Origin of the sequence: Arthrobacter sp. JUb119, from assembly GCF_024807995.1 — a bacterium.
Classification (GTDB): domain Bacteria; phylum Actinomycetota; class Actinomycetes; order Actinomycetales; family Micrococcaceae; genus Glutamicibacter.
This window is the reverse complement of record NZ_JANUFE010000001.1, coordinates 1-56,029: the sequence shown is the minus strand read 5'-3', so window position 1 is coordinate 56,029 and position 56,029 is coordinate 1. Positions and strand designations below refer to the sequence as shown.

At 60.6% G+C, this 56,029-nt stretch carries 56 protein-coding genes (1 of these 56 cut by a window edge); 20 read left to right on the top strand and 36 right to left on the bottom strand.

All coding sequences use genetic code 11. The features are described 5' to 3' along the window. Positions 1-364, top strand: partial view of an Lrp/AsnC family transcriptional regulator gene (locus M2368_RS00280; RefSeq protein WP_498723900.1) — the 3' portion only. It extends 89 nt beyond the left edge of the window; only the last 364 of its 453 coding nucleotides appear in the window; the start codon falls outside the window, past its left edge; its stop codon occupies positions 362-364. A 76-nt stretch (positions 365-440) separates the two neighbouring features. Here the strand turns inward: M2368_RS00280 and M2368_RS00275 are convergent, their stop codons facing one another. The 9 genes from M2368_RS00275 to M2368_RS00235 all read right to left on the bottom strand — a co-directional run bounded on the left by M2368_RS00275 (position 441) and on the right by M2368_RS00235 (position 8,077). Further along, positions 441-1,226: an enoyl-CoA hydratase/isomerase family protein gene (locus tag M2368_RS00275; protein WP_498723899.1), complete on the bottom strand. Its 786-nt coding sequence runs from the start codon at positions 1,224-1,226 to the stop codon at positions 441-443. 18 nt (positions 1,227-1,244) lie between these two features. Then, entirely contained in the window at positions 1,245-2,405 is a 1,161-nt protein-coding gene (paaE, locus tag M2368_RS00270) for a 1,2-phenylacetyl-CoA epoxidase subunit PaaE (protein WP_105656922.1), read from the bottom strand. Further along, positions 2,402-2,899, bottom strand: coding sequence for a 1,2-phenylacetyl-CoA epoxidase subunit PaaD (gene paaD, locus M2368_RS00265; RefSeq protein ID WP_332489069.1), 498 nt, complete (start codon positions 2,897-2,899; stop codon positions 2,402-2,404). The genes paaE and paaD overlap by 4 nt, the downstream gene beginning before the upstream one ends. A gap of 37 nt (positions 2,900-2,936) precedes the next feature. Beyond that, positions 2,937-3,797, bottom strand: coding sequence for a 1,2-phenylacetyl-CoA epoxidase subunit PaaC (paaC, locus tag M2368_RS00260; RefSeq protein ID WP_498723898.1), 861 nt, complete (start codon positions 3,795-3,797; stop codon positions 2,937-2,939). After that, positions 3,794-4,084, bottom strand: a complete 291-nt coding sequence (paaB, locus tag M2368_RS00255; RefSeq protein ID WP_105656924.1) for a 1,2-phenylacetyl-CoA epoxidase subunit PaaB — start codon at positions 4,082-4,084, stop codon at positions 3,794-3,796. Before paaB ends, paaC begins: the two co-directional genes overlap by 4 nt. 1 nt (position 4,085) lies before the next feature. Continuing rightward, the gene (gene paaA, locus M2368_RS00250) at positions 4,086-5,072 is read right to left on the bottom strand and encodes a 1,2-phenylacetyl-CoA epoxidase subunit PaaA (protein ID WP_105656925.1); all 987 of its coding nucleotides are present in this window, start codon (positions 5,070-5,072) and stop codon (positions 4,086-4,088) included. Positions 5,073-5,213: 141 nt separating this feature from the next. Next, positions 5,214-5,663: a DoxX family protein gene (locus M2368_RS00245; protein ID WP_105656926.1), complete on the bottom strand. Its 450-nt coding sequence runs from the start codon at positions 5,661-5,663 to the stop codon at positions 5,214-5,216. A 195-nt stretch (positions 5,664-5,858) separates the two neighbouring features. Continuing rightward, positions 5,859-6,614: an amino acid ABC transporter ATP-binding protein gene (locus tag M2368_RS00240; protein ID WP_105656927.1), complete on the bottom strand. Its 756-nt coding sequence runs from the start codon at positions 6,612-6,614 to the stop codon at positions 5,859-5,861. Continuing rightward, positions 6,611-8,077, bottom strand: coding sequence for an amino acid ABC transporter substrate-binding protein/permease (locus M2368_RS00235; protein WP_105656928.1), 1,467 nt, complete (start codon positions 8,075-8,077; stop codon positions 6,611-6,613). The genes M2368_RS00240 and M2368_RS00235 overlap by 4 nt, the downstream gene beginning before the upstream one ends. Positions 8,078-8,279: 202 nt before the next feature. Between M2368_RS00235 and M2368_RS00230 the strand changes: the two genes are divergently transcribed. From M2368_RS00230 to M2368_RS00205, 6 genes are all read left to right on the top strand, one after another. Further along, positions 8,280-10,433, top strand: a complete 2,154-nt coding sequence (locus M2368_RS00230) for a S9 family peptidase (RefSeq protein ID WP_498723897.1) — start codon at positions 8,280-8,282, stop codon at positions 10,431-10,433. A gap of 20 nt (positions 10,434-10,453) precedes the next feature. Continuing rightward, positions 10,454-11,467: a GNAT family N-acetyltransferase gene (locus M2368_RS00225; protein ID WP_332489073.1), complete on the top strand. Its 1,014-nt coding sequence runs from the start codon at positions 10,454-10,456 to the stop codon at positions 11,465-11,467. A 116-nt stretch (positions 11,468-11,583) separates the two neighbouring features. Further along, positions 11,584-12,030, top strand: coding sequence for a hotdog fold thioesterase (locus M2368_RS00220; RefSeq protein ID WP_498723896.1), 447 nt, complete (start codon positions 11,584-11,586; stop codon positions 12,028-12,030). Between the two features lie 32 nt (positions 12,031-12,062). Beyond that, a complete protein-coding gene (locus M2368_RS00215) occupies positions 12,063-13,382 on the top strand; it encodes a phenylacetate--CoA ligase family protein (RefSeq protein ID WP_498723895.1) in 1,320 nt (439 codons plus the stop codon). 32 nt (positions 13,383-13,414) lie between these two features. Next, a complete protein-coding gene (locus M2368_RS00210) occupies positions 13,415-14,032 on the top strand; it encodes a TetR/AcrR family transcriptional regulator (RefSeq protein ID WP_105656933.1) in 618 nt (205 codons plus the stop codon). Positions 14,033-14,248: 216 nt separating this feature from the next. Then, complete coding sequence (locus tag M2368_RS00205; RefSeq protein WP_498723894.1) at positions 14,249-14,977, top strand: hypothetical protein; 729 nt, start codon at positions 14,249-14,251, stop codon at positions 14,975-14,977. 84 nt (positions 14,978-15,061) lie between these two features. Here the strand turns inward: M2368_RS00205 and paaZ are convergent, their stop codons facing one another. Both paaZ and M2368_RS00195 read right to left on the bottom strand, forming a co-directional pair. Then, the gene (gene paaZ, locus M2368_RS00200; RefSeq protein ID WP_105662536.1) at positions 15,062-17,185 is read right to left on the bottom strand and encodes a phenylacetic acid degradation bifunctional protein PaaZ; all 2,124 of its coding nucleotides are present in this window, start codon (positions 17,183-17,185) and stop codon (positions 15,062-15,064) included. Between the two features lie 110 nt (positions 17,186-17,295). Then, entirely contained in the window at positions 17,296-18,012 is a 717-nt protein-coding gene (locus M2368_RS00195; protein WP_166650714.1) for a tyrosine-protein phosphatase, read from the bottom strand. Positions 18,013-18,152: 140 nt separating this feature from the next. Here M2368_RS00195 and M2368_RS00190 point away from each other — a divergent pair, with 140 nt between their 5' ends. Beyond that, positions 18,153-19,055, top strand: coding sequence for a serine protein kinase RIO (locus tag M2368_RS00190; RefSeq protein WP_105656937.1), 903 nt, complete (start codon positions 18,153-18,155; stop codon positions 19,053-19,055). Between the two features lie 80 nt (positions 19,056-19,135). On the opposite strand, the gene M2368_RS00185 is transcribed toward M2368_RS00190, so the two are convergent. After that, on the bottom strand, positions 19,136-19,750 hold the full coding sequence (locus M2368_RS00185; protein ID WP_498723893.1) for an acetate uptake transporter: 615 nt from the start codon (positions 19,748-19,750) through the stop codon (positions 19,136-19,138). Between the two features lie 122 nt (positions 19,751-19,872). Here M2368_RS00185 and M2368_RS00180 point away from each other — a divergent pair, with 122 nt between their 5' ends. After that, positions 19,873-20,730 (top strand): helix-turn-helix transcriptional regulator, encoded by an 858-nt coding sequence (locus tag M2368_RS00180; protein WP_498723892.1) that lies wholly within the window; start codon positions 19,873-19,875, stop codon positions 20,728-20,730. Between the two features lie 59 nt (positions 20,731-20,789). Here M2368_RS00180 and M2368_RS00175 read toward each other — a convergent pair whose 3' ends face one another. The 3 genes from M2368_RS00175 to M2368_RS00165 are packed head-to-tail and all read right to left on the bottom strand — an operon-like array spanning position 20,790 to position 23,685. Next, positions 20,790-21,662 (bottom strand): 3-hydroxyacyl-CoA dehydrogenase family protein, encoded by an 873-nt coding sequence (locus M2368_RS00175; protein WP_105656940.1) that lies wholly within the window; start codon positions 21,660-21,662, stop codon positions 20,790-20,792. A 2-nt stretch (positions 21,663-21,664) separates the two neighbouring features. Then, a complete protein-coding gene (locus M2368_RS00170; protein ID WP_105656941.1) occupies positions 21,665-22,459 on the bottom strand; it encodes an enoyl-CoA hydratase/isomerase family protein in 795 nt (264 codons plus the stop codon). A gap of 2 nt (positions 22,460-22,461) precedes the next feature. Next, positions 22,462-23,685, bottom strand: coding sequence for a thiolase family protein (locus M2368_RS00165; RefSeq protein WP_426733766.1), 1,224 nt, complete (start codon positions 23,683-23,685; stop codon positions 22,462-22,464). A gap of 336 nt (positions 23,686-24,021) precedes the next feature. Between M2368_RS00165 and M2368_RS00160 the strand changes: the two genes are divergently transcribed. Beyond that, positions 24,022-25,449: an MFS transporter gene (locus M2368_RS00160; RefSeq protein ID WP_332728231.1), complete on the top strand. Its 1,428-nt coding sequence runs from the start codon at positions 24,022-24,024 to the stop codon at positions 25,447-25,449. A 72-nt stretch (positions 25,450-25,521) separates the two neighbouring features. Here the strand turns inward: M2368_RS00160 and M2368_RS00155 are convergent, their stop codons facing one another. Next, complete coding sequence (locus M2368_RS00155; RefSeq protein WP_105656944.1) at positions 25,522-26,961, bottom strand: amino acid permease; 1,440 nt, start codon at positions 26,959-26,961, stop codon at positions 25,522-25,524. A 185-nt stretch (positions 26,962-27,146) separates the two neighbouring features. Here M2368_RS00155 and M2368_RS00150 point away from each other — a divergent pair, with 185 nt between their 5' ends. From M2368_RS00150 to M2368_RS00140, 3 genes are all read left to right on the top strand, one after another. Further along, entirely contained in the window at positions 27,147-28,109 is a 963-nt protein-coding gene (locus M2368_RS00150; RefSeq protein WP_402695857.1) for a 1,4-dihydroxy-2-naphthoyl-CoA synthase, read from the top strand. A 27-nt stretch (positions 28,110-28,136) separates the two neighbouring features. Beyond that, positions 28,137-29,264 carry an AMP-binding protein gene (locus M2368_RS00145; protein ID WP_105656945.1) on the top strand — a complete coding sequence of 376 codons (1,128 nt, stop codon included), beginning with the start codon at positions 28,137-28,139 and terminating at the stop codon, positions 29,262-29,264. A 75-nt stretch (positions 29,265-29,339) separates the two neighbouring features. Then, complete coding sequence (locus M2368_RS00140) at positions 29,340-30,224, top strand: 1,4-dihydroxy-2-naphthoate polyprenyltransferase (RefSeq protein WP_105656946.1); 885 nt, start codon at positions 29,340-29,342, stop codon at positions 30,222-30,224. A gap of 133 nt (positions 30,225-30,357) precedes the next feature. Here M2368_RS00140 and M2368_RS00135 read toward each other — a convergent pair whose 3' ends face one another. Then, positions 30,358-30,648, bottom strand: coding sequence for a DUF4229 domain-containing protein (locus tag M2368_RS00135; protein ID WP_105656947.1), 291 nt, complete (start codon positions 30,646-30,648; stop codon positions 30,358-30,360). 53 nt (positions 30,649-30,701) lie between these two features. On the opposite strand from M2368_RS00135, the gene M2368_RS00130 reads away from it, so the two are divergent. After that, positions 30,702-31,145, top strand: coding sequence for a PLD nuclease N-terminal domain-containing protein (locus M2368_RS00130; protein WP_105656948.1), 444 nt, complete (start codon positions 30,702-30,704; stop codon positions 31,143-31,145). 266 nt (positions 31,146-31,411) lie between these two features. On the opposite strand, the gene ccsB is transcribed toward M2368_RS00130, so the two are convergent. From ccsB to M2368_RS00105, 5 genes are read right to left on the bottom strand one after another with little or no spacing between them, the layout of a single operon-like run. Further along, positions 31,412-32,476 (bottom strand): c-type cytochrome biogenesis protein CcsB, encoded by a 1,065-nt coding sequence (gene ccsB, locus M2368_RS00125; RefSeq protein ID WP_105656949.1) that lies wholly within the window; start codon positions 32,474-32,476, stop codon positions 31,412-31,414. Then, positions 32,469-34,097: a cytochrome c biogenesis protein ResB gene (resB, locus tag M2368_RS00120; RefSeq protein WP_133833583.1), complete on the bottom strand. Its 1,629-nt coding sequence runs from the start codon at positions 34,095-34,097 to the stop codon at positions 32,469-32,471. Before resB ends, ccsB begins: the two co-directional genes overlap by 8 nt. Beyond that, positions 34,097-34,852, bottom strand: a complete 756-nt coding sequence (locus M2368_RS00115; RefSeq protein ID WP_105656951.1) for a cytochrome c biogenesis CcdA family protein — start codon at positions 34,850-34,852, stop codon at positions 34,097-34,099. Before M2368_RS00115 ends, resB begins: the two co-directional genes overlap by 1 nt. An 8-nt stretch (positions 34,853-34,860) precedes the next feature. Continuing rightward, positions 34,861-35,454 carry a TlpA family protein disulfide reductase gene (locus M2368_RS00110; RefSeq protein ID WP_332485937.1) on the bottom strand — a complete coding sequence of 198 codons (594 nt, stop codon included), beginning with the start codon at positions 35,452-35,454 and terminating at the stop codon, positions 34,861-34,863. A gap of 36 nt (positions 35,455-35,490) precedes the next feature. Then, entirely contained in the window at positions 35,491-36,153 is a 663-nt protein-coding gene (locus tag M2368_RS00105) for a histidine phosphatase family protein (protein ID WP_105656953.1), read from the bottom strand. A 173-nt stretch (positions 36,154-36,326) separates the two neighbouring features. Between M2368_RS00105 and M2368_RS00100 the strand changes: the two genes are divergently transcribed. Next, the gene (locus tag M2368_RS00100; protein WP_105656954.1) at positions 36,327-37,103 is read left to right on the top strand and encodes an AI-2E family transporter; all 777 of its coding nucleotides are present in this window, start codon (positions 36,327-36,329) and stop codon (positions 37,101-37,103) included. A gap of 106 nt (positions 37,104-37,209) precedes the next feature. Here the strand turns inward: M2368_RS00100 and M2368_RS00095 are convergent, their stop codons facing one another. Together M2368_RS00095 and M2368_RS00090 are read right to left on the bottom strand one after the other, a co-directional pair. Continuing rightward, entirely contained in the window at positions 37,210-37,884 is a 675-nt protein-coding gene (locus M2368_RS00095; protein WP_286134124.1) for a redox-sensing transcriptional repressor Rex, read from the bottom strand. Positions 37,885-37,911: 27 nt separating this feature from the next. Beyond that, positions 37,912-38,157, bottom strand: a complete 246-nt coding sequence (locus M2368_RS00090; RefSeq protein WP_332485935.1) for a glutaredoxin family protein — start codon at positions 38,155-38,157, stop codon at positions 37,912-37,914. A 62-nt stretch (positions 38,158-38,219) separates the two neighbouring features. Here M2368_RS00090 and M2368_RS00085 point away from each other — a divergent pair, with 62 nt between their 5' ends. Further along, the gene (locus tag M2368_RS00085; protein WP_105656956.1) at positions 38,220-39,026 is read left to right on the top strand and encodes an HAD family hydrolase; all 807 of its coding nucleotides are present in this window, start codon (positions 38,220-38,222) and stop codon (positions 39,024-39,026) included. 102 nt (positions 39,027-39,128) lie between these two features. Here the strand turns inward: M2368_RS00085 and M2368_RS00080 are convergent, their stop codons facing one another. The 5 genes from M2368_RS00080 to M2368_RS00060 all read right to left on the bottom strand — a co-directional run bounded on the left by M2368_RS00080 (position 39,129) and on the right by M2368_RS00060 (position 43,090). Continuing rightward, positions 39,129-39,227, bottom strand: coding sequence for a 30S ribosomal protein bS22 (locus M2368_RS00080; protein ID WP_005504750.1), 99 nt, complete (start codon positions 39,225-39,227; stop codon positions 39,129-39,131). Positions 39,228-39,366: 139 nt separating this feature from the next. After that, complete coding sequence (locus M2368_RS00075; protein ID WP_013349804.1) at positions 39,367-39,591, bottom strand: helix-turn-helix domain-containing protein; 225 nt, start codon at positions 39,589-39,591, stop codon at positions 39,367-39,369. Positions 39,592-39,847: 256 nt separating this feature from the next. Continuing rightward, the gene (gdhA, locus tag M2368_RS00070; protein ID WP_105656957.1) at positions 39,848-41,191 is read right to left on the bottom strand and encodes an NADP-specific glutamate dehydrogenase; all 1,344 of its coding nucleotides are present in this window, start codon (positions 41,189-41,191) and stop codon (positions 39,848-39,850) included. Between the two features lie 190 nt (positions 41,192-41,381). After that, entirely contained in the window at positions 41,382-41,819 is a 438-nt protein-coding gene (locus M2368_RS00065) for an ArsR/SmtB family transcription factor (protein WP_332485934.1), read from the bottom strand. A 101-nt stretch (positions 41,820-41,920) separates the two neighbouring features. Then, positions 41,921-43,090, bottom strand: coding sequence for an acetoin utilization protein AcuC (locus tag M2368_RS00060; RefSeq protein ID WP_181148815.1), 1,170 nt, complete (start codon positions 43,088-43,090; stop codon positions 41,921-41,923). A gap of 205 nt (positions 43,091-43,295) precedes the next feature. Here M2368_RS00060 and M2368_RS00055 point away from each other — a divergent pair, with 205 nt between their 5' ends. Both M2368_RS00055 and M2368_RS00050 read left to right on the top strand, forming a co-directional pair. Then, on the top strand, positions 43,296-44,729 hold the full coding sequence (locus M2368_RS00055; RefSeq protein WP_105656958.1) for a TrkH family potassium uptake protein: 1,434 nt from the start codon (positions 43,296-43,298) through the stop codon (positions 44,727-44,729). 25 nt (positions 44,730-44,754) lie between these two features. Continuing rightward, entirely contained in the window at positions 44,755-45,393 is a 639-nt protein-coding gene (locus tag M2368_RS00050) for a potassium channel family protein (RefSeq protein ID WP_105657082.1), read from the top strand. 75 nt (positions 45,394-45,468) lie between these two features. Here the strand turns inward: M2368_RS00050 and proC are convergent, their stop codons facing one another. From proC to M2368_RS00020, 6 genes are all read right to left on the bottom strand, one after another. Further along, positions 45,469-46,311 (bottom strand): pyrroline-5-carboxylate reductase, encoded by an 843-nt coding sequence (proC, locus tag M2368_RS00045; RefSeq protein ID WP_105656959.1) that lies wholly within the window; start codon positions 46,309-46,311, stop codon positions 45,469-45,471. A gap of 4 nt (positions 46,312-46,315) precedes the next feature. Continuing rightward, positions 46,316-47,140: a sugar phosphate isomerase/epimerase family protein gene (locus M2368_RS00040; protein WP_332485932.1), complete on the bottom strand. Its 825-nt coding sequence runs from the start codon at positions 47,138-47,140 to the stop codon at positions 46,316-46,318. A 54-nt stretch (positions 47,141-47,194) separates the two neighbouring features. Then, a complete protein-coding gene (locus tag M2368_RS00035; RefSeq protein WP_105656961.1) occupies positions 47,195-48,214 on the bottom strand; it encodes a Ppx/GppA family phosphatase in 1,020 nt (339 codons plus the stop codon). Between the two features lie 32 nt (positions 48,215-48,246). Beyond that, positions 48,247-51,036 (bottom strand): type I DNA topoisomerase, encoded by a 2,790-nt coding sequence (gene topA / locus M2368_RS00030; protein WP_133833581.1) that lies wholly within the window; start codon positions 51,034-51,036, stop codon positions 48,247-48,249. A gap of 149 nt (positions 51,037-51,185) precedes the next feature. Continuing rightward, positions 51,186-51,836: an ArsR/SmtB family transcription factor gene (locus M2368_RS00025; protein WP_105657083.1), complete on the bottom strand. Its 651-nt coding sequence runs from the start codon at positions 51,834-51,836 to the stop codon at positions 51,186-51,188. A 23-nt stretch (positions 51,837-51,859) separates the two neighbouring features. After that, the gene (locus M2368_RS00020; RefSeq protein ID WP_388063441.1) at positions 51,860-53,449 is read right to left on the bottom strand and encodes a DUF7059 domain-containing protein; all 1,590 of its coding nucleotides are present in this window, start codon (positions 53,447-53,449) and stop codon (positions 51,860-51,862) included. A 73-nt stretch (positions 53,450-53,522) separates the two neighbouring features. Between M2368_RS00020 and M2368_RS00015 the strand changes: the two genes are divergently transcribed. After that, positions 53,523-54,101 (top strand): GNAT family N-acetyltransferase, encoded by a 579-nt coding sequence (locus M2368_RS00015; RefSeq protein WP_105656964.1) that lies wholly within the window; start codon positions 53,523-53,525, stop codon positions 54,099-54,101. Between the two features lie 54 nt (positions 54,102-54,155). On the opposite strand, the gene trhO is transcribed toward M2368_RS00015, so the two are convergent. Beyond that, entirely contained in the window at positions 54,156-55,055 is a 900-nt protein-coding gene (gene trhO, locus M2368_RS00010; RefSeq protein WP_498723891.1) for an oxygen-dependent tRNA uridine(34) hydroxylase TrhO, read from the bottom strand. A 165-nt stretch (positions 55,056-55,220) separates the two neighbouring features. On the opposite strand from trhO, the gene M2368_RS00005 reads away from it, so the two are divergent. Beyond that, positions 55,221-55,877 (top strand): GNAT family N-acetyltransferase, encoded by a 657-nt coding sequence (locus tag M2368_RS00005; RefSeq protein WP_400288644.1) that lies wholly within the window; start codon positions 55,221-55,223, stop codon positions 55,875-55,877. Positions 55,878-56,029 lie beyond the last annotated feature (152 nt).

The following is a 56,029-nucleotide window of genomic DNA, read 5'->3' as shown; positions in this document are numbered from 1 at the left end:
CGTGGCACAAAAGGTGCATGTATCGCGTGCCCACGCCTATTCCCGTATCGCAAAGCTCCAAGATGCCGGGGTGATCACTCGTTATACGGCGGTGATTGATCCGGTGAAGGCAGGGCTCAAGGCCAGCGCCTACGTGACTTTGAAACTCCGCCAGCATTCCTGGCGCGAACTGCGCGATCACTTGGCGTCCATTCCCGAGGTGCATCATGTGGGCTTGGTCGGAGGCAATTTCGATGTGATCCTGCTGGTGCGAGCCAAGGACAATCTGGATCTGCGCCGCGTGGTCTTCGAGCAATTGCAGTCTTTGACAACGGTCCTGGATACGCAGACCCTGCTGATCTTCGAAGACACCGATACCCGATAGGCAGTGATTCACCGGAAGACACGAGAAGAGCACCTGGATACCATTTCCAGGTGCTCTTCTCGTGTCTGCTGGGAAACTACTTCTGGCCGGTGAACACCGGCTTGCGCTTCTCCTGGAAGGACTTGAAACCTTCGGCGTAGTCAGCGGTGTCGCACAGGGCTGCCTGCGCCCGGTTCTCGGTACGCATCGATTCCCACAGCCCCGCACGCTGGTCACGGATTTCCTTGACCAGCTGCTTGGAAGCGATGAATGCCTGAGTTGCACCCTGGGCTACCTTGGCAATGATTTCTTCGCTGCGCTCCACCAGTTCCCCGGGCGCGAACGCACGCGAGAACAATCCCGAACGCACCGCTTCAGCACCGGAGATCAGCTCCGCGGTGTAAATCAGATCCAGCGTGCGGTGTGCCCCGAGACGCTCGGTGAACAGCCAGTGCCCGCCCGAGTCCAAGGTGGCACCGAGGTTCGCGAACGGCGAGCCGATCTTGGCGTTCTCTGCCACGTACACTACGTCGGTAGCGATCGCCAGCCCCAATCCCACGCCCAGGCAGGCACCCTGCACCAGCGCGAAGGTTGGCGCAGGGAAGCTGGACATCTTTTCCAGCAGCGGCTGGACCTTGCCGTCAAGATAGCCGATCACGTCATCGTCCGCGGGATCTACCCCGGAGATGTCGCGACCTGCGCAGAATCCGCGTCCCTCGCCGGTCAGTACCAGCACGCGCACGGTGCCCGCAGCCACTGCGGCGGCCGCTTTGTCATAGGCTTCCGAGAGCTGCGCCAAGGCCGCTTCATCCAGCGAGTTCATTTTCTGCGGAGCGTTGAGCACCACCCGCGCGATGGAATCTTCAATCGTCAGTTCGATCATGGATCCGTCCTGGCCTTTCTAGGCGTCGAAGTCGACGCTCAGCTTTTCGCTGGTTGGGTGCGACTGGCAGGTCAGTACGTAGCCGGCTTCGACTTCGTCGGGTTCCAGCGCGTAGTTCTCGGCCATGGTGACCGTACCGCAGGTGACCTTGGCACGGCAGGTGCCGCACACGCCGCCAGCGCAAGCGAACGGCACATCCGGGCGCACGCGCAAGGCAGCGTTCAGCACGGTTTCGTTGGCCCGCACCGGCGACTTGACCTCGCCCTTCAGGCCGTCGAGGTTGAAGCTGATCTCGTAGCTTTCCTCATTCTCGTCCGCCACCACGGGACGGCCGATATGCCCTTGCGGCTTCGTCGGCTCGCCGGTGGTGAATAGCTCGAAACGGACCTTCTCGGCGGGAACGTCCAAGCTGGCCAGCTGGTCGCGGACCAACTGGACGAGCTCGAATGGGCCGCAAAGGAACCACTCGTCAACATTCGGTGCCTGGACCACGCTGGTCAGCAGCGTGGTGAGCTTCTCGGCGTCGATGCGGCCCGAAAGCAACGGCGAAATGCGCTGTTCGCGGCTGAGCACGTGGTGCAGTGCCAGCCGGGATGTGTAGCGGTCCTTCAGGTCGGCCAGTTCCTCCAGGAACATGACGTCCATGGCGGCCTTGTTCGCGTAGATCAGGTCGAAGCGGGTGTGCTCATTGGCTTCGAGGATCGTGCGGGCAATGGCCAGCACCGGGGTAATGCCCGAGCCGGCGGCGACGGCCACGAAACGGTCCTGCGCTTTGGTGTCGATGGTCGACGGGTTATTGATCTGGGTGAGCTTGTGCTTGGAGATGAAAGCGCCGGCAGGGCTCATCACATCGATCTGGTCCCCTGCGGCCAGGGACTCGTTGGCCCAGGTGGAGAACAGGCCGCCCAGGTCGCGCTTGATCGCCACCTTGATCTCGTCGCCCGTCGGGGCGGCGCAGATCGAGTACGAACGGCGCAGTTCGACCAGCTCGCCTTCGGCGTTGGGGATTTCCTTGCGCAACGCCACGTACTGGCCTGCGACGTAGTCGTATTCCTCGCTCAAGTCGCCAGGGATGGCGAAGCTGACTTCAATTGAGTCCTTGGTCAACCGGCGCACGTTCGAGACGGTGAGCCGATGGAAGGATGCCCGGCGTCGGGTGGGAGTGGTTTTTTCGGTCATGAGAGCACCTTGAAGTAGTCGAAGGGTTCCAAGCAGTCTTTGCAGGTGTAGAGCGCCTTGCAGGAAGTCGAGGCGAAGCGGGCCAACTCCCGGGTGTTCAGCGAGTGGCACCGCGGGCATTTCACGCTCATGCCCAGGGTGACGCGACCTGCGTGGCCCTGGCCGGTCGGTGGGGCAATCCCGTACTCTTCGAGCTTGGCCTTGCCTTCCGCGGTCATCCAGTCCGTTGACCACGCCGGGCTCAGTACCAGCTTGACGTCAACCTTTTCATATCCGGCGTCTGCGAAAGCGGTGTACAGGTCGCCATTGATGGCATCCATCGCCGGGCAACCTGAATAGGTCGGGGTGATGACTACCTGCACGGTTCCGTCCTCGGCCATGTCCACCTCGCGCAGGATTCCCAGGTCCGCGATGGATAGCACCGGAATTTCCGGGTCGGTCACCTGGGAGGCGATAGCGAACAGGTCCTTGGCGCCAGCGATCGTCTTGCTCAAGACTGCTTCCCCCTTTTCGGGCAAAAATGTTGCGTAGTTACCAGCTGGCACCGGGATGCTTGCGGGCGAGAACTTGCATCTCCGCCAGCAGGTAGCCCAGGTGCTCCGAATGCTCGCCGCGGCGTCCGTAGGCCATGGCCTGTCCGGTAGCAGGAATCTCCAGTCCGGCGTCGGCCAGTACCGCAGTGATTTCTTCATCCCATGCAACGCGCAGGGTGGAGGGCAGCACGGCGATGCCCGCAAGGTCCTGGTGGACTTCCTCATCGCGGAACATCTCATCGACGTACGGCCAGAGGATTTCCAGGGCATGGCGCATCTTGGACGCTGATTCCTCGGTCCCCATGCCCAGGCGGATGGTCCACTGGATGGCGTGGTCGCGGTGGTAGTCGACTTCCTTGACTGCCTTGGCCGAGATGGCGGCCAGGGTTTCGTCCTTTGACTGCGCCAGCTGCTTGTAGAGCAGGTTCTGGAAGATCGAAACGATCAGCTGGCGGATGATGGTCACGCCGAAGTGGCCGTTAGGCTGTTCGACAATCCACAGCGAAGTGAATTCTTCTTCCTCGCGCCAGTAGGCCAATTCGTCTTCGGTCTTGTCCCAGGCCAGTCCGGCGTAGGTCAGGAACGAGCGGGCGTGGCCCAGGATATCCAGGGCGATATTGCCCAGGGCAACATCTTCTTCCAGTTCCGGAGCGCGGGAAATCCAGTGCGACATGCGCTGCGCCAGGATCAGGGCATCGTCGCCCAGGGTCAGCGCGTAGCGCGCAACCTCTTCGCTTGGCTTGACGCCGTCCACGGCGATGTCCTCCGGACGCAGGGCATTGCCCGGGGTGACGCGGGTGGCCGAGGCCAGCGCGTCGCCGAAGCTATCGAGCGCTTCGTCGAGTTCTTCGTGCTTCACAGGTGCTTCACTCCCTCACTGGCCTTGTAATAGGTCGCGTGGCGGTAGTCTTTGCCCTGCGGGGATTCGAAAAAGGAATCCTTTTCACCGGGGTCGGAGCTGATGATGTCCGAGGATTTTACGACCCATAGCGAGACGCCTTCATTGCGGCGGGTGTACAGATCGCGGGCGTTGCGCAGTGCCATCTGCTGATCCGGTGCATGCAGGGATCCGGCGTGGACGTGCGAGAGTCCTCGGGACGAACGGACGAATACTTCCCACAGGGGCCAATTGCTCTGTTGGCTCATGCTAGGCGACCTCACTTCGTGCTTGTTTTGCTGCGTATGCTGCGGCGGCTTCTCGGACCCAGGCACCTTCGCGGTGCGCTTCACGGCGGCGTTCCAGCCGCTGCGCGTTGGCCGGGCCATTGCCCTTGATCACTGCCATGAATTCATCCCAGTTCAAATCCTTGTGGATCCACTGCTTCTTCTCTTCATCGAAGTGCAACTGGGGATCCGGCAGGGTCAGGCCAAGGACCTTGACCTGCTCGGCAATCATGCCAACGAAGCGCTGGCGCAGTTCGTCATTGGAGAAACGCTTGATCTTCCAGGCCATGGACTGCTGGGAGTTCGGCGACTGGTCATCTGGCGGACCGAACATCATCAGCGAGGGTTCGTAGAAGCGGTTGATGGCGTCCTGGGCCATCTTCTTCTGCGCCTCGGTGCCGCGGGAGAGCGAGAGCAGGATTTCGAAGCCCTGGCGCTGATGGAAGGATTCTTCCTTGCACACGCGCACCATCGCACGGCCGTAGGGGCCGTAGGAGGCGCGGCACAGCGGAACCTGGTTGGCGATGGCCGCACCATCGACCAGCCAGCCGATAGCACCCATATCCGCCCAGGTGCGTGCAGGGTAGTTGAAGATCGAGGAGTACTTGGCCTTGCCGGAGAGCAGCTGCTCGTTGTACTCGTCGCGGGTGGTGCCCAGGGTCTCGGCAGCCGAGTAGAGGTAGAGCCCGTGCCCGGCTTCATCCTGCACCTTGGCCATCAGAATTGACTTGCGCTTCAGCGAGGGAGCACGGGTGATCCAGTTGGCCTCAGGCTGCATGCCGATGATTTCGGAGTGCGCGTGCTGGGAGATCTGGCGGCTGAGGGTCTTGCGGTACTTCTCAGGCATCCAGTCGCGTGGCTCGACGCGGGAGTCCTGATCGATCAAGGCGTCGAAACGCGCTTGGGACTGCTCTTCTTCGTAGCTCGGGACGGCACTCAGTCCCGGCTCCTGCGGTGTGGTCGGGGCCATGGGTTCACCTCATCGAAAACAAATTACATACTGACCGTTCGTTCAGTATGTCAGAGTGCGTTCGATCACGTCAACACCAACCCACTCCAGGCACAACAAAACCCCGGGAAAGAATTCCCGGGGTTTCCTTGAAGCTGGGGATTAGGCGTTAGCCAGCGCCTTTTCCGACTTCTTGCCCTTGAATATCAGCGCATCAAGCGAGATGCGGCCTGGGCCCGTCAAGAGCAGCGCCAGCGCGCCGGCAGCCAGTGCCAGGACAAGCTCGAAGCCGCCATTTTCCACGAACACGCCACCTGAGGCATGAACCATGAACAGGGCGGCAATCATCTGCAGGCCCAGCAGGCCAGCGAAGACGCGGGTCAGCAGGCCAAGGATGATCGCGGCGCCGCCGGCGATCTCCAGGGTTGCCGCCACTGGAGCAATCAAACCGGCAGCAGGAACGCCCATCTGGCCAAAGGCCGCAGTGGTGCCCTCGATGGTGAACTGGAAGTATTTCTGCCAGCCATGAGCCAGGAAGAGGAAGCCGAAGGCCAAGCGAAGCAGGGTACGCGCAGCGGTCTGCAGACCCGGGTTGTTTTCCAGAGCGGACATATTTTAACTCCTAGGGATTGGGGCACGGGAAGATCCCGTGTGGCTACTGCTCCAACCCTACAAGGGGATAAGTTGAACCTTCAAGCATATGAAGGTTTTTGTCCCGTAAGCTTCGTCACGAAAAAACCGTGCTGCCCGCAACCAGTTTCATCTGGTCGTGGACAGCACGGTTTTCCGCTGGCTTGGCGGTACGGCTCAGAGAACCTTGGACAAGAAGTCCTGGGTACGCGCCTGCTGCGGGTTGCCGAACAGCTGTTCGGGCGCACCCTGCTCGCAGACAACACCATCAGCCATGAAGACCACGCGGTCAGCGACTTCGCGCGCAAAGCCCATCTCGTGGGTCACCAGAACCATGGTCATGCCGGTGTCGGCCAGCTCCTTGATAACCTGCAGCACTTCGCCGACCATCTCCGGGTCAAGAGCGCTGGTAGCCTCGTCGAAGAGCATGATGCCCGGGGCCATGGCAAGCGCGCGGGCGATGGCCACACGCTGCTTCTGGCCGCCAGAGAGCGAGGCCGGACGGGCGTTGGCCTTCTCGCGCAAGCCCACGCGTTCCAGCAGCTCAAGTGCGCGCTCCCGGCCTTCCGCCTTGCTCATCTTCTTGAGCTCGACCGGCGCCAGCATGATGTTCTCTGCCACGCTCATATGCGGGAACAGGTTGAAGTGCTGGAACACCATGCCTACATGGCGGCGCACCTCATTGATGTCCACCTTGGGGTCGGTGACATCAAAGCCATCGACAACCACCTTGCCCGAGGTAATGTCCTCAAGCTTGTTGAGGCAACGCAGCAAGGTGGACTTGCCGGACCCGGAAGGGCCGATCACGCACACCACCTCGCCTTCGCGGACATCCATGTCGATGCCCTTGAGGACATTGTTGGAGCCAAAGGACTTGTGCAAGTCCTTGACCTGGATCTTCACGTTGGAGCTTTGCTCGGTTACGGTGCTCACTTGTTGAACCTCCGATCGGCATAATTTGCCAATTTGGTCAGCGCCATAATGGCAATGAAGTAGATAATGCCCACGATCAGCAGCGTCTCAGTGACACGGAAGTTCGCCGCGTAGATCTGCTGGCCCTGGTAGAGCAGCTCGGTGAAGCCGATAGCCAGCAGCAACGAGGAGTCCTTCAGGCTGATGATCAACTGGTTGATCAGCGACGGGGTCATCATCTTGAAAGCCTGCGGGATCACGACCTTCTGCATCGACTTGCCATAGCCCAGGCCCAGCGAACGGGATGCTTCAAGTTGCCCTGGATCCACCGACTGGATACCGCCGCGAACGATTTCGGCGACATAGGCACCGGCGTTCAGCGACAGCGTCAGCACGCCTGCGGTCCAGACGCTGATCTCCCAGCCGGTCAGCTGCGGCAGGCCGAAGTAGAACATGAAGGCCCAGAGCAGCAACGGGGTGCCGCGGAAGATGTTCACGAAGGTCGTGGCGATGCCGCGCAGCACGATGTTCCCGGAGATCTTCATGAAGCCGAAGACCAGGCCCAATGCCATGGCAATGGCGAAGGAAATCGCGGTCACCAGCAGGGTGTGCCACAGACCGGTCATCAATGCGGGAATGGACTTGACCAGCAGGTCGAAGAAGTTGCTTGGCGCCGCTGCGGTCGGGTCGGCAAGGTAGGAGTCCAGGATCTGCTGGTACTCGCCGTTGGCCTTCAGCTCGGCCAAGCCGTCGTTGAACGCTGCCAGCAGCGCGGTGTTCTCGCCCTTGTTCACGGCGAAGCCATAGGAACCGCCCGGGACCTTGTCGGTGACGGTCTTCAGGCCATTGCCCTGGGCAATGCCGTAGGCCAGCACCGGGTAGTCGTCGAAGACGGCAACTGCAGAACCGGCCTTGACCGATTCGTACATGGTGGCCGACTGGTCCAAGGACTTGACCTCGAAGCCGTATTCCTCGGCGATGGACTTTGCATAGCTTTCGCCCTCGGCGCCGGTCTTGGCGACAACGGTCTTGCCTTCCAAGTCCTCGTAACCGGTGATCTCGTCATTGCCGGCAGCGACAGCCATCTGCACGCCGGACTCGAAGTACGGCTCGGAGAAGTCGTAGATCTCCTTGCGCTCGTCGGTAATCGACATGCCGGCGATCACGCCATCCACCTGGTTGGAGGAAAGGGCGGCCAAAGCCGCATTGAAGCCCAGGGACCTGATCTCGACTTCGAAACCCTGGTCTTCGGCAATGGCGCGCAGAAGATCCATGTCGATACCGGTCAGTTCGCCGTTCTGGCGGAACTCGAAGGGCGCGAAAGTCGTATCCGTGCCGATGACGTAGGTCTGGCCCTCGACGCTTTCACTGCCTTGGGCCACGGCCGAGGGTGCCCCGACGACCAGGGCCATCAAACCGATGGCAGCCGCGGCTATCCATCGGGCCAGGCGCCCTGTGGGGGCAGCTGTTCTTTTCTTTTCCACTGATGTATCGCTTTCTCGTACTGAAGGGCGAATGGCCCAAGGTGCAGATGATACGTTCTGCCTGCAAGCCTAGGACTTATAAAGCCTAGCCGGTACCCCGCGACTCGCCTGCACTTGCATCGTTATCGGTTTGAAACCGCTGTTCTGTCCGCGCTGAGCATAGCTGCACCCGCATAGCACGGCAGTGGGATTGAATAGGGGTATGACTCCAGAATCGTTGACCGCCAATGCACCGCGTGCCGCAAAGCTGCCCACCACCCGCAGCTTCCACGGCGATGACTTCATCGACAACTACGAGTGGCTGCGGGAGAAAGCCAACCCGGATGTCATCGCGCATCTGACCGCAGAAAACGAGTACACCGACACCATTACCGCTAGCCAGCAGCCGCTGCGCGATGCCTTGTTCAGCGAGATCAAGGCACGCACCGTTGAAACCGACTTGTCGGTTCCAGTGCGACGCCGCGGCTGGTGGTACTTCACCCGTTCGGCCGAAGGCAAGCCCTACACCATCCAGTGCCGCGTCAAGGCATCGGACACCGGGGACCTTGTTGCCGACTGGACTCCCCCGGTCATCGACGCGGAAACTGCATTGCCTGCCGAAGAGGTGCTGCTTGATGGCAACGCCTTAGCCGAAGGGCAGCCGTTCTTCTCGCTCGGCGGCATGGCGTTGAATGAAGCAGGCAACTTGCTTGCCTACTGTGTCGATAATGCGGGCGATGAGCGATTCACCCTTTTCATCAAGGACCTGGACACCGGCCTGCTGCTGAGCGACACCATTGAAGGAGTGTTCTACGGCCTGGCCTTCTCCCCCGATTCTTCAACTGTCTTCTACACGGTGGTTGACCAAACCTGGCGGCCACACCAGATTCGCGCTCACCTGCTGGGGACCCTCCCAACGCAGGACAAGATCATTTTCGAGGAAAATGATCCTGGCATGTGGCTCGGCTTCGATCTGAGCCCGGACCGCAACACCCTGATGATCTCCAGCGGCAACTCCGAATACGCTGAAACCAGCATGCTGGATCTGGCCGAGCCTTCGGCTGCCGTGACCTTGCTGGTGCCGCGCTCCTTGCGCCTGCTGCACGGAATCGACCTGATGCCGGGCGCCGGCCAGGCCTTGATCACCCACGATCACCAGGCACCGAACAACATGGTGTCGCTGGCATCCCTGGACCAGCTGGGCGAAAACGCCGACCCGGCGCACTGGCAGACCGTGGTGGCCCACGAGGACACGGTCAAGATCGAAGGCACCGCGCTGACCGGTTCGCACGTGGTGCTCTCGGTGCGCCGAGATACCTGCGAGCGCGTGCAGCTGATCGCCTTGGACGGATTGGGCACCAAAGCCCAGCAGCCGGCCATTGAACCGGATTTCGATGATGAGCTGTTCACTGCCTCGGCGACCTTTGCCGAGCTGGATGCTCCGTTGATCCGCATCGGCTACACCGCAGACTTCACCCCGGCCCGCGTATACGACCTGTGGCTCCAGAACCAGTCGCTGGTGCTGCGCAAGCAGACCCCGGTGAACAACTTCGATCCTGCCAAGTACCTGTCCACCCGCGAGTGGGCCACCGCGGCCGATGGCGCCAAGATCCCCTTGACCATCATGCGCCGTGCCGACCTGGATACCTCGGTTCCGCAGCCGGTGCTGATCTACGGCTACGGTTCCTACGAGGCCTCCATGGATCCTGGTTTCGGCATCCCTCGCTTGAGCGTGCTGGATCGCGGAGTGGTCTTTGTCATTGCCCACGTGCGCGGCGGCGGCGAGCTGGGCCGCAACTGGTACCTGCAGGGCAAGAAGCTGCACAAGAAGAACACCTTCACCGACTTCATTGATTCCACACAGTACCTGCTCGATTCCGGGTGGGCCGATCCGCAGCGCATCGCCGCCCTGGGCGGTTCGGCCGGCGGACTGCTGATGGGCGCTGTCGCGAACATGGCTCCGCAGCTGTATACCGCGATCATCGCCCAGGTGCCGTTCGTCGATGCCTTGACCTCCATCCTGGATCCAGAGCTTCCGCTCTCGGCACTGGAATGGGAAGAATGGGGCAACCCGATCGAGAGCAAGGAGGTCTACGACTACATGAAGTCCTACACTCCCTACGAAAACGTCACAGCACAGGATTACCCGAAGATCGCTGCGGTCACCTCGCTCAATGACACCCGTGTACTGTATGTGGAGCCAGCCAAATGGGTGGCCAAGCTGCGGGAAGTCGGTACCGGACAGGCCCCGATTGTGCTGAAGACCGAAATGGATGGCGGTCACGGCGGCGCTTCGGGACGTTACGAGTCCTGGAAGGCCCGCGCGTGGGACTACGCCTTCGCCTTGGACGCCCTGGGATGCACCGACGAAATCTAAGTAGCAAAGGAACGGCGGCCATGCACCACATCAAGATCAGCGACTACCGCAACGACCCTGCGATTCGCCGCTTGCTGGTGCTGGCCGCCGAACCTGCCAACGAGCAGGCGCTTGAAGTGCTGCTCGATGAATGCGAAGGCCTTGAGGTGCTTGCCATCGCCACTGCCGCGGGCGATATTGCGGCACTGGCCGCCTACCGGCACAGCGGCAAATACGCGGTGTGCGTTGAATACCTGGCCGTGGAAACATCCCACCAGGGCCGGGGGCTGGGCTCGAGGCTGCTCGCTGAGCTGCGCGACTGCCATGAGAAGAACGTTTGGGCCACCACTGCAGAGGATGCGGTGGGTTTTTACCGCTCGCTGGGTTGCGTTGTTTCGCAGTCTTCTGCCGACCCGCGCTGGCCGGATGCCCGGCGGTACCTGTGCACCTTGCCCTTCTACCCGCTGCTCACCGACCAGCCAGATGAAGATCCGGAATACGAGGCCGTGGGTGGAGAGCTGATGCGCGGCCTCATAGAGATTGCCGAGCCATCGAAGCAATGGGCCAGGGACTTCCACCGCCTGCACCATCGAATCGCCAGTGTCCTGGGGGCCACCGCGTTGGCCATTGAACACACCGGCTCGACATCCGTTCCGGACCTGCCCGCCAAGCCGATCATCGACATCGTCTTGCTGGTCCCCGACGCGGATCAGGAAGCGTCCTACGTTCCGGCGCTGGAATCCAGCGGCATGCTTCTTTGGCATCGTGAACCTGGCTGGTATGGCCACCGCATGCTCAAGCCCGCTGCCGGTTCGCGGCTCCCCGAGGCCAATATCCATGTCTTCAGCGCAGGAAGCCCCGAGTATCTGCGGCTCGTGATTTTCCGCGAGCATCTGAAACACCATGAAGCCGACCGTTTGGCATACGCCGCGGTAAAGCGGGAAGCCGCCCGCGCATTGGCTGCAAGCGACGGCGAGAACGGCCTGGTCATGGACTACAACCGGATCAAGGAACCTTTCATCCTTGACGTCCATCAACGAATTTTCACCGCCTGAATCCGCTGCGCTTCATCGCTGAAACAGTACCGCCGATACGGCCGCATAACTTGACTTAGCTCACATAATGTTATTACCTAATGATCGTTCGGTAAATAATTCGGCGAAGGAAGATGATGAGCGAAACACAGCTAGAGAATTCGGTCCCGCACGCCATTCTCCGCAATGACTACGCCACCCAGTGGATGGGAATCGAAGTCGTCGAGGTCTCCGACGGCCACGCAGTCATCACCATGGCGCTCCGGCAGGAAATGCTCAACGGCTTCGGCATTGGCCACGGCGGAATGATCTTCGCTCTGGCCGACACTGCGTTCGCACTGAGCTGCAATCCGCAGGCAGGCTCCGACGAGACCATCACGGTAGCCTCCGGCGCCGACGTCAACTTCCTCAAGCCAGCCATTCCCGGACGAGTGCTGACTGCCACCGGCAACCGTGTCTCGCAGCAAGGCCGCAGCGGGATCTACGACATCAAGGTGACCCAGCCAGCGGCCGACGGCTCAATTGAAACCGTCGCAGAGTTCCGCGGACGATCGCGCACCGTCCGGAAACCGAAGAACCGCTAAGCACCCTGCCCACTCGACACGAAAGTATTAGCATGTCCCAGAACACCGACCGCGACAGCCTTCCGAATCCGCTTGATCCGGAAGAAACCATGAGCCGTGAGCAGATCGAAGCGATCCAGCTGACCCGCTTGAAGGAAACTCTGCACCATGCTTACAACAACGTTCCGTACTACAAGGCGAAGTACGATGCCGCTGGCGTGCACCCGGATGACCTGAAGGAACTGAGCGACCTCGCCAAGTTCCCCTTCACCGACAAGGAAGATCTGCGCAAGAACTACCCTTTCGGCATGTTCGCCGTTCCGCAGCATGAGGTCGCCCGCATCCATGCCTCCTCGGGTACCACTGGCCAGCCCACCGTGGTGGGCTACACCAAGAAGGACCTGGAGGACTGGGCCAAGCTCGGCGCCCGCTGCCTGCGCCTGGCCGGAGTCAAGCCAGGCTGGAAGGTCCACAACGCCTACGGCTACGGGCTGTTCACCGGCGGACTGGGCGCGCATGCCGCTGCCGAGTACCTCGGGGCCACTGTGATCCCCATGTCCGGAGGCCAGACCGACAAGCAGATTTCGCTGATCCAGGATTTCGAGCCTGATGCGATCCTGTGCACGCCGACCTACCTGTTGACCATTGGCGATGCCATGCAGCGCAAGGGCCTTGATCCGCGGTCCACCTCGCTGAAGGTGGCCGTCCTCGGTGCCGAACCATGGACCGAAGAGATGCGCCACGAGCTGGAAGAGATGTTCAACATCACCGCCTGCGACATCTACGGCCTCTCCGAGGTCATGGGCCCCGGGGTGGCCGGCGAATCCGGAGAACGCAAGGATGGCAGCCACATCTGGGAAGACCACTTCCGCCCGGAAATCATTGATGCCTTCGACGAAACCAAGGTGCTGCCCGATGGCGAGCACGGTGAATTGGTCTTCACCTCGCTGACCAAGCAGGCCCTGCCGATCATCCGCTACCGCACCCACGATTTGACCCGCCTGATGCCTGGCACCAGCCGACCGGGCCACCGCCGCATGGGCCGCATCACCGGACGCAGCGATGACATGATCATCCTGCGCGGCGTGAACCTGTTCCCAAGCCAGATCGAGGAATTGATCCTGAAGGTGCCGACCCTGTCGCCGCACTTCCAGCTGATCCTGACCCGTCCGGATCGCATGGACCAGCTGGCGGTGAAGGTGGAGCGCCGCGGCGAGGCGTCCATCGAAGATGCCACCAACGGCGCCAAGGAACTGGCCAAGCTGATCAAGATCCATGTCGGTTCTTCCTGCGCCATCGACGTTGTCGAACCGGAATCCCTGGAACGCTCCATGGGCAAGCTCAAGCGCATCTACGACATGCGCGCTAACTAGCCTCCGCCGGGACATGGGATAATCAACTAATCATGGAAACTACCGATACTGCCAACCGTCCGGCCAAGCGTGGCCGCCCTGGTTACGATCAAGAAACCGTTTTGCGCATTGCTGTCGAGGCATTCAACGAATACGGCTACGACGCGACCTCCATGGGCAAGCTCGCCGACCGACTGGGTATCAGCAAATCCGCGATTTACCACCATGTCCCGTCGAAAGAGGACCTGCTGCGCCTAGCGTTGGATGAGGCGCTGATTCCCCTGGAGGCGGTGATCGCCGAGGTCCGCTCGCATGAGGGCACCGCGGATGAGCGTCTGGAATTCTTCCTGCGCGCAACCTTCAGGATCCTGCTGGCCAAGCGTTCCTACGTGACCTTGTTGTTGCGTCTGCGTGGCAACACTGATCTGGAACGCCAGGCGCTGGAACGCCGCCGCGCAATGGACCGCCAGCTGGCAGAATTGGTGACCGCCGCGCAGTCGGATGGCAAGTTGCGTGCCGACTTGGAACCTCGGGCCACCGCCAGGCTGCTTTTCGGCTTGATCAACTCAGTGGTGGACTGGTACCGCGCTGACGGGCCGATCGACGGACCCGAGTTGGAGGACCAGGCTGTTTCGCTGCTCTTCAACGGCCTGCATACCGGCGGCGCCTGATTCCAAGTCCGGGCTCCCCATATCGGCTCCCGCCTTCCAGTCGGGAGCCGACGTCGCTAACCGGGCTGGGCGTCCGCTGCAATGTGGCGCAGCCAACCTTGTAATCTTGCCGTCCTCACAGAAATCACCGTTAGCATCGAAGGGGTGCTTTAGCACCTGTCATTCTCGATCAACCAAGTGAAGAGCGCTGTGGATTCCATCTTAGAAACCCTTTTCATGGCTACCGCCGACAGCAGTAGTTCCTTTGTCCAGATTTTGCTCTCGGCTGCGAGCATGCTGCTCGTCTTCGTCTCCGCCGCACTGCTGGCGCACCGCAACGACCTGGGTTGGTGGACCCTGATCCTGGGTGTCTTCGTAGGCCCGGTCATTTCTTCGATGCAGTTCGACCTGCTGGGCCTGATCTACGCCGTTCCGCTGCTGCTGATTGCAATCTTCGGCCTCTGGCGCTTCTCCCGCTACGAGCTCAAGGGAAAGTTCACCCGCATGGTCACTGGCACCCCGGTGTCAGTGTGGTCCGCGCTCGGCCTGCTCGTGGGCCTGATCCTGCTGGTCGCCTTGCGCTTCGGCCCGTTCCTCTTCAATGGCGGCTTCATGAGTGCAACCCCGGAAATCTGGGTGCTGTACTTCGCTGATGCGGCCATCTTCGCATCGTTCGTCATGGTTGCCCGCGGTGTGCGAGCTGGCTGGCTGGTGCTGGCCGTGGCCGCCGTTGCCGATCTGGTCGTCTACTTCCTGATCTCCCCAATGCTGGGCATGCTGGGCCTGTTCGTCTTCATCGCCTTGGCGGCACTGTACGGCTTCTTCCTCTGGCGCAACCTGCCAGCCGCCGGCCAGGCCGGTCAAGGCATTGCAGAGCTCTCCGAGGCCGAGCTGGCCCTGGATGCCGCCAAGGAAGCTACCTTGGCGAAGCTGAACAAGCAGCACGGAAGCAACGGCGCTTCCTAGGCTTCGCGAAAATGGCGTTGGACCACGATTTCCTCATCGTGGCCCAACGCCATTTCTTGTTTCCCGCGAAGGGGTCAGCCGGACTTAGCCGTTCCAGTTGGCATAGGTCGAGTCGGTCTTTTCAACCAAGGTCAGCACGTCGTAGGTGGCGACCAGTTCATCGTTCTGGTTGTGCAGCACCGCATCCCAAGCAACCTCGCCGTATTCGTCGGTGACGCGCGGGGTGATTTTCTTGGCCGTCAGGGTGACGCGAATCGAGTCGCCGGCAGCTACAGGGGTGATGAATCGCAGTGATTCAAGGCCGTAGTTAGCCAAGACGGGTCCCGGAGCGGGCTCCACGAACAGTCCCGCGGCCCAGGAAACCAGCAAGTAGCCGTGGGCCACGATTCCCGGGAAGAACGGGTTGGCTTCGGCGGCGGCCTGATCGGTGTGCGCATAGAAGGTATCGCCGGTTTCGTGAGCGAATTCGGTGATCTTCTCCAAGCTGACTTCACGCAGATCCGAGACGAAACCGTCACCGATCTTCAGCTCAGCCAGCGACTTGCGGAACGGGTGGACGTTCTGCGGCTTACCGCCAAACTGCTGGCTGCCAGCAAGGGACTGCTGGGCACCGGTGTGCCAGACGCCGCTCAGCGCGGTGATCATGTTGGGTGAGCCCTGCACCGCGGTGCGCTGCATGTGGTGCTTGACCGAACGGATGCCGCCCAGTTCTTCGCCGCCTCCGGCCCGGCCAGGACCGCCATGGACCAGATGCGGAACCGGAGAGCCGTGGCCGGTGGTGGATCGTGCGGTTTCGCGGTTCAGGATGTGCACGCGCCCGTGGTGCGCGGCAATGCCCAAGGACAGGGCGCGCATGGCTTCGGCGTCATTGGTGCACACGGTTGCGACCAGCGAGCCGGCGCCCATGGCAGCCAGTTCCACGGCCTCGTCAACGCTGCTGTAGCCGATGACGGAACTGACAGGGCCGAAGGCTTCGCGCGAGTGCACCATCGGGTTGCGCGCGTCGTTCCAGCGAAGGACCACTGGGGACATGAAGGCTCCGCCTTCTGCCACGGCGTCCTTTTCGGGAGCGACACGTACCGCAGGGGCATCCAGGCGGCCGTAGGCCAGCTCGCCGCCGGCAGCGATCATGTCCTCGACGGCCCCGCGCACATCGGCCAGCTGTTCCAGCGAAGCCAGGGCACCCATGGTGACGCCCTCAACTCGAGGATCGCCGATGACCACCCGTTCATCGATGCGCTTGCCAACGGCCGAAATGACCGCATCCACCTGTGCTGCAGGCACGATGTTGCGACGGATGGCGGTGCATTTCTGGCCGGCCTTCGACGTCATTTCATTGACGACAACCTTGACGAAAGCGTCGAATTCCGGGGTGCCTTCCACAGCGTCGGGGCCGAGGATGGCTGCATTCAGGGAATCGGTTTCAGCCGCGAAGCGCACGCCTCCGTCGATAACGTTGCGGTGCGACTTGAGCTTGCTTGCGGTGGATGCCGATCCGGTGAAGGCGAACATATCGCGGTAGTCCAGGTGGTCCATGATGTCGCGAGCAGAACCGGAAAGCAGCTGCAGGGAACCCTCTGGAAGGATGCCCGAGTCCAGCATCATGCGCACAGCCGCTTCGGTGAGGTACCCGGTGGGGGTTGCCGGCTTGACGATTGTCGGCACACCGGCGATGAAGGCCGGTGCGAACTTCTCGAGCATCCCCCAGACAGGGAAGTTGAAGGCATTGACCTGGACGACTACGCCGGCCATCGCGGTGTAGATGTGGGTGCCAATGAAGGAACCGTCCTTGCTCAGCGGCTCGGTGGGGCCATCGAGGATCACGTTGGAATTGGGCAGTTCGCGCCGGCCCTTGGAAGAGAAGGTGAACAGCACGCCAATGCCACCGTCGATGTCCACCATCGAGTCGATTTTGGTGGCACCGGTCTTGAAGGAAACCTCGTACAGGTCCTTGCGCCGCTCATTGAGGTACAGCGCTAGTTCCTTGAGCTTGAGCGCCCGCTCATGCAAGGAGAGCTTGGCTAGTTCGCGCTGGCCGGTCTGTCGGCCGTATGCCACGGCGCCAGCAACATCCAAGTTGTCCTTGGTGACGGTGACCAGCACTTCGCCGGTATTGGCGTCGCGGACCTCGGTTCCGCCTTGTGCCGCTGGGCTATGCCAGTTCCCCGCGATGTAGCTGGGTACTACGGTGATCTGTTCTGTCGTCATTGACGCAATTCCTTCCTGAACGGTCGGTCAGTATTACCGTTAACCATAGCAGGAAGGGGTGATCGAGGACACTTGTGCGCCTCGCTGCTTCGCCAGCGATCCCCTGGCTCTTAGCGTGCCAGCTGGCGCAGGCGCTCCACGGCGTTCTCGCTCATTCCCTGGTCCAGCAAATACCTCCGCGTGGACCCGAGCCACCTGAGGAAATTCTCCAGTTCGCCAGCTCGGCCATGAATGATTGCCCGCACTTGCTCTTCGCTGCGGTAGCTCTCGTACGGGTGCTTGCGAGGGGAAATGCGATGCCACTCATTGATCCCCCTGACCGCGAGTTCATCATGAAGCAGGATCTGGCCATCCAAGCCAGCCAGCTGAAGCAGCATTGTGGCTATCAATCCCGATCGGTCGCGTCCAGCCGAGCAGTGGACCACCGTGCCCTGATCCGCGGTCGCGAGGCTCTCGAACACCGCCCGCAGGTGGTCGCCGAATTCCTCGCAGACCAGCTGGTACATCCCGGTGTGATTCATGTACGGCACCGCCACCGACTCGAAACGTTCATTGCCTGGCGATTCCAGCGGCAGGTTCACCAGCTCGATCCCTGCGAGGCTTGCCGCGGGCACTGCTGGGTCATGCTCGCGACGGCGGATTTCATCCGGGTTGCGCAGGTCGATGACTCTATTGACGCCAGCAGCGTGCATTTGCTGCCAACCCTCAGCCGTCAGCCACTCATGCCTGCCCATACGGTAGAAGGCTCCGCAGATGTGGCGCGCATTAACGGCTCCGCTCCAGTCCAGGTCCCCGGCTTGCTTGCGGTAGGTAAGGCTGTGGCTCATAAGCCTATTGCAACACATTGCCCGGCTGTTGTATTGTTCTAGTCATTGGCAAATGTCAATCAGTCTATTGAAGGAGGGGTAACAATGATTGCTTACCGCCTGAACAAGCCATTTCCCCCTTCTCCCAAGGACTACTTCCGATGCATTTTCCCGCTGGCCTCGAGGCCGCAAATTCGCCACTGATCGCCGCTGCCTCCACGGATGCCGATCAACAACTGAAATTCAGCAAGCACAAGCCGGTCTGGAACGACTCCGAGACCGGTGATCCGGCAAACGGCCAACGTTATTCGACATGGCCATTTATCGAGAAGGGCTTGCGCGGACCCAAACCGTATCCGCACTGGCTCATCGAAGAGGCCGCAGCCATCGACACCGAGCTGGGCATCTTGAAAACGGGCAAGGAAGGCGATGTCTTCCTGCTGGAACGTGCCACCGAAGATCGCAGCAGCCTTCTGGCAGCAAAGCGCTATCGTTCGCGCGAGCAAATGCAGTTCAGCCGCTCGCAGTCCTATAGCGACGGGCGCTCCGCACGGCGTTCGCGTGATAACCGCGCTATCCGCAACAACTCCACGTACGGCAAGCAGATCGCCGCTCTGCAGTGGGCCAATGCCGAATGGAGCTATTTGCTCCGTTGCTACGAGGCGGGCATACCTGTTCCCTACCCTGTGCAAATAGATGGCACCGAAATCCTCATGGAGTTCATTGCCGATCCAGACGATCAGCATGCGGCAGCGCCTCGCCTGCAGCAGCTCTCGCGCTTTGACCCGCGCCTTCCATCGCTATGGGACCAGCTCACCGGAGCATTGGAGAAATTTGCCGGGCTCGGCATCGCCCACGGAGACCTCTCCGCGTACAACATTCTTGTCTCCGGCGAAAGGCTGGTAGTAATCGATGTTCCGCAGTGCGTAGATCTGGCCGGCAACCCGAACGGCTTGGACTTCCTGCACCGTGATTGCGTGAATCTTTGCGATTGGTTCACTTCCAAGGGCTTGCCCAATGACCCCGATGAATTGTTCTCCTCGCTGATGAGCTACCTCTTCTGAGGACAGCCAGAACTGGGCGCGTCCGCGACGAATCCCGATGATTCGCCGCGGGCGCGCGCCTGCGACCAGCTTTCCGCCGCCTACTTCGCCCAGGTAGGCAGGACCTGGCGTCCCCAGGTGGCGTTCGCGACAATGGCAAAGGAGCCGCACCAGGCCAGGAATGCGGTAACCAGGCCCAACCAGCCTCCGAGTTCGTGTATCAGCGTGCTGCCGGTGAAGGCGCCGATAGTCAGGCAGATGAAGGCCGCGGTCAGCATGGTGAACACGGCAACCAGCACGCCATTGGTACGCAGGGCGGCGACCGCCATGTAGGCGGTGAAAATGGTCCACCCCAGAAGGAATGCACCGAGGCCCGCCGGGCCCGCCGCCTGCGCTACCTCCGGGTTGGTTTCCAGCCACAAGAAGGCCATCCAGAATGCGCCATAGGAAGTGAACGCGGTGGCGCCGAAGACATTGCCTTTCGCGAATTCGATGACGCCAGCAATCAGCTGGACCAAGCCACCGTAGAATAGGGCAATCGCCAGGACGGCGGCGCCAGCTTCTGGAATGATCCCGGCGTTGGACAGGCTCAGCGCAAAGGTTGTCAGCGCAAAGGCGCCCAATCCCAGTGCCGCGGGGTCAGCCAGGCCCGGCTTGGCCGGTGCGGCTGGTGAGGCGATTCCAACGGGGTCTTCTCGGGTCAGCAGTGCGGTCATGGCGGATACTCCATCGTGTCAGCGTTCAGTTCAATCCAGGTAAGTGATGCCGATCACTTGCCTTTAGTGGGTATCCTAAATTGATGGTGAGTCGGATCACTACCATCTAAAGGAGGTAGCCGGTGACCACTGATTCTTCGCACGAAATAGCCCTTTTGGACCGCACGCTCAATACTTTGGCGGCACGCACCGGCCTGCCAGTTGCCTTTGGCGGTTTCGCCCGGTCCACGGGTACGAAGCTGACTTGTTTCGCAGGAACCCGCACCGGTTCGCTGCGTGGCCTGGTGGTCAAGCCCGGTGAGGGCCTAGGCGGCTTGGCGCTATCGCGGCGTCAATTGGCTGCCACGGATTCGTACCATGAGACCCCGGAAATCATTCACAGCTATGACCGGGAAATTGGCGGCGAGGGAATACTGGCCTTGCTGGCAGTACCGGTCGTGGTTGACGACCAGGTGCGTGCGCTGATCTATGCCGGACTGCGAAACCGCCGGCAGCTGACCGATGGAATGCTGTCCGCCGCCGCAGCAGAGGCCCGCCGGCTCGCTTGGGAACTATCGGTCCATGAAGAGACCCAGAGGCGCATGGCGGTGCTCAGTGCCTACGAACCGCAGGCCGCGCACCCCTCGGAGATGGCATTGAGCCAAGAAGATTTCAATGCGCTCTACACCGAGCTGCGCGATATTGCGCGGATGGTGCAGGATCCGGAGCTCGCCGCACGGCTCAGCACGGCCAGCACGATGCTGCGCCCAGGGCAGGGGCCAGCGCCGCAGGCAATCGACGGCCCCTCGAACCTTTCGCCGCGTGAGCTGGATGTGCTTTCCCATCTGGCGCTGGGCAAGCGCAACGCCTTGATTGCGACGCATCTGGGATTAGCCGAAAGCACCGTCAAAAGCTATCTGGCCTCAGCCGTGCGAAAGCTGGGTGCCACGAGTCGCTTTGATGTGGTGTTGCGCGCTCGCAGCCGGGGCCTGATCCCCTAGATGGCCATTCCGGGGACCCCGGGACCCGGGCTACGGGCGTCGCAACTGGCTTCAGCCGTTTACCAGCTGTAGAAGCCCTGGCCGGTCTTTCGTCCGAGCTTGCCCTGGGCCACCAGGTCCTTGAGGATCTGCGGCGGAGCGAAACGCTCCCCCAGAGTCTCGTGCAGGTACTGGGCAATGCCCAGGCGCACATCCAAACCGACAATGTCGGTGGTCTTCAGCGGGCCGGTAGGGTGCTTGTATCCCAGGACCATCGCGTTATCGATGTCTTCGGCACTGGCTACGCCGTCCTCGACCATGCGCATGGCTTCCAGAGCGATAGCCACGCCCAAGCGGGAAGAAGCGAACCCGGGAGCGTCATTGACCACCACTGCGGTCTTGCCCAGTGCTTGAACCCATCCGCGCGATGCGTCCACCAGGGTCTTATCGGTCTGCTTGCCGATCACGACCTCGATCAGGGTGGAGGCGGGAACCGGGTTGAAGAAGTGCAAGCCCAGGAAGTTCGCGGGACGCTGCAATTCCTTGGCCAAGCCGCTGACCGACAGCGACGAGGTGTTCGAAGCGAGCACCGCCTCGGCGTTCAGCGCCTGCTCCACGGCCTGCAGGGAAGAAACCTTCAGATCCCAGATTTCCGGAACGGCTTCAACCACCAGCTGCGCGCTGGCGAACTGCTCGTAGTCGGTGCTGGTGGAGAAGCGGGCCAAAAGCTCTTCGCGGCTTTCGCTGATCTGGCCACGGGCAATGGACTTGTCCACGGATCCGGCCACGCGCTCATAGGCCGCCTGCGCAGCCTCGTCGTCGCGTTCAACAACGAGAACGGCGCTGCCGCTGGTCAAGAAGGCGTGGGCGATGCCTGCACCCATGCGTCCGCCGCCGAGCACGCCCATCTGCTGCGGCAACGCACCGGTGGTGAAGCTGGTTTGTGCACTCATGGTTACTTCTTCTTTCGATCTAGGAATGCTTGCATGCGGTCGAACTTGGCTTGGGACTCGAAAAGCATGCCCTGGGCCAAGGTATCGATCACCGGATGGACTTCGCGCGGAGCATGGAAGACGGACTTGGTGATGCGCACCGCCAGCGGATCCTGGGCTGCTATGCGATCTGCCAGGGCATCGGCGGCGGCATCCAGCTCGGCAGCCGGATGCAGTTCGGTCACCAGGTTGGCGGCCAGGCATTGCTCGCCGGTGAGCACCTTGCCAGCCAGCAGGATTTCCTTGGCCAGCGGCTCGCCGACCAGTTCCTTCAGCCGCCAGGTGGCGCCTGCGGCGGCCATGATGCCCAGATTCGTTTCCGGGTTGCCCATGCGCAGCTCGGGGGTGCCGATGCGGAAGTCCGCGGCGTAGGCCAGTTCAGCGCCCCCGCCCAGGGCGAAGCCGTCCAATGCCGCAACCACCGGCATCGGCAACTTGGCGATCCTGTCGAAGATGCCCGAGTTGATCCCGGCGAGCGCGTCATCCCGGCGGCGTTCGCGCAACTGGGAAATATCGGCTCCGGAAGCGAAGATGCCCTTGCGCCCCTTGGGATTCGCTTCGCTCGCTGCCTCTGCGGGGGTGCCAGCCATAATCAGGATCTTGGGATTCTTCTCCAGATAATCGCAGATGGTGTGCAGCTCGTCGACCATGGCCTGGTCAATGGCATTGCGGACCGCTGGGCGGTGCAGGCGCACCCAGAGGCGGTCATCGGTTTCCGCCAGCTTGAGGGTGGTGAACCCGCTGTTCAAATCGCCCACTTCTAGACGCCTTCCAGCAAGATCGCGGTGCCTTGGCCCACGCCAACGCACATGGTGGCAATGCCCAGCTTGCGCTGCTCGGAAGCCAGCTCCCGTTCCATGCGGCCCAGCAGGGTGATGACAATGCGGGAACCGCTGGAACCCAGCGGGTGGCCCAGCGAGATGGCGCCGCCGTCGCGGTTGACGATTCCTGCATCGACCCCCAGCTCGCGCATGCTGGCCAGGGACTGGCTGGCGAAGGCTTCATTGATTTCCATGACACCGATCTGGTCAATGCCCAGTCCCGCGCGTTCAAGTACCTTGCGGGTCGCCGGGACCGGTCCCATGCCCATGATTTCTGGTTCCAGGCCCGCGGCCTGCCCGTCGACGATTCGGGCGCGCGGCGCCAGTCCGTACTTCTTGATGGCCCGTTCGGAGACCACGAGGATTGCCGACGCTCCGTCGTTCAGCGTCGACGCATTGCCAGCAGTGACGACGCTTCCTCCCTTGACTACTGGGCGCAGGGCGGAAAGCACATCCATGGTGGTCCCTGGCCGTGGCCCCTCGTCGGTGTCCACGATGCTCTCTGCCTTGCGTCCCTTGACAGTGACCGGAACGATTTCATCGCGGAAATGCCCGGCCTCGATGGCGGCAATGGCCTTGGCGTGGGATTCGACGGCGAACTGGTCGCAATCCTCACGCGAGATGTTGTAGACGCGGGCGACTTCCTCGGCGGTTTCCGGCATCGAGAAGGTGGCTTTGCCATCGCGCGAGTACTGGCCGGAGAGGAATTGCGGGTTGGTGAAGCGCCAGCCGATGGAGGTGTCGAAGGTTGCTCCCGGCTTGGCGAAGGCCTTGGAAGGCTTTTCCATGACCCAAGGTGCCCGCGACATGGATTCGGTGCCGCCGGCGATCACGATGTCCGCGGCGCCGGCCTTGATCATGTGGCTGGCCATAGTGATGGCGCTCATGCCCGAGGCGCAGAGGCGGTTGACCGTGATGCCCGGGACGGTCACGGGCAGGCCGGCCAGCAGCGCAGCCATGCGGGCAACATTGCGGTTCTCTTCGCCCGCGCCGTTGGCGTTTCCGTAGATGACTTCGTCAACGTCGGCCGGATCGATGCCCGCGTCTTCAATGACTCGGCGAATAGTCAGCGCGGCCAGGTCATCGGGGCGCACAGCACTGAGCGCACCTCCATAACGGCCTACCGGCGTGCGTGCTCCACCTACGAGAAATGCCTCGGTCATCTGTGCTCCTTATGCCAAAATGATTAGTGACCCTCAACACCTAAACTTACCGACCATTCGTTCAATAATAAAGTCGCGGGTCGCCGGATTTTCACAATTGAGCATTTCCAGGCCGCCGGGACCACATGGCCGGGCCACGGGCCAACCCCCGTTCTGTCCGCAATTGCGGGCAATCAATTCCATGTCAGTGGTTGATTTTAGAAATTGATTCGAATAGCCTCTGGTATTTAACCGACTCCGGGGAACTCCCGGATCGTGGACCGCGGCCAAGGCGATGAATTCCTATCTGGCCTTAGGGCGATCGGTCGACGGAAAGCTGAAAACAACGGAGCAGCAATGCAACCGGAACATAGCCAGCCAAACGACAACTCGAATGCACATAATTTCGCTCCCGACCTGGACCATGACATCGGGCCGGACATGAACACGCAAGAAGGCCGGCAAGAAGTTCGCAAGGCCACTGCGGCATCTGCCATGGGCAACATGACCGAGTGGTTCGACTACGGTGTCTATGCCGTGGCCGTCACCTACATCACCGCCCACTTCTTCCCCACCGAGGGCGGCACCTTCATGGCCTTGGCCACCTTCGCCCTCTCCTTTCTGGTCCGCCCGATTGGCGGCCTGGTCTGGGGCCCGCTGGGCGACAAGCTGGGGCGCAAGAAGATCCTGGCCTTGACCATCATCATGATGTCGCTGGCCACCTTCCTCATCGGCATCCTGCCAACCTTCGAAGCCATTGGCGTCGCCGCGCCAATCCTGCTGGTTCTGCTGCGCATGATCCAGGGCTTCTCCACCGGTGGCGAGTACGGCGGCGCGGCAACCTTCATGGCCGAGTATGCGCCGGATCGCAAACGCGGCTTCTTCGGTTCCTTCTTGGAATTCGGCACCTTGGGCGGTTTCGCCCTCGGCACCGCCGTGATGCTGGGCCTGCAGGTGGTGCTCAGCGAGGAAGCCATGATGGCTTACGGCTGGCGCATCCCATTCTTCCTCGCTTTGCCCATGGGCCTGATCGGCCTGTACCTGCGTAGCAGATTGGAGGACACGCCGGTCTTCCAGGAGATGGAAGAATCCGGCGAAGCCCAGCAGGGCGGGTCGCTCAAGGAACTGGTGTTCACCTACTGGCGCCCCATGCTGACCATGACCGGACTGGTCATTGCGCTGAACGTCGTGAACTACACGTTGCTCAGCTACATGCCGACGTACCTGGAAACCCAGTTGGGGCTGGACCCCAACGCTTCGCTGGCCACCATCCTGATCGGCGAGGTGGCCATGATGGCCGTAATTCCATTTGCGGGCTCGCTTTCGGACAAGGTCGGACGCAAGCCAATGTGGTACGCCTCAGTCATTGGCCTGTTCGTCTTGGCAGTACCGATGTTCTGGCTGATGGGCAAGTCCTTCGCCTGGGCCATTGTCGGCTTCGCCGTGCTGGGTCTGCTCTACATTCCGCAGTTGGCCACGATTACCGCGACGTTCCCGGCGATGTTCCCTTCGCAGGTGCGCTTCGCAGGATTCGCGATTACCTACAACATCGCTACGGCGGTCTTCGGCGGCACCGCCGCGATGGTCAATGAAGCGGCCATCAATGCCACCGGTTTCCTGCTCTTCCCGGCCATCTACATGATGGCAGCGTGCGTGATTGGTGCGATCGCCATCAAGTTCATGCCGGAGACCGCCGGCGCTTCGCTGCGCGGCACCGCGATTCCCGATGCCTTGGACACCGGCATCCTCGCTGCGGTGCAGCGCGATGAAAACCGAACGTCCTGAGCCATCCAGCCGCCAAGGGGGCGCATCAGTTGAACTGCTCCCTTTAGCGGCTGGCGCATAATCGCTGACGGCCTAGAAATCAATGCCCGGCCGGGCGTGCTTGCGAGCAAAATGCCATCCGCCCCACAACAGCAAGGCGAACACCGGAATTGTGGCGATCGTGTACAGCCCCACCGGGAAGACCTCGCCGTTTTCCCCGGTCAAGGTATCGAAAGAAATCAGGACGGTGATAACCAGCAAGGAAATCAATCCGACCCAACCGGTAATGGGCGACCCGGGCATGGGCAGCGAGGAAACAGAGCCCTTTTTCTTGCGCAGCATGAGCTGGCATCCGAAAATCGAGGCCCAGGTGAACAGCACGCCGATGGATGCGGTATTCAAGGCAAGGTCGAAGGCGAAGGAATCTCCGAGCCAGATGTTCAGGATGACGCCGGCAAGATAGACCACGCCCACGGTGATAATGCCGGTCGAGGGAACAAAGTGCTTGTTCATCTTCGCGAGCCACTGCGGAGCATGCCCATTGCCGCTCATGGTGCGCAGGATGCGGCCGATGGAATACAGGCCCGAGTTGCACGAGGACAGCGCAGCGGTAATCACCACCAGGTTCATCGCGCTGCCAACCCAGCCCAGGCCCATCTTCTCGAAGACCGTGACAAACGGGCTGACCCCGGATTCGTATTCGTTCCATGGCAGCACCATGGCCAGCAGGGAGACGCTGCCTACGTAGAAGACCAGGATGCGAACAACCACCGCACGGATTGCCGATGGAACTTCCTTTTCCGGGTTCTCCATCTCGCCGGCGGCAATGCCCACCAGTTCAATGGCGTTATAGGCGAAGATCACCGAGTTCAGGACCAGGATGCTGACGAAGAAACCACGGGGGAACATTCCGCCCTCGCCGTTCTCATCGCCGATGAAGAGGTTGGCCACCGACGCGGTGTGGTCTCCCACCTGTGCGTTGGTCACCACCATGTATGTCCCCACGGCCAGGAACAGGACGATCGCGGTCACCTTGATGCAAGCTGCCCAGAACTCGAATTCTGCGAAAGCCTTGGCGCTGAAGAGGTTGATGGCCACCAGCAGCAGCAACGCGCAGAACGCGGAAACGGTTACCGGAACATTCGGGAAGAAATACTGGAAGTACAGGCCGATGGCGATCAGCTCGGCAATGCCGGTCATGATCCAATTCAGCACGTACATCCATCCGGAGATGAAGGCGCCCTTGGGGCCGAAGAGCTCAGCCGCATACGAGACGAAGGAACCGGAAGTCTGGCGGTACATGATCAGTTCGCCCAGTGCCCGCATCAGCAGGTAGGCCAATGCGCCAGCTACCAGATAGGACAGCACCAGCGCCGGACCGGTCGAGGCCAGGCGCCCGCCGGAGCCCATGAACAGGCCCACACCGATGGCTCCGCCGATCGCGATCATCTGGACGTGGCGGCGGCTCAGGGATTTCTTGTAGCCCTCGGCACTGATTTCCGGGGTTGCCGGGCGATGCTGACCAGATGGCATAGATGAACTCCTGACCTACGGACGCGTTCAATGAATCCGTGCAAAAATCGTGAAATGAATCCGGTGATTCACTGGATGGTCCAAGTCGTACGGGCGGGGATTCCACGCGCAACCGCGAGTCGGGCCGTGAAAAGTCTACTCCTCCTTTCTTAGAGTTCCGGACGAAACCGACTAGCATTCATAGGGTGAGTAGCCTGAATAATTCCGCATTGCCCGAGAAGGTCTCCGATGTCTTCGATCCAACGCGCTGGCGCGTGGTCGAGGGATTCGACTTCACCGACATCACTTACCATCGCCAGGTCCAGCGAGCCGACGATGGAAGCATCGTGCGCGACCTTCCGACCGTGCGCATCGCTTTCGACCGCCCCGAGGTGCGCAACGCCTTCCGCCCGCACACCGTGGACGAGCTGTTCCGCGCCATGGATCATGCCCGCATGACCAGCGACGTGGCCACTGTCCTGCTGACCGGCAATGGCCCCTCGGAAAAGGACGGCGGACACGCATTCTGCTCCGGCGGCGACCAGCGCATCCGTGGCCGTGACGGCTACCGCTATGCCGAAGGCGAGACCCGCGAATCCATCGACCCGGCGCGTGCCGGGCGCCTGCACATCCTGGAAGTCCAGCGCCTGATGCGCACCATGCCCAAGGTTGTCCTCTGCGTCGTCAACGGCTGGGCTGCCGGTGGCGGCCATTCGCTGCACGTGGTCTCGGATCTGACCATTGCCTCGAAGCAGAACGGCAAGTTCAAGCAGACCGACGCTACCGTCGGTTCCTTCGATGCCGGATACGGTTCGGCATTGCTCGCCCGCCAGGTCGGGCAGAAGACCGCCCGCGAAATCTTCTTCCTTGCCCGCGAGTACTCGGCCGATGACATGGTCCGCATGGGCGCCGTCAACGAGTCGGTAGAGCACGAACGCCTCGAAGAGGTGGCCCTGGAGTACGCAGCCGACATCGCCCGCCAGTCCCCGCAGGCCATCCGCATGCTGAAGTTCGCTTTCAACTTGGCCGATGACGGCTTGGCCGGCCAGCAGGTCTTCGCTGGCGAAGCCACCCGCATGGCGTACATGACTGATGAGGCAGTAGAAGGACGCGACGCGTTCCTGGGCAAGCGCGACCCGGATTGGTCCAACTACCCTTACTACTTCTAATCTTCCGCGACGGAACGAGGACCGGATATGGACAGACAACTCTCTGAACTGCTCGCAGCCTTGGCCACGGCGGCCAATGACGGGGGGCCGGCCGTTGAGGTATTGCTCGATGAGAGCAACCCCAACGGCTGGCGCATCGAGTACTTGGCACCACAGGACCTGCCAGGTTTCGAGCAGCCCATGGCAGTGGTGCGGACTTCCGGTTCCACCGGCCGGGCCAAGCGCACGGTGCTCAGCGTTTCGGCGTTGGCATCCAGTGCGCAGGCCACGGCCGAGTTCCTCGGCTTCGAAGGCCAGTGGCTGCTGGCCTTGCCGGTGCACTATGTCGCGGGACTGAGCGTGCTGACGCGTTCATTGTTCGCCGGCACCAAGCCCGTGGTGATGGACACCGAGGGCAGCTTCTCGGCCACGGCATTCACCGAAGCCGCCAATCAAATGATCGACTCCCGCCGGATCACCTCGCTGGTTCCAACCCAGCTTGCCCGGCTGCTGGATAACCCGGCGCCGGAAACCTTGCAGGCGCTGAAGCGTTTCGACGCCATCCTCTTGGGCGGCGCGCGAGCCAGCAAGGACCTGCTGGTCAGCGCCCGACACCATGGGCTGAAGATTTTCCAGACCTATGGGTCCTCGGAAACTTCCGGCGGCCTGGTCTACAACGGCACGGCCCTTCCCGGCGTGCAGCTGGCAGCGCATGAGGGGCGCATCTGGGTCGCCGGCCCCATGCTCGCCGACGGATACGCCAACTCCCCCGAAGCCACCGCCGAGCACTTCATTGAACGCGATGGTGTCCGCTGGTACGTCACCGATGACCTGGGCACCGTTGAAAAACAGCGCTTGAAGATCATTGGACGCATCGATGATGTGATCAATACCGGGGGCATCAAGCTTTCGGCATCGAAGATTGAAGGGCTGCTGGAAGAATTCTTCACGCAGGCAATCGTGGTCCCGGTGCCCGATCCGCAATGGGGCCACAGCGTTGGCCTGGCCTATGCGGGCCCGACCAATACCGCCGATGCCTTCGAAGCGGTGCGCCGGACCTTGGGCAAGGAAGCGGTGCCCAAGCACGTGCGCCACTACCCTCTTGGCTTGCCGCAGCTGCCTAATGGCAAGTTCAATCGACAACTGGTCATCGAAGAACTAGGCGTTCGCGACTAGTCTCGATTCGCCTTGCACGCCTAATCGCGGGAAACTAGAGGGTACGAGTTTCCGCTTGCCCTGAAAGGACAGAAAGTGGCCACACTTTCCCAGTGGGTTTCTGGGGCGCGTTTGCGCACCTTGCCTATCGTCATTGCCCCGGTTGTCATCGGTACCGCAGCCGCGCTGGGCGAAACTGGAACCGTTCATTGGTTCCGTTTCGTCTTGGCTCTGCTGGTGGGCCTGCTGCTCCAGGTCGGAGTGAACTACTCCAACGACTACTCGGACGGCATCCGAGGCACCGATGACGAACGCGTCGGCCCGCTGCGCCTGACCGGTTCCAAGCTCACCGAGCCGAAGAACGTGCGCAATGCCGCTTTCGGCTGCTTCGGGCTAGCCGCCATCTTCGGTCTGGTCCTGGTCATCATTTCTTCCTCGTGGCCGCTGCTGCTGGTAGGCGTCGCCGCGATCTTCGCCGCTTGGGGCTACACCGGCGGCAAGAACCCCTACGGCTACCGTGGCTTGGGCGATATTTACGTTTTCATCTTCTTCGGCTTGGTCGCCACCTTGGGTACCACCTTCACCCAGATCAACCAGCTGACCATGGCTTCGCTGTGGGGTGCCATCGGCACCGGCCTGATTGGCTGCGCCCTGCTGATGGCCAATAACGTGCGAGACATTCCTACCGATAAAGAGGTGGGAAAGATTACCTTGGCTGTGCGCCTTGGCGAACACAATGCCCGCTTGAGCTACGTGCTGATGCTGACGGTAGCCATCCTGCTCCCCTTGCTGGCCACCAGCGCCTTCCCGTGGATGTGGCTGATCCTGCTCACCTTCGTTCCTGCAGTGGCTCCATCGCTGCTGATGCTTCGCGAGCAGCAGCTGCCAAAGCTGGTGCTGGTGCTCAAGCAGACCGGCATGGTCAATGTCGTATATGCGGTGCTCTTCTCCTTGGCTATCGCCATCGAGGTTTTGGCCTAGCCACCGCTGCAGAAGGAAAAACGAGATGGGCTGGCCGGATCAATTGATCCGGCCAGCCCATCTCGTTAATTGTTCTGCCGGCCATGCGTGAATGGCTGGCTATGCAGTTCGAGGTGAACCTGCGTGGGGAAATTTACTCGGCGCCAGGGGTCTGCTTGCGCTGTGATTCGTCGAATTCATCCTCAACGGCTTCATCAGCTAGCTGCATCCTGGTCTTGTTTGCCGAGGTCTTGCTGAAAGCGTTGCGGATATCTTCGTTCGCCTTTAGCCGAAGTTTATTGAAGAAAAGGTAGGCCACCGCGAAGGCCACGACCAGGCCAATGATTCCGGAAACGAAGATTGGCCACTTCATACCTAACCAGAGGCCCAAGAAAACGGCTAGGAATATGCCTAGGCGGATAACGGTATATTTCACAAACTGCATAGTCTCAATTCTACCGGTGAACCTGTGAACAGGATTATCACTAGAATGGAAGCATGGTCCGCTTATTGATTTTCGCCGCAGTGGTTTCGGTTGCTTTGACGATTTATACCCTGATCGAATGCGCTCGTGCAGAGCGCCGCAGCATTCGTTCATTGCCTAAGCCTGCGTGGATTGCGGTCGTCATCCTCCTTCCGCTAATCGGAGCCGGTTTGTGGTTCCTCCTAGGTCGCCCTGTTGCGTCAAATGGCACCCCTGCGCAGAAGTCCATGGCTCCGGACGACGATGAGGATTTCCTGCGCCAGCTGGAGGTCTGGCGCCGCCAGCAACAGCGTGAAGCCGACTCGAAAGCGCGTGAGCAAGACCTCACTAAACGTGAAGACGTGCAGAAGGCCGATGGCGAGAAACCAGCCAAGCCTGAGGCCAAGGAACCGAAGCCAGGTGCAGAACGCAAGAACAAGCCAGAAGGCACCGACAGCTCTTCGTCTGAAACCGAATAACCCCCTAGTACTGCCGGGATCCCGGCAACCAGCCCAGCACGCGTACCAGCGCCGCTGGGCTTTTTCATGCCTCGTGGAAACTTCGGGCACTCTTGCAGGCGGCCAGGGACGCGGGGCTTCCTCTACGGGCGCTGGAGGGGCGGACGGGGGCAGGCGCCGGTCTGTGCCCCTGCACTTGAGTACCAGGGCCTGCAACGAACGCTTAAAGTACTGCGAGCGGCCTCCCCGCTAAAGGGAAACCGCTCGCAGTGCTGGATTCTTAGGAACTAGACTCCGGCGTAGGAGTGCAGACCGTCGAAGAAGATATTCACGATGGTGAAGTTGAAGACCACGCACAGGAAGCCGATGATCGACAACCAGGCCGAGCGTGGGCCCGTCCAGCCACCGGTGGCACGGGCGTGCAGGTAGCCTGCGTAGACAACCCAGATCACGAAGGACCAGACTTCCTTTGGATCCCAGCCCCAGTAGCGGCTCCAAGCGGCCTCAGCCCAGATCGCACCAGCGATGACAGTGAAGGTCCACATCACGAAGCCAATGGTGTTGATGCGGTAGGCGAAGTTCTCCAATGCGCCGGCACCTGGCACCACGCGCATGAAGGGCAGCTTGTCGTCCTGGCCAGCGGCCAGCCGGTTCATGCGAGCATGCTGTACCAGCTGCAGCACATTCATGGCGAAGCTGATGGCGAACAGTGCCGACGCCAGGACGGCGATGGAGACGTGAATGACGATCCATGGCGACTGCAGGGCAGGAACGAGGTGGCCAACCGGTGTCGGGAAGCCGATGGTGGCACCGCACAGCATCAAGGTGACCAGGCCGGAGATGAAGGATCCCATGAAGCGCAGGTCCTTGAAGATCAGCACCAGCAAGAAGACCAGAGCCACCAGGAATGCACCGGTGGACAGGAACTCGTACATGTTGCCCCAGGGCACTCGGTGCGCGGCTATCGCACGGGAAACCACGGCACCGCCGTGCAGGGCAGCGGCCAGCCACATCAGCACCACGGCAATGCGAGCCGTGGGGCGCTTGGCCGACAACTGCGTGTACTCCATCTTGTCGGTCACGATATGCTCGCCGACGTTGTCGGCACGCACAGCGGCACCCCGGCGCGAACGGGGCTTGGTGCCCACGGCGCCGCCGGCGCTAACCAGCAGTTCCTCGTCGCGCTTGAGCGCTTCGGAATCCATTTCGCTGATGGACTTGTTGGTCTTTGCCAGGTCCAAGGCGAAAATGATGAAGACCACTCCGTAGACCATGGCGGCCAGCAGCATGAACAACTGGCTGTATTCACCCAGCGTTTCATTGATTGGCGCTAATGCCCCAGCGTTATCCATTTACTGCTCCTTGGTTCTGCTCCTGGCTTGCCAATGGCCAAGCCTTGTCAAAGATCTTCTGTAGTTCTGCAGCTTCGCGTTCCAGACGCGGATCCTCGCCACGTGCCAGCAGTGCGTACTCGATACTACGCTTGCCGTTTTCTTGTTTCAGCTTCACCCAGACGCGGCGACGCGGGGTGAACAGCGAGACCGCAAGGCCGATCAGCGCCAGACCTGAGAAAATGCCGATTGGCAGCTTGCCCGGGTCATGATTGATGTCCAATGCAACGAAGCGCTTGAGGTCGTCAAAGGTAATCGAGCCCTTGCCGTCGGGCAGCTCGTAGGTCTGCCCCGCTTCGAGGATGATGCCGCCGGCATCCAAATCACGGCTGTTCAGCGGTTCCATCTTCTCCGTGTCCAGCACGAACACGTTTTGCGGGTTGCCGTCGTCAAGGCCCAGATCCCCGAAGTACGAGTTCAGGTGCAGCTGGGGGTTGATGGCGTTGGGATCGCCCGAGATGCCGAAGCCGTTCTCATCCACCAGTGCGGTTGGCAGCAAGAAGCCCTGGAAGCCCAGCTGCGATGGCTCGGCGTCCGGAACCTTCAGCACGAACATCGAGGTGTAGACCGAATCCTGCGGAATGGAAACCGCCGGGCCGGAATAGGAGACATTGCCGTTGCCATCCTTGACGGTGATCACCGGGGCGTAGCCATTGCCGACCAGGTACACGTCACCGCCGCTGATCCGCAGCGGATGGTTGACCTTCAGCTCCTGCTTCACTGGCTCGGCATCGGGCGATTCGCGCACCTTGACGTGGGCGGTGAAGTCCAGCGGCTGTCCGAAATGCGATTCGGATTCGCGGTCGAAGATGATGTCGAATTTGTCCAGCGTCACAGCAAAGGGCGGCAAATTATCGGCATTGAAGCCGGTGCCCGGGGTGAAGGAGTCGTAGGCCACCAGCGAATTCACGAAGGTCTCCCCCTCGACAACCACGCGCTGCCCGGTGTAGCCCAGGGCTCCGCCGATCGCGGCCGAAGCCAGTACGCCCATCAGCGAGATGTGGAAGAGCAGGTTGCCGATTTCGCGGGTATACCCGCGCTCTGCGGCAACCGAGGCCCCGGTGGCATCCTCGCGGCGCTCGACACGGTAGCCGCGCTTCTTCAGGATCCTGAACGAATCCTCGATGACCTGCTGGTCATCGGGCGTATCCGTCTCGCCTTCCAGAATTTCATGCGAGCTGTACTGGGGAAGTCGTTCCAGGCGCACCGGGGTCCTCGGCGGCGGGGTGCGCAAGGCTTTGGCGTGCTTCTTCACACGCGGGATGATGCAGCCAATCAGCGAGACGAACAGCAAGATGTAGATCGCGGAGAACCACACCGATGAATACACTTCGAACATCTGGAAGCGATCCAGCCATGGACCAGCGGTGGTGTGCTGTTCCAGGTACTGGGCTACAGATTCGGGGTTGGCGTCGCGTTGCGGGAAGATCGATCCCGGTACCGCAGCGACGGCGAGCAGCAACAGCAAGAACAAGGCTGTTGGCATCGATGTCAGCTGGGTCCAGATCCAACGCATGGAACCCATGAATCCCAGAGCAGGCGCGTCGCCAGTTCCCTTGGAATTCCGTTGTTGTTTCGCCATTAAATTGGCAACCTCACTTCATTGGCAAACCAGTTTTGCAGTTCTGCTACCCATGTTCCCCACAGACCGGTCACCATGACCAGTCCCAAGGCAATGAGTAGTACCCCGCCCAAACGCATGATGAAAACCTGGTGCTTGCGGAAGAACGCCAGCGCCTGCATGCCGCGCTGCAACCCCATTGCAATCAGGATGAAGGGCAAACCCAATCCGAGGCAATAGAACACAGTCAGGAGCGTTCCACGCCCTACGTTCGCGTCCACACCGGTGGACATGATCAGTACCGCACTCAAGGTGGGGCCGATGCACGGTGCCCACCCCAGGCCGAAGGTCAGCCCCAGAACCGGGGCACCCCACAGGCCTGCAGGCGGTTTCCTGTGGATCTTGCGGTCACGCTGCATCCAGGAGAAGCCGCCCATGAACACGATGCCCATGAAGACCACGACCAGGCCCAATGCCTGGGTGACCCAGGAGCCGTTGAACCTGAGCCACGCGGAGGCCTGGCTGAAAAGCACGCCCGCTGCGATGAAGACCACGGAGAATCCCAGGACAAAGAGCAGTACGCCGGAGACCACGCGGCCGCGCCGGTGCTCCTTCAGATCCGCACCAGTCAACCCGGTGACGTAACCGAGGTAGCCCGGCACCAGCGGCAGGACGCAAGGCGAAAGGAAGGAGACCAGCCCGGCCAGCAGTGCTACTGGGGCAGCCAGCAGCAACGACCCGTCCAGGACGATGTCGGCAAAGGGATTAGTGGTCACTGATCAGCTCACAACTCTTCGGTCAGAGCGGAGTCGATCAATGACTTCAGGGTGCCAGGCTCTACGGCACCGATCACGCGGGCACGGACACGGCCCTGGCGGTCCAGCACCAAGGTGGATGGAACCGCTTGCAACGGGACGTACTTGGTCATCGCCAGCTGGATGTCCCCGGAGGTATCCTGTACCGACTCATAGGGAATCTCGAAAGTGCGCTCGAAGGCCTTCGCCGCTTCGGCTTCATCGCGTACGTTGACGCCAATGAATTCGACTTTCTCGCCGAAGCCTTCAGCGATTTCCTTCAGATCCGGTGCCTCGATGCGGCACGGAGCGCAGGCGGCATACCAGAAGTTCATGACTACGGGCTTGCCCTGCCACTGCGTGAAGTCGATATCGGTGCCATGGTAGGTGGTGGCCTTGAGGGCAACCGGTTCGCTGCGCTTGGAAACTTCGTACTCTTCCACGGCGCCGTCGCCAGCGATGTAGTTCTTGCCGTCGCCGCTGTTTGCTTGCGCGGTCAGCGCATCTTCCTTGCCGCTGCAGGCAGCCAAGGGCACCACGGCGGCGGCAACCATGAGCGAACGCAACATGGTGCGGCGGCTCAAGTGGCGAGGATTAGGCACAGGATCTGTCATTTTGCTTTAGGCTCCAGGGATATTCGCCGCGCCGGCAAGCAGCTCGGGGCACGGTTCGGTGTAACGCACGGAGACCAATTCGTCTCCCTCAAAATCAAAGCTGGTGATGGAAGCCAGGGTGCACTCGCGCTGGCGCGGATCGTGCCACAGCGGCTTCTTCTCGGCGGCGCGGCGCGTAACCCAGATCGGCAGCTGGTGGCTGACGATAATGACTTCCGCTCCTTCGCCGTGCTCGGCGAGGGCGGCCTTGCGGTGCTCATCCATGGCCAGGCGCATGCGAGCAACCTGCTGGGCATATGGTTCGCCCCATGAAGGCTTCAGCGGGTTGACCAGCAGCGGCCAGTACTTCGGCTGACGCAGGTGCTCCGCAACCTTGGACAGCCCTTCCAGCTTGTTGCCGGCTTCGATAACCCGCTCGTCGGTGTGGACCTGCAGATCCAGAGCATTGGAGGTCGGCGCGGCTGTCTGCTGGGCTCGCAGGAGCGGTGAGGCCACCAGACGCACCACGTTGCCGCCTTCTGCTTGGCGCTTGGCAAAATATTCTCCTGCCCCATCGGCCATCTGGAATCCGAGTTCCGAGAGCCCGAAGCCGGGGATCCTGCCGTAGAGCATACGGTCAGGGTTGAAAACTTCCCCGTGGCGCAACAAATGGACGGTCGATAAAGGCATGCCTCCAGTGTCTCAAATATTCGGTGCAAATTAGCCATATTGTGGCCACCGTCAACTATTCACAGGACACGCATTGGAATCCCATATGGAAAAACCATCCTTTCGGAGGGGTTGCTCACAATCGACTGCCACTACGCTTAGTCAATAAGACAGTTCGACCAGAAGGACGCATCATGAGCGACAACGATCCTAACCAGCCGGGCCAGCCCTACAACCCGGGCCCTTCCGGCCAGGGTTCATCGCAGAACCCGTACGGCGAAAACCCCTACGGCCAGCAGCCCTCGCCGTACGGCCAGAACCCGTACGGCCAGAATCCGAATCCTTACGGGCAACCGCAGGCACCGGGCTACGACCAGTATGCCCAGCAGGGAGGTTACGCCGGCGTGCAGCCGCCGACCGAGCGGCCACGGACCTTGGCTATCGCCTTTGGCTTGATCATGCTCGCGGGCATCTTCAGTGCCCTCGCCAGCTGGCTGATGACCAACTCCAACATGATGGCCAACATGATTGGCCAGCAGTGGTCGCTGGTGCAAGAAGAGTTCCAGAACCAGATGCAGAGCACCCCGGGCATGGAGCAGGATCCACTGGTTGAACAGATGATGGCAAGCCCTGAGGCCTTCATGGCCCAGGTCAATTCCATGATGTCGACCTTCGTGATTATCTCCATGATCATCACCTTGGCCCTGTATTTCCTGGTGGGCTTCTTCGTTGGCCGCGGCGTGGGCGCCATGCGAATTATCGCCACGATCCTCGGTGCGCTTTCACTGCTGAATCTGGTGACTATCGTTCCAATGATCAGCATGTTCGCTGACACTCAAGCCGGAATTATCAACGCTGTCTACGTTGTGGGCATCTTGTTGGGCATTGCAGGCGTGGTCTTCGCCTGGTTGCGCCCTTCTTCGCAATACATTGCGCAGCGCCGCCAGGCTCGCCTGGCCGGCTTCCGCTAAACGCATGGCCGAGCCTCTTCGCGAGGCCCTGCAGGGACAATAAAGGCGTAGCCGCTCCATCCACCCAAGGGATGACGCGGCTACGCCTTTTCTCGTCTGCGCGGCTTCAGCCTTGAACGGCGAGGTATGCCAGGATCTGCAATTCAGTGGAAAGATCAACGCGCCGCAGGTTCATGCCCGCGGGTACGCGAAGCGGCATCGGTGCGAACGAGAGCACCGAGCGGACCGAAAGCGCGGCCAGTTCGTAGACCAGGTCCTGCGCAGCATCGCCCGGAATTGCCAGAACAGCGATGTTGATTTCTTCGCGTTCAACCACTGCGGCCAAGTCCGCGATCGCTTCCACGTGCAGCTCGCCGACCGGGCTGCCGACCAGTGCGGGGTCGATATCCAGGATCGCCTTGACGTTGAAGCCACGAGTCCTGAAGCCTGCATATCCGCTGAGCGCGCGCCCCAGGTTACCGGCGCCGAGGATGGCCACACGCCAGTCCTGGTTCAGGCCGAGGGTGCGGCTGATATGTTCTGCCAGTTCGCGGACCACGTAGCCCACCCCGCGGGTTCCGTAGGAACCCAACCAGGAAAGGTCTTTGCGCAGGATGGAGGGGTTCACTCCAGCTTCCTTGGCCAGCACCCCGGAACTGGTGCGTTCCAGGCCCTGGGCTTCCAAGGCGTTCAGCGCGCGCAAGTACTGGGTCAGTCGAGCCAGCGTGGCCTCAGGCAGGACCCGGGCTTCAAGCTCTGACATCTTCGTTCTCCCGCACTTTTCGGTGCTCTTGAAGAGCACAACGCATTTTCATTTATTCGGCAGCGGCTAGCTGCTCAGTAGTCGTTCCAGACGCTGTGCGTCGATGTGCCAGAAGTCGCGGACTTCTCCGTTGATCAGCAGAACCGGCACTTCCTCGTGGTGCTTGGCCAGCAATTCAGGGTGCTGGTCAATATCCAGTTCGGAAAACTCCATATTCAACCGGCCAGTCACCTCGGCCACGGTTGCGCGTGCGGCCTGGCACAGGTGGCAGCCTTCTCGAACCAACAGCTGGATCTGATTCAAAGTACTCACCTGCCTATAATCTCACGAGCCGTAACCGCCCTTAAACTTGGCAATGAAATAAACTGGATCAAATGTCTTCCATCGATCATCACCCCAGCCCGAATTCCGCCCTGGCTCCGGACACGGTCGCCGCTTTCTTCGATGTAGATAACACCCTTGTGCGCGGTGCATCGCTGTATCTGCTGGCCCGGAAACTGCATGAGCGCCGCTTCTTCCAATTCCGCGAAATCCTCTGGTTCGCGCTCAAGCAGTTGCGCTTCGCCGCGCGCGGTGAGCACCTAGGGGACATTCACCAGATTCGCGACCGTGCGTTGATGATGGTCCGAGGGATCCCGGTGTCCGAGATCGAGAAGATCGGCAACGAGATCTATGACGAATACATCGAACCCAAGCTATGGACCGGTACGGTAGCCATTGCTCGCCAGCATCGGACGGTGGGCCGTGAAGTCTGGCTAGTCACTGCCACTCCCCTGGAAGTGGCGAATGTCATCTCGCAACGTCTCGAACTTACCGGTGCATTGGGCACTGTAGTGGCCAGCGAAGACGGTTTCTACACCGGAGCGCTGGCCAGCCCGATCCTGCACGCTGCGGAAAAAGCGCAAGCGGTGCGCACCCTGGCGAAGGCTCGCGGCATCTCGCTGTCGAAATCATGGGCATACTCGGATTCCTACAATGATGTTCCCTTGCTTGAAGCTGTGGGACACCCCGTATGCATCAATCCCGATGCGCGGCTTCGCGCCTACGCCAAGCGCCGCGGCTGGCAGGTCTACGATTTCCGCACCGGCCAGCGAGCTGCCAAACTAGGCCTGAAGGCCGCTGGAGTGCTTGGTGCGCTCTGGGCGGCGCGACGGTCCATTCTGCGCCGTTCCGGCTCTTAGGCCGGCGCTGGGCGGCTTTGGATAAAGCAATCGCCACCGTTCAACAGTTTCACTGTGAAGCGGTGGCGATGATTGCCAAGCGGCAAATGCTCAGAAGTAGATTTACTTCTTATTACGACGCTGGTGGCGGGTCTTACGAAGCAATTTGCGGTGCTTCTTCTTCGACATACGCTTGCGGCGCTTCTTGATAACAGAGCCCATAGTGGTTCCTCACAAACTAAATAAATGCGTCAACCCCAAATGCCTGCTTGCGCGCGAGCCCAAGGACAAGGTTGACCGGACGTTAAACGTTCCTTAACAGATTACCCGCTTTTCGGTCATGCTCTGACCATCGCGCGGACTATCGACCGTAAGAACCGGTACCGTGCTGCGGATCAATGGCCGCGGCATTCAGATATGATTCCACGGCGTTTTCCGGAACGCGATAGGAGCGACCGAACTGAACAGCAGGCAAATCACCGGCGTGGATCAGCCGATAAACGGTCATTTTGGAAACGCGCATCATGTCGGCCACTTCGGCCACAGTCATGAAACGGGCTCCGGCAAAATTCTGTTTATCCGTCATGCGGGATATTCTCCTGACGCTGATCTCTTATTCGTCGCGTTAATTTAGCGAAGATGAACTTACACGACTTTGGATCAACATCGGCGGTTCAGGTTCACGTTCGCTTTGTACTAGTCTAATCGCACTTTTGTAACTTTTGCATCACGAAACACACACGTGACCATCTGAATCACATTTTTTGATGCCTGAACGAGACAATCCGCGTGATTTCACCGGGTCCCCAATGAATTCACGCGGATTGCAGCGCTGCAGATTATTAGATGACGCCCTGTGCGAGCATTGCGTCTGCGACCTTCACGAAGCCCGCGATGTTGGCGCCGGCGACGTAGTTCCCCGGCATGCCGTACTCGTCTGCAGTAGCAGCACAGCTGGTGTGGATGCCGACCATGATCTCAGTCAGGCGACGCTCGGTGTGCTCGAAGCTCCATGCATCGCGGCTGGCGTTCTGCTGCATCTCCAGAGCGGAGGTAGCAACACCACCAGCGTTGGCTGCCTTGCCCGGGCCGAAGAGCACCCCTGCATCCTGGAAGATCGAGGTCGCTTCAGCGGTAGTAGGCATGTTGGCGCCTTCGGCCACTGCGATGGTGCCAGCAGCAACCATCTTCTTTGCGGCCTCAGCGCCCAATTCGTTCTGGGTTGCGCAGGGCAGCGCCACGGTGCCTGCAACGTCCCAGACGCTGCCACCGGCAACGTACTTCACCTTCTTGGTGCCACGGCGTTCGGCATACTCGGAGATGCGGCCGCGCTCAACTTCCTTGATCTGACGCAGCAGATCCAGGTCGATGCCGCCCTCGTCAACGATGAAGCCGGCCGAGTCGGAAGCCGTAACGACCTTCGCTCCCAGTGCCTGCGCCTTCTCGATGGCGTGGATTGCCACGTTGCCCGAACCGGAAACGACCACGCGCTGGCCATCGAAAGTCTGGCCGCGGGTCTTGAGCATTTCTTCAGTGAAGATCACTGCGCCGTAGCCGGTGGCTTCCGGGCGAACCAGGGAACCGCCCCAGCTCAAGCCCTTGCCCGTCAGCACACCGGACTCGTAGCGGTTGGTGATGCGCTTGTACTGGCCGAAGAGGTAACCGATTTCGCGGCCGCCAACGCCGATATCGCCGGCTGGCACGTCGGTGTATTCGCCAATGTGGCGGTAGAGCTCAGTCATGAAGGACTGGCAGAAGCGCATGACTTCGCCATCGGACTTGCCGCGCGGGTCGAAGTCCGAGCCGCCCTTGCCGCCGCCGATGGGCATGCCGGTCAGGGAGTTCTTGAAGATCTGTTCGAAGCCCAGGAACTTGACGATGCCAAGGTAAACCGATGGGTGGAAACGCAGACCGCCCTTGTATGGGCCCAGAGCCGAGTTGAATTCAACGCGGAAGCCGCGGTTGATCTGCACGCGGCCTTCGTCGTCAACCCATGGCACTCGGAAGATGATCTGGCGTTCAGGTTCGCACAAACGCTGCAGGATTGCGGCTTCGGCGTATTCAGGATGCTTGACCGATACAGCTTCAAGGCTGTCGAATACTTCCGTGACGGCCTGGTGGAATTCTGCTTCGCCGGGATTGCGGCGGAAGACTTCGTCGCGAATCGTCGCTAAGTGCTTATCCAAGTTTTTCTCCTCATCACTTGGGGCAGGCACAGGCGCACAAGGGGCCTCATTGCCGGCGTCACTGCCCCGCACACGAGAATGCCATGCTGGGCATTCTGAACAAAATTTTCATGTTATAAAACAGGATTGCGCGCGTAACTTAAAAGATTGACCATATTGCACGGTTGCAGCGCCGAAGACTGGACAAGAGCTAGCGCCGACGCCCGAACCGCGGAAGTTTCTCGAAAAACTCTTGCGCACGTCCAGTAACTTGTTCCAGGCCTTGGCCAACGCGCCGACCGATCTGCTGAGCCGTTGGATTCGATACCGCTGCCAGCTGCCCCTCGGCTTCGGCCTGCGTGGTTGCCAGCTCCTGGCCCTCCAGTTGGGCAGGTACCAAATCGGCGCACCAGCGCACGAGATCTTCCAGCGCTGAGGTATCAATGCTGTAGATGCGCCGCTGCCCGGCAGCGGCCATGCTCACGAGTTCAGCTTCGCGCAGCACCTTCAAGTGCTTGGAAACAGTCGGCTGCGAGATCTCCAGTTCAGTGACCAGAGTGCCCACTGCTTTCGGCTCGTTCTTGAGCGCTTCTATTATCTTTCGTCGGGTTGGTTCAGCCAACGCCGAAAACACTTCATCAATTGCCACACACATAACCCTAACGGCATATGAACGGTTGGCAATCGATTTCCATGCCTAAAATGCTGTGAGGTCTCGCCTCTGTCTCCGTTGGCCGCAGCCATGCGAGGCTAGTCGAACCATGGATCGAGCCCGAAAAGCGGGAATATCTCCTTGCGTGTAGCAATGATGGTTCGGTCTACCGGATCGGCCGGATCATAGCCGACTTCCCAATTGCGCCACCACAGCTGGGCGTCATCGCCCATGAGGTAAGGCATGGCACGGCCGTACCTTTCCAGAACGTAGCGGCGGAAGGTCTCGGGAACATAGGTACGCAACGGCACCGGCTTGCCGGCAACAATCGCCGTCAGATGGGTCCAGGTACGCGGCACGACGGCGGTGACGTTGTATCCCCCGCCTCCGGTAGCCAGCCACCGGCCTTCGCACAGCTCATCTGCCAACTGGGATATGTCCAGGGCCGCCTGGCGTTGCGCATCAACAGACAGCTTCAAGTTGGTCATGTCATCATCACGGTGCGCATCGCAACCGTGCTGGGAGACGATGATTTCGGGCTTGAAGGCGCGTACCAGCTGCGGAACGATCGCATGGAAGGCACGCATCCACCCGGAGTCCCCGGTCATTGCCGGCAGAGCAACATTTACTGCGCTGCCTTCGGCGTTCTTGCCGCCAATTTCATTGGCGAATCCCGTACCGGGGAACAGCGACAGCCCGGATTCATGGATGGAAATGGTCAGCACGCGTTCGTCATCCCAGAAGATCGACTCGGTGCCATCCCCGTGATGCGCGTCCACATCGATGTAGACCACGCGTTGGGCACCCTGTTCCAGCATGCGATGGATCGCGGCAGCAGCGTCATTGTAGATGCAGAAACCGCTGGCCTTGCTTTTCGCGGCGTGGTGCATGCCGCCGGCGAAGTTCACCGCACGGACCACCTCTTGGTCCATGATGGCTTGGGCCGCTGCTACCGAACCGCCAACAATGCGCCCGGCGGCTTCATGCATCCCGGCGAATACCGGGTCGTCTTCGGTGCCCAAGCCGAATTCTTCGGCAACGAGTGTTGGATCCTGGCTCACCCGCCGCACCTGATCGATATAGCTCTGGTCATGGACGGAGCCGATGACCGCATCGTCGGCAATATCCGGAGCCTGTATCGTGACGTTCGGCGCATCGAAGATATCCAGCTCATCGCTGAGTCGATAGGTCAGTTCTAGCCGTGAAGGGTGCATGGGATGCCAGTCGCTGAATTTGTACTTCAGATACTCTTCATCCCACATCACCATGGTGGGCCGTGGGGCATGCTGCGGATCTAACACGATTTCAGGCTACCCGATAGTGACCCAACTCATGAATTCATGGCAGTTTGCGCGGCTTGTCGGGTCTTTAGCCGGGCAACACAAGCGTTTAGCGGTGGAAACGCGTAAATTACTAGAAGGACTTCAAATCCTCATGGCAAAGAACTGTTCCCCAGGAAACGGCGAGTAATAAATGAGCACAGCCAGTGCATCGGGCCCCAGCGCCCGGGCAGCTGAAATGCGCGAACAGCGACGCAAGAAATGGCTGACCGTTCGCATCGCAGTTGCGGACTTCACCGTGCGCTCCCCCGCGCGCTTGACTCTTGGCGCCTTCTTGCTGGCTATCACGTTGTTCACCTCCCTGCTCGCGGCGCCGTTTTCCTCGGCCACGGGGGAAGCCACCGCGCTGCATGACGCATTATTCACCGCTGTGTCGGCAGTTTGCGTTACTGGCCTAACGACCGTCTCCACCGCTGTGCACTGGTCATTCGCCGGTCAGCTGATCATGCTGGTCGCAACGTTCATGGGCGGCCTGGGCATTTTGACCCTGGCCTCCATCATGTCCCTGGCGGTATCCCGCAAGCTGGGCGTGCGAGCCAAGCTGATGGCGCAGAATTCGATGAACAGTTCTGGAGCCTCAGCCCTGGGTGAAGTAAGTTCATTGCTGCGCATCGTGATCCTCACAGCGATCAGCCTGCAGGCGGTCATCGCGCTCTTTCTGATCCCGCGCTTCTACATTCTGGGTGAAAGCGTCCTGTCCGCCATCTGGCATGGAATCTTCTATGCCGTCTCGGCTTTCAACAATGCAGGCTTCACCCCGCACTCCGACGGATTGGTTCCCTACGAAACCGACCTGTGGATCCTGGGCCCATTGATGGCCGGCGTGTTCACCGGTTCCTTGGGTTTCCCGGTGATCATGGTGCTGCTGGCGCACAAGTTCAATATGAAGAAGTGGAACCTGCACACCAAGCTGACCATGCTCACCACCACCATCCTGCTCTTTGCCGGATCCTTCCTGTGGCTGATTTTCGAATGGGCCAATCCCAAGACCATCGGCGGCTTATCCATCAGCGACAAGCTCATTCATGGCTTCTTCGCCTCCACCATGACCCGTTCTGGCGGCTTCAACCTGGTGGATCAGAACGACATCCACCAGGTGACCATCTTGTTGACCGACGCATTGATGTTCGCCGGTGGCGGTTCAGCTTCTACTGCTGGCGGCATCAAGGTCACCACCATTGCCGTGATGTTCTTGGCGATCTTGGCCGAGGTCCGTGGCGATACTGACGCGAAGGCCTTTGGCCGGCAGATTCCGCAAGGCACCATGCGCGTGGCCATCTCCGTGGTCGCCATGGGTGCTTCGCTGGTGATGGTCGCTACCGGCGCACTCGTGACCATCGACGAATCGGTGGGCTTCTCGCGAGCCCTGTTCGAGTCGATCTCGGCCTTTGCTACCGTGGGCCTGAGTAGCGGGGTTTCGCAAGAAGTGCCTCCGGCCGGCAAGTATGTGCTCAGCGCGTTGATGTTTGCCGGACGCATCGGCAGTATTACGCTCGCCAGCGCGTTGACCATGCGCCACCGCAATACGCTGTTCAGACTCCCAGAAGAAAGGCCACTCATTGGCTGACAAGAACATAGACCACAATGCCCCGGTGCTGGTTATCGGCCTGGGCCGCTTCGGTGCATCTGTCGCTGAAACGCTGGTCAAGCAGGGGCGCGAAGTGCTGGCCATTGAGCGCAGCCCGGAGCTCGTTCAGCAGTGGGCCAGCACCTTGACCCACGTGGTCGCGGCCGACGCGACCAATATTGACGCCCTGCGCCAGCTCGGCGCCCAGGAATTCTCCTCTGCCGTCGTGGGCGTGGGTACCTCCATCGAATCATCCGTGCTGATCACCGTGAACCTGGTGGATCTGGGCATTGAGCATCTGTGGGTCAAGGCCATTACGCCCTCCCATGGCAAGATTCTTACCCGCATTGGTGCCAACCACGTCATCTACCCGGAAGCCGATGCCGGTGTGCGTGCCGCGCACCTGGTCGGTGGCCGCATGCTCGACTTCATCGAATTCGATGACGGCTTCGCCATCGTGAAGATGTACCCTCCGAAGGAGACCCAGGGCTTCACCTTGGCCCAGTCCCAAGTCCGCTCCAAGTACGGGGTGACGATCGTTGGTGTGAAGTCCCCGGGCGAGGATTTCACCTACGCCATGCCGGATACCATGGTGACTCGCCGAGATGTCCTGATCGTCTCGGGGCACGTGGACCTGCTCGAGCGTTTCGCAGCACGCCCGTAGGGCACGAGGATCGTGAATACGGCGGTGGCCGGCAACCAATCGGTTGCCGGCCACCGCCGTATTGAATGCTCGTTCCTAGCCGAGCTCTTCACTCAGCTGCGCTGCACGGGCGGCTGCCGCTTGCGTGCCCGCAGCAATAATCTTTGGAATTCCCTGCTCATCGAAGGTGGCGATAGCCTGCTCGGTGGTGCCCTTCGGGCTGGTTACCGCCTTGCGCAGGGTCGCGGGATCCGCGTCAGGGTTCGAGAGCATCTTGCCGGCACCGGCCACAGTGGCACGTGCCAGCGCGATTGAAAGCTTTTCATCCAAGCCCATGGCCACACCGGCATTGGCCATGGCCTCAGCCAGGTAGAAAGCATAGGCCGGACCGGACCCGGAAATTGCCGAGAGCGCATTTTGCTGCTCTTCGTCGATGACGTGCACGTCGCCGGATCCGGAGAGCAGATCGGTGACCAACTTGGTCTGCTCGTCGCTCACGCTTGCCGCCGGGCTGATTCCCACCACGCCGGCACCGACCATCAAAGGGGTGTTCGGCATGGAACGGATGACCGGCTGGCCAGCTGGCAGATGAGACTGCATGCTGCTCAGGGTGATAGCGGCGGCTACGGAAACAACGACCTTCTGCGCGTCCAGCGATCCGGAAATCTCCTCGCACAGTTCGGTGATGCCTACCGGCTTCACGCCCAGGAAGATAATGTCTGCGCTGGCGGCAGCCCGGCGGTTGGCTTCGGGATCTTCCTCGCTGACCAAGACGTTGATGCCCAATTCGCGCAGTTCCGCTACGCGGTTATCGCTTCGCACGGTAGCGGTGATGAGCTGCGGGTCATGGCCCGAGGCGATAATGCCACGCAGGATGGCGCCGTTCATGGAGCCGGCGCCGAGGAAGGACAGGGACAGATTCTTTGTTGCTTCACTCATATGGCTATTGTGTCATTGGCTTGGGGTCGCTGCCGACTGTTAAGTGCTGGCGGGCAAATTCTAGGGTCTTTCCCAGCCATTCTTCTTTTTGCCCGGTGTTCCGAGCTTTGCGTGTGGAGACCTCGACCGCTACGGTTCCGCTCCAATTGGCATCACGCAGATATTGCAGCGTTTCGGCCACCGGTTGGGTGCCCAGGCCTGGCACAAGGTGCTCGTCTTTGCCGTTATCCAAACCATCGCACAGATGAACGTGCGCCAGTCGCTGGCCCAGGTCCTCGACGGCTTGGCGCGAATCCATATTGGCAATCGCCGCATGGGAGAAATCCCAGGTCACATGCTGGTAGTGCTGCGGGACTGGGTTCCAGTGCGGAAGGTACATTTTCGCTTCACGGCCCCGGGCACGCCATGGGTACATGTTTTCCACGGCGATTTTCATCCCCGTGGTCTCAACCAATCGCTGCACGCCTTCGGCGAATTCTTCGGCGTAGGAGCCCTGCCACCTGAATGGCGGATGGGCGACAACCACATTTGCGCCGACCGCTTGGGCCAGGATGACCGAACGTTCGATCTTGGCCCAAGCAGAGCCCCACACCTGCTGGGTGAGCAGCAGTGTCGGTGCGTGGATGGCCATGATCGGCAGTTGGTACTTGTCCATCAAGGCTTTGAGCGCGGTCGCAGATTGGCTGGCTGCGTTGCCGGTAATCAGCACTTCCAGCCCGTCGTATCCCACGTCCTTGGCCATCGCGAAGGCGTCATGGACGGTCAGCGGATAAACTGACGCGCTAGAGAGGGTGACTGGCACCTTCATTGTGCTCTTCTGGTCTTCCATGCTCTTGCCTCCTGTTACCGTGTCCACTGTGCGGGCACCGCTTAGCCAAGAAGGTTAGCTGCTGGGTTTGGCGAGAAATTTGTACTTCTCGTTATCCAGAGCTACTTCCCCAACTCCAACGCTACTACTGAGCGGTGTCGCAGAGTCAAACATCACGTGATCAAAACGTCGCAGCATCAAGCCTTCACGAATCGCCCAAGGGCAAATCCGCACAGATTTCAGTTTCAAGGCATTCATCGCTTCGTGAGCGACAATCGCCCCGGCAAGCAGTTGCGGGGCGCGAATCTCCGAGACACCGGGCAATTCTGCCCGTTCAGCCCAGCTCATCGCGGTCAATCGGTTGGTCCACAATTTCAATGCGTCACGATTGAGCACGCGCTTAACATAGGGGCCTTCCGTGCTCGGCGCGGCTCCGGTGATGCGAGCCAGCGAGCGGAAAGTCTTGGAAGTAGCGGTGGCCAAGGTGGGCTTGCCATACTGGCGCAGCTCGGTAGTCGGGTCCGTGAGAACGTCACGCACGTACGTACGCAGTTCCTTGACTTCCTTGATGGACGGCAGGTCGTTAGGAAGCCATTCGCGGGTCAGCCGGCCGGCACCCAGGGGCACGGAGAAGGCTGTTTGCGGGAACTCGTCAACGCCCAAGGCCAGCTCCAGCGAGCCTCCGCCCATATCCAGGTTCAGGATGGATTCCGAAGACCAGCCAAACCAACGGCGTACGGAGTAGAAGGTCATGCCGGCTTCTTCTTCGCCGGTCAGTTCCATCAAGCTCACGCCTGTCTCGACTTCGACGCGTTCCAGGACGGCAGCACCGTTGGAGGATTCGCGAATCGCTGAAGTGCAGAAAGCCATGAAGTCCTCAACCTGGTGGTTTTCGGCGAACTTGGCGGCTTCCTTGATGAAGGAGATCAGCTCGCGCTGGCCCTCTTCAGTTATGGCGCCATACTCATTGAGGTAGCGCACCAAGGACAAGGGTCGCTTGTGCGAGGCATAGGGAACCGGGCGGGCTCCCGGATATGCATCGACGAGCAACAGGTGAACGGTATTCGAACCGATATCCAATACACCGAGTCTCATGGTGCGCTCCTCGTTAGGCCTGGCAAGAAAGACTAGTCAGTCTTTTTCGCGGTCGTCTTCTTGGCCGTAGCCTTCTTCGCCGGGGTCTTCTTGGCTGCTGGCTTCTTGGCCGGCGCCTTCTTTGCCGTGCGCTTCACCGGTCCGCGGGCACGTTTGTCGGCCAGCAGCTCGATAGCCTGCTCGCGTGTCAGTTCCTCCATGGAGGTAGTGCGCGGAACAGTGATGTTGGTGACGCCGTCGGTGATGTATGGACCGAAGCGGCCATCCTTGACCACGATGTTCTTCTCGCTGGTCGGGTCCACTCCGAACTCGGCCAATGGCGGTACCGCGGCACGACGGCCACGCTGCTTCGGCTGCGCGTAGATCGCCAGCGCTTCGTCCAAGGTGATCGTGAAGATCTGCTCTTCGCTCTCGATCGAGCGCGAATCGCTGCCCTTCTTCAGGTACGGACCGAAGCGGCCGTTCTGCACGGTGATCTCTTCGCCGTCAGCGTCAGCACCCAGTACACGAGGCAGGCTCATCAGCTTCAGGGCATCTTCCAAGGTCACTGATTCGACAGTCATGGACTTGAACAGCGACGCGGTGCGCGGCTTGACCTTGGTTGGCTTCTTCGGCGGCTTCGGCTTGCCATTCTTGTAGTACTCGACCGGCTGGGCCGCCAATTCCTCTTCGGTTGGCTCCGGGATGATCTCGGTGACGTAGGCGCCGTAGCGGCCATCCTTGGCTACGATCTGGCGACCGGTTTCCGGATCAATGCCCAAGTGCATTTCGGAGACCTGCGAGTTGGCAAAGAGCTCCTCTGCCTTTTCGGCAGTCAGCTCATCCGGGGCCAGATCCTCAGGCACGTTGGCGCGCTGCGGCTCGGTGCCTTCCTCGGCGCCTTCCGGGATGGCACGTTCCAGGTACGGGCCGAACTTGCCCACACGCAAGGTGATGTCGTCGGTGACCTTGATCGAGTTGATCGCACGGGCGTCGATGTCGCCGAGGTTATCGACCACATGCTTCAAGCCTTCGGATTCGGTCTCCGCGCCCTTGCCGAAGTAGAACAGGTTCAGCCAGTCGGTGCGGGCACGATGGCCCTTGGCGATCTCATCGAGATCATCTTCCAGGCGGGCGGTGAAATCGTAGTCCACGTACTTCGCGAAGTGCTCTTCGAGCAAGCGGATCACCGAGAAGGCGATCCAGCTCGGCACCAGGGCGCCGCCTCGCTTGGTGACATAGCCGCGGTCCATGATCGTGGAGATGGTTGGCGCGTAGGTCGACGGGCGGCCGATCTCGCGCTTTTCCAGCTCGGCCACGATCGAAGCTTCGGTGTAACGAGCCGGCGGGGAGGTTTCGTGGCCTAGAGCGGTCAGCTCATCGCCGGCCAGCTGCTGGCCCACAGCCAGCTGCGGCAGGCGGGCTTCGGCATTCTCTGCCGCGGCTTCCAGGGCCTGTTCGTCCTTGCCCTCCTCATAGGCGGAAAGGAAACCGCGGAAGGTGATTACGGTGCCGGAGGCCGAGAACTCGGCCACGCGCTGATCGCTGGCGGTGCCCTGCAGCTTGATGGTGGCGGTGAAGCCCTTGGCATCGGCCATCTGCGAGGCGACGGTGCGCTTCCAGATCAGCTCGTACAATGCGTACTCGTCCTTGGACAACGAGGAACGCACGTCCTTCGGGCGGCGGAACATGTCACCGGCCGGGCGGATTGCCTCGTGGGCTTCCTGCGCGGCATCGTTCTTCGCCTTGTAGACGCGCGGCTTGGCTGGAACGGAATCCGCGCCATACAGTTCGGTTGCCTGCTTGCGCGCGGCATTCACTGCCTCGCCCGAGAGGAAGACCGAATCGGTACGCATATAGGTGATGTAGCCGTTTTCATACAGCCGCTGAGCGATCTGCATGGTGATCTTGGAGCTCCAGCGCAGCTTGCGGGATGCTTCCTGCTGCAGCGTGGAGGTGGTGAAAGGGGCGGCCGGACGACGGGTGTACGGCTTGTCCTCGACGGAGGTCACCGCAAAGCCGGTGTCCGACAGGTTCGCCACCAGCGACTGGGCCGACTCCTGATCCAGGTGGGCCAGCTTATTGCGGGTGGTCTTCAGCTGGCCGCGGTCATCGAAGTCACGGCCGGAGGCGACACGGGCGCCGTCCACTGCCGAGAGCTTCGCTGCGAAGCCTTCGCCTTCACTGGTGGCGAAGTTGCCCTTCACATCCCAGTATCCGGCGGGGATGAAGGCCATGCGTTCGCGTTCGCGCTCGACGACCAAACGGGTTGCCACGGACTGCACGCGGCCTGCGGACAGCCCGCGAGCCACCTTGCGCCAGAGCACCGGTGAAATTTCGTAACCATAGAGGCGGTCCAGGACACGGCGGGTTTCCTGGGCGTCGACGAGGTCGGTATCGAGCTCGCGCATGTTTTCCAGTGCGCGGGCGATGCCTTCCTTGGTGATTTCGGTAAATGCCAGGCGGCGTACCGGAACCTTTGGCTTCAGGACCTGCAGCAGGTGCCACGCGATGGCTTCGCCTTCGCGGTCCGCATCGGTTGCGAGGTAAAGTTCGTCAGCTTCTTTGAGCTTCGCCTTCAGTTCGGAAACGCGCTTCTTCTTGTCCGGGTAGACCATGTAGTAAGGCTCAAAGTCGTTGTCCAGATCGACAGCGAACTTGCCTACTGAGGTCTTTTTCAGCTCGGTTGGCAGTTCTGAGGGCTGCGGAAGGTCGCGGATATGGCCCACTGAGGCATCCACGTCAAAGCCTTCACCCAAATATTTGGCGATCGACTTCACCTTGGCAGGAGACTCCACGATTACGAGTTTCTTACCAGTCTTTTCCTTGGCCTTGGGGGGCACAGCACTCCTTTAGACAACACGGACCTAGGACACCCATTTCCGGGCCCTGATCGATCCGCCATCGCAGCTTCGTTCTTCATGCCTACTCTATAAGCACATTTCCCGATGATCTTACACCGAAGAATCTGCGCTCCCTGAGCCGGGCATACTTATGATGATGCCTCCCCCATGCTCTGGTATTCGGGAAGCAATGAGATTAAGTAGAACATACGCCGCGAATCAATACTGCGTTCCTCGGCTGTTGCCTGTGCCTCGTATTCGTAGACCAGATCCAGCATTCTGCGGTTGAACTCGCGTTGCTTGGCTTCCGAGAGGAAGACCAAACCGCTAGTCAGCATCGGCGGACGATCCGGGTCCGGAGCGATTCCGGTCTTCGCTTCTGCCTCGCGCCGCTGGACTTCAGCATTGAGCCGGGTGCGGAATGCGTTCAATTGCACGTTCAAGTACGCAGTTTTGGCGTTCGCCGAGTCGATCTGCGTGTTCAGCTCTAGCCGTTCACCAGCCGCTCGCCACCGCCGCTCGCGTGCGTCTCCTTCGCTGGCAGCACGAATCACGTACCCGTACTTCTCCAGGGCCCGGAGGTGATAGCTCATGGCGCTAGGTGTCAGCGCACACAAGGATGCAAGTTCTGTAGCGGTGCGGGTGGTCTGCGAAGCAAAGAGCTCATCCAAGACGATCAGTCGAGCGTCATGGGCCAACGCTCGAATCGCCTGAGGGTCAGTGATCGAGACAACTTGTGGGATTTCCGCCTCATCGCGCGAGGCGGCCCCACCTTGTTCCTCAATTGTGTTCCGTGTCATAGGGAAAAACTTTAGCGCTTGTTTCACATTTTCTGAAGCAGGCCATGTCGCAAGAGTCGCTTCACTGCTTCATAAAGCAGGTCCGCGAAGTCTTCTTGCCCTTCTCCAATCAAGGAATCCAACGCGTTGACTAGTTGCGATACCGACAAATCACCATCGCAGGCGGAAACAAATCCTGCCTGCGCGGTATCAAGCAATTCAGTACGGCGCAGCCCTGCCCCCTGCCGCAGCAAGATCACGCCGGGGTGCTCCGCCCCCGGACGCTGATGGCGCTCCTCAGTAACATCCTCGGCCACCAGCAGGTGCCAATCCTTGAACCCTTCATTGGCGGCGGCCAGCTGGTCGGACATGGCAATGTCCCGCTGCAGGGTCGGGGCCAGCGGCTGTTCCACCTGGTGCGAGATCTGCTCGTAGCGCTGCAGTACCGGATGGCCTGCGGCTGGACGGCGGAAGTACACCAGACCGAAGCCGATGGCACCCACGCCGCGGGACTCGAAGTCATCGAGGTATGCGTTGTAGGCGGAGATGTATGAAGTGCTGTCCTCGGTCTGGGAAGCGTCGCGCAGCCATGTCTCGGCGTAGCCGCTTGGCGTTGTTTGCTCGCGCTCGATCACCCATACGTCCAGCTGGTCGCCGAACCACTGGCGCACGCGGGCATCCCACGGCTGGTTGGATTCATCATCTAGGCGAGGAATCTCCCAGTTTGACAGCATTTGCATGCAGCCACCCGGCGCCAGGAAGCCAGGAGCCTGCTCGATCAAGGTGCTCACCAGCGTATCGCCGGCCATCCCGCCATCACGGTAGGTGAACCGGTCCTTGGCGCGCTCGTTGCTGCTTCGCGGGGTAATCACGAACGGCGGGTTGCTGGCGATCAGGTTGAAAGTGGATCCAGCCACCGGATCGAACAGGCTTCCCTGGAGCAGGGTGACCCGCGATTCGAGGTTATCCGGATCCAGCTCCAGGGCCTGGTAGTTGAGCATCAGGTTGAAGCGGGTGAAGCCCAGGGCTCGGGCCGACAGGTCTGTGGCCGTAACATGCTCCGCGTGCGATAGCAGATGGAACAGCTGGATGCCGCAGCCGGTACCCAAGTCCAGTGCGCGCTCGACCTTTTCGCGGATCGTGATCTGCGCCAGGGTCAGGGACGCCTGGCCAATGCCCAGCACATGGTCGGTGCGCAACACGCCGGGACGCTGGTGGGCACCCAGGTCGTGGGCCACCCACAATTCACCGTCAGCATCGGAGGAATGCAGCGCCAGGGCAATCTTGGCCCGGTAACCGGTAGCCCAGGACTCGATCAGGCCCAGCTTGAGCAATCCGTCGGTCTTCAATGTCGGGAAGGCGGCATTGATGGCCGCGTCTTCCTGGGTCTGGCCCATTTGGAAGAGGCGAACCACACAGGCAAGCGAGCTATCTGGCCTGCTACGATCCAGGTTTCGCAAGGCAGGGTGGAGCTGGTCGCGGGCAAATGCTGCCGCAGCTTCCTCACCAAGCAGCCCCGCAACATTTTCATAGTTGTACCCGACATCAGTGAGGTCTTTGGCTAGCGAGTCGATGAGCAGTTGATTGTAGCTCTGGGGAGCGTCATCAATGGAAGAAAATTCAGCAGCATTCACACCTCCAAGTCTACCGAGTAACTCAACGGGTGATAGCTAGGCCAGGCAAACTACGGCGACCTATGATGTGGGCATGACCCAAGTAACGGTGACCTATCTCCAGCAACTCGACTCCGCTGATGTCATTCGCTCGGCCAAGTCCTTGCCCGAGGACGCCCGGATCGAGCTGGCCAAGGAGATCACCCCGGAATTTTCGCGGTTTCTGTATCAGAGCGTGGGCAGCGAATTGAACTGGTCTGACCGCCTGGGTTCGACCCGAGACCAGTGGGACGAAGTGCTCCGACGCCCGGGCTCAGAAACCTGGGTGCTCTACCAGCACGGTGCTCCCCAGGGGTACGTGGAGCTCGTCACGGAAGTCGCGGACGCCGGCAGCGAGGTCGAGATCTTCTACTTCGGCTTATTTCCCGAAGCTACCGGCCGCGGCCTTGGCGGGGTGCTGCTCAGCGAAGCACTGCAACAGGCCTGGGCCCTGGGTTCACGATGGCCGCAGCTGCCTGAGGTCAGCCGGGTATGGCTGCATACCTGCTCACTGGACGGACCGGCGGCGCTACCGAACTACCAGGCGCGAGGGCTGAGAATCTACCGGACCGAGGTGGAACAGGTCGACGTCAAGGATGCGTCGCGCGGAATGTGGCCGAAGGTGACCGCATAGAAAACGCGGCCTGGACTTATGGAAAGTCCAGGCCGCGGTTGGTGAAAGCTGAAGTTAGGCGTCTACGGTGCTGCAGTCTGGGCAGCGGCGCAGTGCTTCGTCCTTTGCGCAGTCCTCGCAGAACAGGCGCAGGTTGCGGCAGGCCGGGTCCGAACAGTTCTCGAACTTGTTGGTTGGACCTTGGCAGCCCACGCATTCACCGATGGTGACAGCGACTTCGGAGAATTCGGTATGCATGCGCTTATCGAAAACGTAGAGAGAGCCTTCCCATAGGCCTTCATCCCCGTACTTCTCGCCATAGCGGACGATGCCGCCCTGCATCTGGTACACCTCTTGGAATCCGCGTTTGACCATCAAAGCCGAAAGCACTTCGCAGCGAATGCCGCCGGTGCAGTAGGTGACCACCGGCTGGTCCTTCAGGTGGTCGTACTTGCCCGAATCCAGCTCGGCAACGAAATCGCGGGTGGTGTCCACTTCGGGGACAATCGCGTCCTTGAACTTGCCGATCTGCGCTTCGAATGCGTTGCGGCCATCGAAGAAATGGACCTTCTCGCCGGTCTTCTTCTTGTTGTCAACCAGCTCGTGAAGTTCTTCGGGGCGCAAGTGGGTGCCACCACCGACAACACCGTTCTCGTCAACTTCCAGTTCGCCAGGAGCGCCGAAGGTCACGATCTCGTCGCGAACCTTGACGGAGATACGCGGGAAGTCTTCTGCCGAACCTTCCGACCACTTGATATCCATCTTCTTGAAAGCTGGCAGTTCTCGCGTGGCCTTGACGTAGGCCTTGACTGCGGAGATCTCGCCACCAACGGTGCCGTTGATGCCGTCTTTGGAGATGATGATGCGTCCGCGCAAGCCCCAGCGCTCCAGCAGCGAGCGCTGCCAAAGGCGGATTGCCTCCGGGTCTGGGAGCGGAGTAAAAGCGTAATACAGAACAATACGATGAATGGCCACCCTACAATGTTAGTAGCTTTTGGCCGCGAAACGCCGAGGAAAAGAGCAATGTCACATTGATCTTTCCCGAAAATATCGAGCTCTCGGCCAGTGCAATAGTTCCAAGTAGGCAACGATTAGTTCAATGTCAGCTAATTCCTAGGAAAGACAAGGTAGGGTCAAATTATGGCATCAAACGCAAGCGATGAACTGATTGGCACCTGGGTAGCAGGCTGGGCTGGGGCTCGTGGTTATGAAACCCGCAACGAAGGACGGGTCCACGCTGCGCTGCGCCACGACACCACTGAAGACTGGGAATACGTCATCTATGGTCCCTCCAAAGAGGAACTCGCAGCAGTAGCCGAGACCCTGACGAAGCACCCGAACCGTCGGCTGACGGCTTTCGACGACTCCGCCGAGAATCTGGTTGCCATTGCGGCTGAAGTAGGCCTGCAGGTCACTGCCGATGACGAAGCACTGATGGTCACCGAACTAGCCGTGCACGACGTCGAGGTCCCACTGCCTGCAGACGGGTTCGTCTTCCAGATTGAACGCGATGGCACTCATGCCTACGTTTCGCTGCATCCCGAGGACAACCAGGAAGTCGTTGCGGCATCCGGCCATGTCTCAGCAGTTGGCGGATACGCAATCTTCGACCGCATCATCACCGGCGCCGATTTCCGCCGCCAGGGCCTAGGTACCCTGATCATGCGTGCGCTGGCTTCGCTGGCTCAAGAACACGATGTTGATGAAGGCCTGTTGATCGCTTCGGTCGATGGCCAGCAGCTTTACGCTTCGCTGGGCTGGACTTCGCTGGGCAAGGTTGTCATGTTCAAGGCCTAGGGCCTCCAAGATTACTCTTATCGCCGTGGGGGGGGGGGGGGGGGGGGGGGCGGCGGGGGCGGCCTGATTGGTGAAAAAAAGCTACGCGGAGCAGGGCGGGACCAGAAGGGAGGGGAGGGGTTAGTTGAGAAAAAAACGACACAGAAAAAAAG

What these genes read in the sequence shown, in the direction of transcription:
- M2368_RS00205 (WP_498723894.1), top strand. Translation starts at nt 14,249, where the DNA reads ATGGCTACCGCCGACAGCAGTAGTTCCTTTGTCCAGATTTTGCTCTCG.
- M2368_RS00060 (WP_181148815.1), bottom strand. Translation starts at nt 43,090, where the DNA reads ATGGTGATGTGGGATGAAGAGTATCTGAAGTACAAATTCAGCGACTGG.
- M2368_RS00155 (WP_105656944.1), bottom strand. Translation starts at nt 26,961, where the DNA reads ATGCCATCTGGTCAGCATCGCCCGGCAACCCCGGAAATCAGTGCCGAG.
- M2368_RS00005 (WP_400288644.1), top strand. Translation starts at nt 55,221, where the DNA reads ATGGCATCAAACGCAAGCGATGAACTGATTGGCACCTGGGTAGCAGGC.
- M2368_RS00035 (WP_105656961.1), bottom strand. Translation starts at nt 48,214, where the DNA reads ATGAGACTCGGTGTATTGGATATCGGTTCGAATACCGTTCACCTGTTG.
- M2368_RS00190 (WP_105656937.1), top strand. Translation starts at nt 18,153, where the DNA reads ATGCATTTTCCCGCTGGCCTCGAGGCCGCAAATTCGCCACTGATCGCC.
- M2368_RS00275 (WP_498723899.1), bottom strand. Translation starts at nt 1,226, where the DNA reads ATGATCGAACTGACGATTGAAGATTCCATCGCGCGGGTGGTGCTCAAC.
- M2368_RS00135 (WP_105656947.1), bottom strand. Translation starts at nt 30,648, where the DNA reads ATGCAGTTTGTGAAATATACCGTTATCCGCCTAGGCATATTCCTAGCC.
- M2368_RS00075 (WP_013349804.1), bottom strand. Translation starts at nt 39,591, where the DNA reads ATGACGGATAAACAGAATTTTGCCGGAGCCCGTTTCATGACTGTGGCC.
- M2368_RS00185 (WP_498723893.1), bottom strand. Translation starts at nt 19,750, where the DNA reads ATGACCGCACTGCTGACCCGAGAAGACCCCGTTGGAATCGCCTCACCA.
- M2368_RS00165 (WP_426733766.1), bottom strand. Translation starts at nt 23,685, where the DNA reads ATGACCGAGGCATTTCTCGTAGGTGGAGCACGCACGCCGGTAGGCCGT.
- M2368_RS00040 (WP_332485932.1), bottom strand. Translation starts at nt 47,140, where the DNA reads ATGGAAGACCAGAAGAGCACAATGAAGGTGCCAGTCACCCTCTCTAGC.
- paaA (WP_105656925.1), bottom strand. Translation starts at nt 5,072, where the DNA reads ATGGCCCCGACCACACCGCAGGAGCCGGGACTGAGTGCCGTCCCGAGC.
- M2368_RS00160 (WP_332728231.1), top strand. Translation starts at nt 24,022, where the DNA reads ATGCAACCGGAACATAGCCAGCCAAACGACAACTCGAATGCACATAAT.
- M2368_RS00085 (WP_105656956.1), top strand. Translation starts at nt 38,220, where the DNA reads ATGTCTTCCATCGATCATCACCCCAGCCCGAATTCCGCCCTGGCTCCG.
- M2368_RS00130 (WP_105656948.1), top strand. Translation starts at nt 30,702, where the DNA reads ATGGTCCGCTTATTGATTTTCGCCGCAGTGGTTTCGGTTGCTTTGACG.
- M2368_RS00195 (WP_166650714.1), bottom strand. Translation starts at nt 18,012, where the DNA reads ATGAGCCACAGCCTTACCTACCGCAAGCAAGCCGGGGACCTGGACTGG.
- M2368_RS00145 (WP_105656945.1), top strand. Translation starts at nt 28,137, where the DNA reads ATGGACAGACAACTCTCTGAACTGCTCGCAGCCTTGGCCACGGCGGCC.
- proC (WP_105656959.1), bottom strand. Translation starts at nt 46,311, where the DNA reads ATGAGTGAAGCAACAAAGAATCTGTCCCTGTCCTTCCTCGGCGCCGGC.
- resB (WP_133833583.1), bottom strand. Translation starts at nt 34,097, where the DNA reads ATGGCGAAACAACAACGGAATTCCAAGGGAACTGGCGACGCGCCTGCT.
- M2368_RS00175 (WP_105656940.1), bottom strand. Translation starts at nt 21,662, where the DNA reads ATGAGTGCACAAACCAGCTTCACCACCGGTGCGTTGCCGCAGCAGATG.
- paaZ (WP_105662536.1), bottom strand. Translation starts at nt 17,185, where the DNA reads ATGACGACAGAACAGATCACCGTAGTACCCAGCTACATCGCGGGGAAC.
- M2368_RS00220 (WP_498723896.1), top strand. Translation starts at nt 11,584, where the DNA reads ATGAGCGAAACACAGCTAGAGAATTCGGTCCCGCACGCCATTCTCCGC.
- ccsB (WP_105656949.1), bottom strand. Translation starts at nt 32,476, where the DNA reads ATGGATAACGCTGGGGCATTAGCGCCAATCAATGAAACGCTGGGTGAA.
- paaB (WP_105656924.1), bottom strand. Translation starts at nt 4,084, where the DNA reads ATGAGCCAACAGAGCAATTGGCCCCTGTGGGAAGTATTCGTCCGTTCG.
- M2368_RS00025 (WP_105657083.1), bottom strand. Translation starts at nt 51,836, where the DNA reads ATGACACGGAACACAATTGAGGAACAAGGTGGGGCCGCCTCGCGCGAT.
- M2368_RS00080 (WP_005504750.1), bottom strand. Translation starts at nt 39,227, where the DNA reads ATGGGCTCTGTTATCAAGAAGCGCCGCAAGCGTATGTCGAAGAAGAAG.
- M2368_RS00225 (WP_332489073.1), top strand. Translation starts at nt 10,454, where the DNA reads ATGCACCACATCAAGATCAGCGACTACCGCAACGACCCTGCGATTCGC.
- M2368_RS00100 (WP_105656954.1), top strand. Translation starts at nt 36,327, where the DNA reads ATGAGCGACAACGATCCTAACCAGCCGGGCCAGCCCTACAACCCGGGC.
- M2368_RS00230 (WP_498723897.1), top strand. Translation starts at nt 8,280, where the DNA reads ATGACTCCAGAATCGTTGACCGCCAATGCACCGCGTGCCGCAAAGCTG.
- M2368_RS00105 (WP_105656953.1), bottom strand. Translation starts at nt 36,153, where the DNA reads ATGCCTTTATCGACCGTCCATTTGTTGCGCCACGGGGAAGTTTTCAAC.
- paaE (WP_105656922.1), bottom strand. Translation starts at nt 2,405, where the DNA reads ATGACCGAAAAAACCACTCCCACCCGACGCCGGGCATCCTTCCATCGG.
- M2368_RS00015 (WP_105656964.1), top strand. Translation starts at nt 53,523, where the DNA reads ATGACCCAAGTAACGGTGACCTATCTCCAGCAACTCGACTCCGCTGAT.
- M2368_RS00245 (WP_105656926.1), bottom strand. Translation starts at nt 5,663, where the DNA reads ATGTCCGCTCTGGAAAACAACCCGGGTCTGCAGACCGCTGCGCGTACC.
- M2368_RS00210 (WP_105656933.1), top strand. Translation starts at nt 13,415, where the DNA reads ATGGAAACTACCGATACTGCCAACCGTCCGGCCAAGCGTGGCCGCCCT.
- M2368_RS00215 (WP_498723895.1), top strand. Translation starts at nt 12,063, where the DNA reads ATGTCCCAGAACACCGACCGCGACAGCCTTCCGAATCCGCTTGATCCG.
- M2368_RS00055 (WP_105656958.1), top strand. Translation starts at nt 43,296, where the DNA reads ATGAGCACAGCCAGTGCATCGGGCCCCAGCGCCCGGGCAGCTGAAATG.